We start from the raw sequence: 55,317 nt of genomic DNA, 5'->3' as shown, positions 1-55,317 counted from the left end.
AGTGTTCGCATGCTCGCGCGATTGACCTGCTGGTGGCCCGCCGACCCGGCGGCCCTTCCCCGCGCGTAGCTTCATCCCACGCGGCCGCCCCACGAGGCGGCCGCCGGTCATGTCCCGGCCCCCGGGCCGCCTCCGACGGCGGTAGCCCGGCCCGAGGAGACCGATGCACCAGCTGACCGACCTGCTCAACAAGCTCACCGCCGGCCTCGATCCCGGCCCGTTCGCCCTGTTACGCCGCGACGGTGCCGACCACCTCGACCTGTTCACCGGCACCATGACGACCGTCGACCGGCTCACCGACATCCCGCTGCCCGCCGACCAGGCCGGCCCGGCGACGCTGGCCCTGGTGCCGTACCGACAGGTCGCCGAACGGGGCTTCGCCTGTGTCGACGACGGGGTTCCCCTGGAATGCCTGCGGATCGACCGCCACCACCGGCTGCCGCTGGTCGGTGTGTTGGACGCGCTGCCGACCGCCGAGGTACGCACCATCGACGCCGCCTTCGACATCAGCGACGACCAGTACGCCGCCATCGTGGCTCGGGTGCTGGCCGACGAGATCGGCCACGGTGAGGGCGCCAACTTCGTCATCCACCGCACTCTGCGTGCCCAGGTGCAGGACGCCCCGCTGGCCGCCGCGCTGGCCGCGCTGCGTTCGCTGCTGATCCGGGAGCGTGGGGCGTACTGGACGTTCGTGGTGCACACCGGTACGCGCACCCTGGTCGGTGCCAGCCCGGAGCGACACGTCAGCGTCGATGACGGCCTGGTGATGATGAATCCGATCAGCGGCACCTTCCGGCACAACGGTGCCGCCGCCGACCGGGCCGCGCTGCTGCGCTTCCTCGCCGACACCAAAGAGATCGAGGAGTTGTACATGGTCCTCGACGAGGAGTTGAAGATGATGGCCACCGTCGCCGAGCGGGGCGGGCAGGTGGTCGGACCGTACCTGAAGGAGATGTCGCACCTGGCGCACACGGAGTACCTGCTGGCCGGACGGGGTTCGAAGGACGTCCGCGAGGTGCTACGGGAGACGATGTTCGCGCCGACGGTGACCGGCAGCCCGATGGAGAACGCCTGTCGGGTGATTGCCCGACACGAACGCACCGGACGGCGCTACTACTCCGGAGTGCTGGCCCTGCTCGGCCACGACGAGACGGGCCGGCAGACCCTCGACGCGCCCATCCTGATCCGCACCGCCGAGATCTCCCGCACCGGTGAGCTGCGGGTACCGGTCGGTGCGACCCTGGTCCGGCACTCGACCCCCGCCGCGGAGGTCGCGGAGACCCACGCCAAGGCCGCTGGCGTGCTGGCCGCCCTCGGCCTGGGCCCGCAGGCACCGGCCGGGCCGCACCCGACGCAACGGCTGGCCGACGATCCGCAGGTACGTGCCGCCCTTGCCGCCCGCAACGCCCCACTGTCCCGGTTCTGGCTGGACCAACGACCGTCGGACGCTCTGGTCCTGCCCGCGCTGACCGGGCGGCGGGCCCTCATCGTCGACGGGGAGGACACCTTCACCGGGATGCTGGCACATCAGCTCCGCGCGCTCGGGCTGTCGGTGACCGTCCGGCCGTGGCAGGCCGAACAGCCGATCCGGGCGTACGACCTGGTGGTGGTCGGCCCGGGTCCGGGTGACCCGACCGGTGACACAGAGAAGATGATCAGGCTGCGGGCCCTGCTCACCGAGCTGCTGGACGCCGGGCACCCGACGCTCACCGTCTGTCTCGGCCACCAGCTTCTCGCCGGTCTGCTCGGGCTGCCCGTGCACCGCCGGGACGCGCCGTACCAGGGGCTGCAACGCACCGTCAGCATCTTCGGCACGCCCCGCCGGGTCGGCTTCTACGCCACCTTCACCGCCCGCGCCACCGCCGACCGTCACGACGGTCCGTACGGGCCGGTGGAGTTGGCCCGCGACGAGACCGACGGCGCGGTGCACGCCCTGCGTGGGCGCGGCTTCGCCGGGGTGCAGTTCCATCCCGAGTCGGTGCTCAGCCCGGACGGGGTGGCGGTCCTCGCCGACCTGCTGCCCGAGCTGTTGCCGGCGCCGGCCGGTGAGTTGTCCCCGGCGGCGCAGGCATAGCCGAGCCGATCCGGGGTAGCGCTGTGAACGGCCGGCGGTCCGGGCGGGTCTGAGAGCCCCCGCCCGGGCCGCCGGTCCGGTCGTGTCGGAACGCTCAGCCGGCCAGGCCCTGCTTGAGCGCCGCACCGATCCGCACCGCCCGCTTGGCGGTCAGCGCGGTAGCGCCCAGCGCGACGTGGTCGGGCGGGACCTCACCGTTGTTGCTGGTGTGCGAGGCGCCGTACGGGTTGCCGGCGGTGAACTGGCTCGGGTCGGTGTATCCGGGGGCGACCACGATCCCGCCCCAGTGGTAGAAGACGTTGAACAGCGACAGCAGGGTCGATTCCTGCCCGCCGTGCTCGGTGGCGGTCGAGGTGAACGCCGAGTAGACCTTGTCGGCCAGCGCCCCCTGGGCCCACAACGGGCCGGTGGTGTCGATGAACTGCTTGAGCTGGGCGGCGACCATGCCGTACCGGGTCGGCGCACCGAAGATGATCACGTCCGCCCAGGTGAGATCGTCCGGCTGCGCCTCCTCCACATCCTGGGTCTCCAACCGGTGCGCCTGCCAACCCGAGTTGGAGCGGATCGCCTCGTCCGGCGCCAGCTCGCGTACCTTGCGCAGCCGCACCTCCGCACCCGCCTCACCGGCAGCCTCGGCAGCCGCCGACGCCATCTGATAGGTGATGCCGGTGGCGCTGTAGTAGATCACCGCCGCCTTGACCTGTGCCGCCATCGCGTGTCCTTCCTCCTCGGGATCAGCTTCGGCGACTACCCGCTGCCTGCATCGACAAACGCCGGCCACGTCCACCGGTCGACGGACACCACCGTTCCGTCGACCGGTCGTCCCGCCCCCGCCCGCAGCGGCAGACGATCAAAACATGACCGCAACCCCCACCGTCCGCGTACGCGGACTGCGCAGGACGTACGGCGACATCGTCGCCGTCGCCGGCCTCGACCTAGACGTCGGCGCCGGCGAGGTGGTGGCGCTGCTCGGCCCCAACGGGGCGGGCAAGACCACCACGATCGAGATCCTGGAGGGTCACCGTCGTCGCGACGCCGGGGAGGTGAGCGTGCTGGGTCATGATCCGAGCCGCGCCGACCTGGACTGGCGCGTCCGCGTCGGCATCGTCGCCCAGGCCAGCGGCGACCTCGGCGAGTTGACCGTCCGGGAGGCGCTGAGCCACTTCGCCCGTTACTACCCCCGCCCCCGGGATCCGGAGCAGCTCACCGAGTTGGTCGGCCTCACCGCGAAGGCCACCGCCCGGGTACGGACCCTCTCCGGCGGTCAGCGCCGTCGTCTCGATGTCGCCCTCGGCATCGTCGGTCGCCCCCGACTGCTCTTCCTCGACGAACCGACGACCGGCTTCGACCCGCAGGCCCGCCGCCGATTCTGGGACCTGATCCGGCAGTTGGCAGGTACCGAAGGCTGCACGATCCTGCTGAACACCCACTACCTCCAGGAGGCCGAGGCGCTGGCCGACCGGGTGGCCGTCATCGTCGGCGGTCGGATCGTCGCCGACGCGACGCCGACGGCCCTCGTCGGGCGGACCGCCGCACGCACCGTCGTGCGATGGGCCGACGGACGGCAGGAGACCGACGACCCGGCCGCGCTCATCGCGGCGCTGACCGGCCGCTACGGCGGCACGGTGCCGGAGCTGACGGTCAGTCGGCCGAGCTTGGAAGACGTCTACCTCGACCTGATCGGAGATGCGTCATGACCTCCACCGTCCTACCCGGTACGCCGCGGCGGCCGTCGGCGGCCCGTCTCGGATTGCACCGCGCGGCCATCGAGGTGAAGAGCTTCTTCCGGGAACGCGACGCCGTGGCGTTCACGTTCGCCATGCCGGTGGTGATCCTCGCCCTGCTCGGCGCGATTTTCGACGGCGTCTACCCCGGCAGCGACGTGACCTCCGCCCAGTATCTCGCACCCAGCATGATCGCCGCCGGGGTCGCCTCGACGACCTTCATCAACCTGGGCACCGGCATCGCCGCCGACCGCGACGACGGGACACTGCACCGGTTGCGCGGCGTGCCGATGCCACCGTCGGCGTACTTCATCGGAAAGATCCTGATGGCCCTGGTGATCACCGTCGGCGAGACGGTCGCGCTGCTCGGTATCGCCGTGGTCGCCTTCGACCTGTCCCTGCCCACCGACCCGGAGCGCTGGCTCACCTTCGGCTGGGTCTTCCTGCTCGGCGCCACCGCCTGCGCCCTGACCGGCATCGCCGCGAGCGGCCTCGCCGGCTCGGCCCGCAGCGCCGGTGCCGTGATGAACCTGCCCTACCTGGTGCTGGCCTTCATCTCGGGGGTCTTCTACACCCCCGTCGGACAACTGCCCGAGCCGCTGCTCACGGCCGGCTCGCTGTTCCCGCTCAAGTGGATGGCGCAGGGCTTCCGATCGGTGTTCCTGCCCGACAGCATCCTCCCGCAGGAGGTCGTACCCTCCTGGGAACACGGCCGGATCGCGCTCGTGCTGGCCGCCTGGTGCATCGGAGGGATGGTGCTGTGTCTGACGACCTTCCGCTGGCGCAGTCGACGCTCCCGGTGACCGTCGAGGCGGCGACCTCGCCCACCGCCCCGGCCACCCGCAGCGCCGACGGCCGCCGGAAAGCCCTGGCCGACGAGCCGGTCCGCGACACCGCCGCCACCGACTCGTGGCGGGGACGTTTCCGGCTCTGGGACCTCTACTTCGCGCTGGCGGGTGCCGGGGTCGCGCTGCTCGTGGCCGCCGACACGTCATGGTCCCCGGTCGCCCGCGTCGGTTGCCTCACGCTCTTCCTCGCCCTGGCTGGCTGGTACGCCGGCTTCGGCCGACGCCTGATGCGCGACCTGGTCGAGGACTGGCGAGGCTATCTCTACCTCGCCGGAATGGCCCTGCTCTACATACCGGCGGTGCTGCTCAACGGCAACGCGTCGTTCCTGCTGTTCGTGCTCTGCCCGCAGATGTTCATGGTGCTGCCGGCCGTACCGGCGGTGTTGGCGGTGGTGCTGTTCAACTCGGTGCACATCGCCGTCCTGGCCATCCGCCTGCCGGACCTGCACGACCTCGTCGCGCCAGGGCTGGTCGCGGTGATGATCGTGTTCGTCGTCTGCGTACTGGGGGTCTGGTCGCAGCGCACCGTCGAGGAGAGCACCCGGCGTGCCGACCTGATCGCGGAGCTGGAACGCACCAGGGCGGAGCTGGCCGAGCTGTCCCACCAGGCGGGGGTCGCCGCCGAACGCCAACGACTCGCCGCCGACATCCACGACACCGTCGCGCAGGGCCTGTCCAGCGTGGTGATGCTCGTTCAGGCCGCCGAGGCCGACCTGGACGGCGACCCCGACCGGGCCCGTCGGCATCTGACGCTGGCCCAGCAGACGGCCCGGGAGAACCTGGTCGACGTACGCACGCTGGTCGCCGCGTTGACGCCCGCGCAGCTCGCCGACGCCCCGTTCGAGCAGGCGCTGCGCCGGTTGGCGCAGCGGTTCAGCCAGGAAACCGGGGTCGCGACGAACTGTGTCGTCTCCGGCACCGGCCCGACGCCGGGCACGGAGCTGGAGGTGGTGTTGCTGCGCGCGGCACAGGAGGCGCTGGCCAACGTCCGTCGGCACGCCCACGCTCGCGCGGTGGCCATCCTCCTCGGCCGCGACGAGCGGCGGATCGTCCTGGAGATCGCCGACGACGGCACCGGATTCGACGCCGACGCCGTCACCGACGGCTACGGCCTGGCCGGGTTACACGCCCGCGTCGAGCAGGCCGGCGGCTCGGTGGGCGTACGCTCCGCACCCGGCGCCGGGACCACGATCCGGGTGGAGGTGCCCTACCGATGATCACTGTGCTGCTGGTGGACGACCATCCCGTCGTCCGGGCCGGCGTGGCCGGCATGCTGGCCGGCGCGGACGACATCACCATCGTCGGTGAGGCCGGCGACGCCGCCGAGGCGGTGACCCACGTCCGCCACCGACGACCCGATGTCGTGCTGATGGATCTGCGACTGCCCGGCGGTGACGGGGTCGACGCCACCACCCGGATCCTCACCGAGTCACCGCAGACCCGGGTGGTGGTGCTCACCACCTACGAGACCGATGCCGACATCCTGCGCGCTGTCGAGGCCGGCGCGGCTGGTTACCTGCTCAAGGACGTCGCGCGGGCCGACCTGATCACCGCCATCCGCACCGCCGCTCGCGGCGGCACCGTCCTCGCTCCGTCGGTGGCCACCCGCCTGCTGCATCAGGTCCGCCGGCCAACCCGCGGCACGCTGTCCGCCCGCGAGGTGGAGGTGCTGCGCCTGGTGGGTCGGGGACTGTCGAACGCGGAGATCGGACGCGAACTGCACATTAGCGAGGCGACCGTGAAAACCCATCTGCTGCGTACCTTCAACAAGCTCGACGTATCCGACCGCACCGCCGCGGTCACCACCGCGATGGCCGCTGGCCTGCTGTGAGCCGTGCCCGCCTCTTAATCCTGGGAGGGCGTGGTGATGAGGTCAGTGAGCAGTTTCTCGATGCGGGTCTTGATCTCGTCGCGGATCGGGCGCACCGCCTCGATGCCCTTGCCGGCCGGGTCTTCGAGCTTCCAGTCCTCGTAGCGCTTGCCGGGAAAGACGGGGCAGACGTCTCCGCAGCCCATGGTGACGATGACGTCGGAGGTTTCGACGGTGTCGTACGCCAGGATCTTCGGTTTCTGGTCGGTGATGTCGATGCCGACCTCGGCCATGGCCTCGACGGCGGCGGGGTTGATGGTGTCGGCGGGGGTGGAGCCGGCGGAGCGGACCTCGACGCGGTCGCCGGCGAGGTGGCGGAGCCAACCGGCGGCCATCTGGGAGCGGCCGGCGTTGTGGACGCAGACGAACAGCACGCTGGGTTTGTCAGGCACGAGGGCTCCTTACCTCGGTTGCTGCTGGTCTGGGCCGAGCCGTGGTTCGGCCGGGAACAGGCGGCGGCGCAGGGCGAGGCTGACGTAGACCAGGCCGACGAGTACGGGTACCTCGATGAGGGGTCCGACGACGCCGGCGAGGGCCTGGCCGCTGGTGACGCCGAAGGTGCCGATGGCCACGGCGATGGCGAGTTCGAAGTTGTTGCCGGCGGCGGTGAACGCGAGGGTGGTGGTGCGTTCGTAGCTCAGGCCGATGGCCCGGCCGAGGACGTAGGAGCCGGCCCACATGATCGCGAAGTAGGCCAGCAGTGGCACGGCGATCAGCACGACGTCCCAGGGCCGCGACGTGATGGCATCGCCCTGCAGGGCGAACAGGATGACGATGGTGAACAGCAGGCCGTAGAGGGCGACCGGCCCGATCTTCGGCAGGAAACGGCTCTCGTACCAGGTGCGGCCCTTGGTGTGTTCGCCCACGCGGCGGGTGAGGTAGCCGGCGAGCAGGGGGACGCCGAGGAAGATCAGCACGTTGACGGCGATGTCCCACCCGGACACCTGCAGCCGGGTGCCGGAGAGGTTCAGCCAGTCCGGCAGGACGGACAGGTAGAACCAGCCGAGCACGCCGAACGCGAGGACCTGGAACATCGAGTTCAGGGCGACCAGGACGGTCGCGGCTTCACGGTCGCCGCAGGCCAGGTCGTTCCAGATGATGACCATGGCGATGCAGCGGGCCAGACCGACGATGATCAGGCCGGTGCGGTACTCGGCGTGGTCGGCGAGGAAGATCCAGGCGAGGGCGAACATCAGGGCCGGGCCGAGGACCCAGTTCAGCAGCAGCGAGGACAGCAGCAGCCGACGATCGCCGGTGACGGTGTCGAGTCGGTCGTAGCGGACCTTGGCCAGCACCGGATACATCATGATCAGCAGGCCGAGGGCGATCGGTAGGGAGATCCCGCCGATCTTCACTGCTTCCAGGGCGGTGTTCAGGCTGGGGATAAGTCGGCCGAGCAGCAGACCGGTGGCCATGGCCAGACCGATCCACAGCGGGAGGAGTTGGTCGAGGCGCGACAGGCGTACGACGATCGCCGGCGGTGCGTCGTCGGCGGTGGCGGTGTGCGCCATGTCAGCAGGTCCGGAAGTTCTCGGAGTTGGCGCGGGCCTGCGCGGCGAGGTCGGCCAGGTGTAGCGCCGCTCCCTGCAGTGCCTCGGGGATGAGCCGGTAGAAGGTGAAGCGCCCACGTGGCTCGGCGACCACGACGCCAGCTTCGCGGAGCACCTTGAGGTGCCCGGACACGTTGGGCTGCTTCGCTGCGGTGTCCGCGACCAGATGCGACGTCGTCGCCGGGCCGGCGGCAAGGATCCGCACGATCTGTGCTCGCAGCGGATCCGCCACCAACCGCATCACATCAGGATTGGGTGATATCAGCATTTCCTGATGTGATGCGACGGAGGCGCCTGCCGCTGGCGGGTCCGCTGCGGTTGGCGTGCCCGGCCCCGGGTCGGCGCTGCTGGTCAGCAGGTTGCCCAGCAGATTCAGCGCCTCCGGGCGCACCCGGTAGTAGGCCCAGGTGCCGCGACGCTCGCAGTCGACCATGCCGGTTTCGCGCAACACTCGCAGGTGATGCGAGATGGTCGCCCCGGTGACCTCGAAGGCGTCGGTCAGGTCGCAGACGCAGATCTCCGTGGTCGAGGCGATCAGTGACAGCAGGCGCAGTCTGATCGGGTCGCCCAACGCCTTGAACAGTGGCGCTATCTCGCCCGCGACCTGTGGCGCGAGAGCCTGTACCGACAGGGGAGGGCAGCAGCCCTGCACTGCCGTGTTGTCCAGCACGGGTGGAACCGACATAAGGCTAGCTTGACAGCCGTCTAGCTGTAATGCAAGGTGAGGACGTCCGGTTCGACGAGAATCGAGACATCCATCAGTCGGTGGTGATGTCACCCGGCGCGAGGCGGCCGGGCCGCTGGCCGACCCGGGTGGCTGCGCCGGGCGCTGTGCCCGGTGGCACATGGTCACCCACGTCAGGAAGCAACAGGGAGTGTTGTCCGATGAGTGAGAACGGGACCGACGGACCGTGCTGCGGCACCTCGCAGGCCGCCGAGCAGGCCAGGGCGTGCTGCGATCCGGGCGCGAGGACCGAGGTGGTCGCCGCTGGCGCGAGCTGCTGCGGCACCGCCGACACATCAGCCGTCAATGACGACACGGTGGCCGTGCCGACGGTCGAGGCGGCCGGCTACGCGGGGCGGGTCGACGGGCCGCACCCGGTTGTGGTCATCGGCGCCGGGCCGGTGGGACTCGCCGCGGCGGCACACCTGCACGAGCGGGGGCTGCCGTTCACCGTGCTGGAAGCCGGGCCGTCGGCGGGTGCGGCGGTGACCGAGTGGGGGCACGTGCGGCTGTTCTCGCCGTGGCGGTACAACGTGGACCACGCCGCACGCCGCCTGCTGGCGGCGGCCGACTGGGCCGCCCCCGACCCGGAGGTGCTGCCCACCGGCGCGGACCTGGTCGAGGCGTACCTGCGCCCCTTGGCCAAGCTGCCGCAGATCGCTCCGCACGTCCGCTACGACGCGTCGGTCGTCGCGATCGGTCGCGTCGGCGTGGACCGAGTCAGGACCGCCGGCCGTGCGAGCGTGCCCTTCGTCGTGCGGCTCGCCACCGGCCAGGACGTGCTCGCCTCGGCCGTCATCGACGCCTCCGGCACCTGGCGCACCCCGAGCATGCTCGGTGCCAACGGGCTGCCCGCGCACGGCGAGACCGACCCGCAGACCGTACGGTTGACCGCCGGCGCACTGCCCGACGTGCTCGGCGCCGACCGTGGCCGGTTCGCCGGCCGGCACACCGTCGTCGTCGGGGCGGGACACTCCGCCGCGAACACGCTGCTCGCGCTCGCCGAACTCGCCGAGCAGGAGCCGGGCACCACCATCACCTGGGCCACCCGGGGCGGCTCCATCGACCGGGCGATCGGCGGTGGGGACGCCGACGCGCTGCCCGGACGAGGTGCGTTGGGCAGCGGGATCAAGCTGCTCGTCGACTCCGGCCGCGTCCGGTTGGTCACCGGCTTCGCCGTGCACGCTGTCACCGCCGTCGACGGGCACGCCGAGCTGACCGCCTCCGACGGGCGTACCCTGACCGCCGACCGGATCGTCGCCGCCACCGGATTCCGTCCCGACCACACCCTCGCCGCCGAGCTGCGCCTGGATCTCGACCCCGCGTTGGGCTGCACCCGGACCCTGGCGCCGCTGATCGACCCGAACGAGCATTCCTGCGGCACCGTCCGTCCGCACGGCGTCGACGAGCTTACCCAGCCTGAGCCCGGCTACTTCGCCGTCGGCATGAAGTCCTACGGCCGGGCACCGACCTTCCTCATGGCCACCGGCTACGAGCAGGTCCGCTCCATCGCTGCGGCTCTCGCCGGGGACTGGGCCGCTGCCCGCGACGTCCAACTCGATCTGCCCGAAACCGGCGTCTGCTCCGCCACTCAGGGCTACAAGACGATGCTCGACGACGCCGCCGCCCGCTACGGCCTCGCCCCGGACATCCCCGGCCGACTCATCTCCGCAGCCCTGCGCCACCTACCTGCCGCCGGCACCGTCGCCGCCGCCACCCGCGCCGCCGCCAACGAACTCGGCATCGACCCCGATATCGCGCTGCACCTCGCTGCCCTGGCCGGCGACCAGTTCGACACCACCGCCCAGAACACGGCAGACGCCGCCCTCTCCCGCGCCGAGCCCGGCCTGGTCACCGTTTCGACCGACGGAGGCTGCTGCGGGTGACCACCAGTGTCATGGTCGCGTCGGCGGCGGGCGGGCGGGCACGGCGTCGGGCGGGCTCTCGGCCAGTTCGTGGGGGATCTGGCCGGCGCCGACGGCTACCGGCGGCTCTGAGCCGGCGAGCCGACCGTCGTACGCCGCCGGATAGCCTGGGCCGGTGATGCTGCCCCTGCCGACCGGCGAATTCAAGGCGTACCTGTTCGACTGCGACGGCACCATCGTCGACTCGATGCCCCAGCACTACACCGCGTGGCGGGACACCCTCGACCGGTGGGGCTGTGCCTTCCCCGAGGATCTCTTCTACGCTTGGGCCGGACGGCCGACCGCGGACATCGTCGTCGCCCTCAACGAACAGCACGGCCTGAACATGCCGGTGGAAGCCGTCGTCGCCCACCGGGAGTCACGCTTCCAGCAGCTGCTGCCCACCGCGACCGGCATCCCCGGGGTGTTGCGGCACATCGACGACGCGTACGGACGCATCCCGTTCGCCGTGGTTTCCGGCAGCACCCGGGACGCCGTCACCGCCTCGCTGGCCGCGTTGAACATCCTCGACCGTTTCGACGTGCTGGTCTGCGCGGGCGACTACTCCCGCCCCAAGCCCGACCCCGAGCCGTTCCTGCGGGCCGCTGAACTGCTCGGCGTACCGCCCGAGGCCTGTTTGGTCTTCGAGGACGCGGACCTGGGCATCGCGGCTGCGACCGCAGCGGGAATGGCCGCCGTTCGGGTGCCGCCGCCCCGCCGGGGCTGAGCGCGGGGACACCCTCGGCCTGACGCCGGACATGCTCAAGATATCCGCAAGTTGCGAGGTTCATCGTTCACGACCAGGTAGGAAAACGTCATCCTGGTGACACTGGTGCCGGCGATTTCGTCGCCGCCCCGCACCGGCCGACCTGAACGGGGGATCGCGCTCCGCCACCAATGCCGCTGGCGTAGCGCGATCAGGGGGCACCCACGGTGGCGAGCCCCGGTCGTGTTGTCGGTGCCCGCACCTATGCTGCCGTCGACCATCGACGGAAGGCGGCCGACATCGTGGCATCCACCGGCACGACCGCGCTGACCGGCGCCGAGGCGCTCGCGCTACGGATGACGAGTCTGCTGCTGCGCCCCCACCCCACCGCCGCCCCGCCGGCCAGCGTGGCCGACGTGGTGGACTGGTTCGGCGCCATGCAGGCACAGGACCTGGCCAGCGGCATGTGGTCGCTGGGCATTCGACTGCCCGGGTCCACCCACGCCGACGTGCACGCCGCGTTGGAGCGTCGGGAAGCCCTGCGGACCTGGCCGATGCGCGGCACGATCCACCTGGTCCCGGCCCGCGACGCCCGCTGGCTGCTGGAGCTGACCGGCGTACGCGCGCTCGCCGGGGCGGCGAAGCGGCGTGAGTTCCTCGGCCTGTCCGAGGCGGAGGCGGACCGCGCGGCCGAGGTGCTGGGTGAGACCCTCGCCGGCGGCGGCCGGCTGACCCGCGCCGAGTGCGTGGCGGCGCTGGTCGCGGCCGGCATCGACGGCGCCGGCCAACGCGGCTACCACCTGCTGTGGTACGCGGCGCAGCGCGGTGTCACCTGCATCGCCCCCAACATCGGCACCGAGCAGACCTTCGCGCTGCTCGACGAGTGGGCACCCGAGCAGCGACAACTCGACCGCGACGAGGCGTTGGCCACCCTGGCACTGCGCTACTTCCGCAGCCACGGTCCCACCACCCGGCAGGACTTCGCCGGCTGGACGGGTCTGACCGCCGCCGACGCCAAACGCGGCATCGCCGCCGCCGGTGCCGACCTGACCAGCGTCCTGGTCGACGGTGCCGAGGCGGTGCTGCACACGCCGCTGTTGGACGCGCCGCGCGCCGAGGTGGACGACGTGCTGACCCTGCCCGGCTTCGACGAGTACCTGCTCGGCTACAAGGACCGCGCGCTGATGCTCGACCCGGAGCACAAGCAGGCCATCATCCCGGGCAGCAACGGTGTCTTCCAGGCCACCGTCGTCGTCGGCGGCCGGGTGGCCGGCACCTGGAAACGCAGCCTGGCCAAGACCCGCGTCACCCTGACCGTGCACCCGCTGGTCGACCTCGACCCGGCCCACCGCGAGCAGGTCGAGCAGGCACTGCACCGGTACGCCGACTTCCTCGCCCTGCCGCCCCGGGTCACCTGGAACGACTGAACCGCGCACCGACCACGGCGGTCAGGCTGGCGAGCACTGCCAACACCGCGACCGGTCCGCCGGGGCCGAGCACCGGGCGGACCGCAGGGACGACCGGGCCGAGGAACACGTCGGCGTAGTTGGCCATGACGACGACAGCGGCCACGATCGTGACGGCACCGAGCCCACCGGCCACCAGCGGCAGCCATCCTCGACGGCCCGGCGCGAGGATCGCCCACCCGGTGAACACGTTGAGCAGCACGGCCGCGCTGACATACCAGGCCCACCCCGGGAATTCGGTCAGGTGTACGGCCATGTCTCCGTACCACGCCCAGGGCAGGCCGATGGCCGCGACGAGGGTTGCTGCCGCGCCAGCGACGGCGGCGGCCCGAACGACGACCTTCGACATCACGTCTTCCCACCACGTCTGCGGCCGTCACCCCGGACCATGACGCGGGCGCGGTGCCGGCCAGACGAACTCCAGGTCGGCACCACGCTCAGGACCGCAGGCCGTACCCCGGACGCGACGGTGCCAGCACTGAGATGTCCGCCTCGGCGTAGACCCGCTCGTCCATGGTCAGACCGGCGCGCATGTGACCGCCGTGAAACAGCACGACGATCGAGTCCCCCGCGCTGGTCCAGCCGATACTCCACCGGGCCAGCGGACAGGGTCACGGTGCTCGTCGGCCGCTCCATCATGGAGGTCACCAGACGAGGGTAGAGCAGCCGGGTCGCCCCGCCGGCCCCACGTTCTGCCGACGGCAGAGATCCTTGGCCGCGCCGCGCCACCGCTGCTTGGCTGGGCACCATGCAGACACTGGTGTTGGGCGGGACGGCGTGGCTGGGGCGGGAGGTGGCCCGGCAGGCCGTCGACCGGGGGCATGCCGTCACCTGTCTGGCCCGTGGGGAGAGCGGGGCGGTGCCGGACGGTGCCGTCCTCGTCGCTGCGGACCGCAACGACCCGACGGCGTACGACGGGTTGCGGGAGCGTGACTGGGACGCCGTCATCGAGGTGTCCTGGCAGCCGGGCTTCGTCCGGCAGGCCCTGCGGGCGCTGGGCGAGCGGGCCCGGCACTGGATCTACGTCTCGTCGGTCAGCGCCTACGCCAGCCACGACACCCCCGGAGCCGACGAGACGGCGGCCACCCTGCCGGCGACGGTTCGGGACGTGGCCGACCGCGCGGAGTACGGCGAGGCGAAGGTGGCCTGCGAGCAGTTCGCCACGGCCGAGGTGGGAGACCGGTTGCTGGTGGCCCGCGCCGGGCTGATCGGCGGCCCCGGCGACCACACCGATCGCTCCGGCTACTGGGTCACCCGGGCCGCCCGTGACCAGCAGGGACCGATGCTGGTACCCCGGACCCCCGACCTGCCGACGCAGGTGATCGACGTCCGCGATCTGACGACCTGGCTGCTCGACAGCGCGGCGGCCGGCACCATCGGCACGTTCAACGCGGTCGGGCCGGTGGTGCCCTTCGGCGCATGGGTGGAGCTGTGCCGCGCCGTCGGCAGGCATACCGGTCCGGTGGTCGACGTCGACGCCGACTGGCTGGTGGCCCAGGGCGTGGCGCAGTACATGGGCCCGGAGTCGCTGCCGATGTGGCTGGTCGAGCCGGGCTGGTCCGGTTGGTCGGCGCGCAGCGGCGCGGCGGCCTCCGCTGCCGGGCTGCGTCACCGACCGCGTACGGACCTGCTGACGGACACTCTCCGTTGGGAGCGGGAGGTCGGACTGCACCGTAACCGACGTGCCGGCATCAGCGCCGACCGGGAGGCCGATCTGCTCGGTGCCCTGGGCTGGGGCTAGTGTTCCGGCACACCTGAGCGGCCGAGGCCGGGCTACCCAGTGACCCAGGGCCGGCACGAAACCGCCGCCGACCGACAGTCGAGCATCCTGTGACGGAGGACTTCATGCGCCGACTCACCTACTACGTCGCCACTACCCTGGACGGCTTCGTCGCCGGCCCGGATGGCGGCGACCCCAGCGGCCAAAGCTATTTCCCGGTCCCACCCGACCTGGTCGACTTCATGGTGACGAACTTTCCGGAGACGTTGCCCGCACCCGCCCGCGCCCCGCTGGGCATCGAAGGGCCGGGAAAGGTCTTCGACACCGTGCTGGAGGGGCGGGCGTCCTATGAGGTCGGCCTGGACGCTGGGCTGGACGACGCCTACCCGCATCTGCGTCACCTGGTCTTCTCCACCACTCTGCGGGAGGTCCCGGGCAAGAGCATCGAGCTGGTCAGCACCGACGCCCTCGAACGAGTCCGCACGCTCAAGCAGGACGACAGCGACCTGGACATCTGGCTGGTGGGCGGCGGCACGTTGGCCCACAGCCTCCTGCCCGAGATCGATCGGCTCATCATCAAGCAGCACCCGTCCGTGATCGGGTCCGGGATCCCGATGTTCGCCGGCCCGTTCCAGCCCACGTTGTTCACCCACGTCGACGCCACGGTTCTGCCCTCGGGCGTACGCATCCTGACGCTGGACCGAAGCTAGCGCGGTGTTGGTGGACCGGAGGCTGAGCCTGGCATTCGAGATGCGTCCGGCCGTCGCTGGAGCCCGGTCGGCGCGTTCGGCCGGGCTCCTCGGGTCAGGCGGTCCACTCCGGATCGCGACCGATGAAGCCCAGCAGTCTGGTTTGCGGGTCGGCGTCTTCCTTCACCGGCACTCGGGGGCCGTACTGCCCGGACGAACGGATGATCTCCTCCATCGGCTCCATCCCGGCCAGTAGTTGTGAACAGAAGTCCTGGTCGAGGCGGTCGTCCTGGCCTGTGGCCCGGGCGAGGTCCCAGGTGTGCATGAACACGTCGGCCGTGTAGAACTGGTCGATCGCGCGGTCCAGCGGCAGTTCGCCGGTGTGCGGATTCGACAGGAGGCGGCCGGCCGTTGCCGGGTCGTCGAGCAGGGACTGCACCGCGTCGCAGTGGGTCTGCCACGCGGCGGCCGGGTCGTCGTCGGTCGATGGCCCGGCTGGCAGTCGGATATCGGCGCCGGTGGCCAGGAAGGCCGGTAACCATTCGGTCAGGTGGCGTACGACATCGCGGGCGGTCCACCCGGCGACCGGCGCGGGCGCGTCCCACGACTGGACGCTTCGGACCCGATCGGTGAACTGGCGGCTGACCTGTCGATGCCGCTCAGCGGGTCGGCTAGACAGTGCCATCGGCGAGCATCTCCGCAAGCTTGGCGTAGCCCTCGTCGACCCCGACCTCCATGCCGCTGGCCAGCCATGCGTCCCGAGCCTCGAAGCTATCCACGAGAGACTGTGTGCGGAGAAGTGTCCGCCCGTCGCCGAGGTCCTCGAACCACAGCGTCTCCAGCGCCACGCCGTCGGGTTGCCCCTCGAAGGTGAACGTCTGGACGATCCGGTCCGGCCGCACGTCGTGGAAGCAGCCGCGAAACGCGTACTGCTGCCCGTCGCGAGTGGCCGCGTAGCGCCAGCTGCCGCCTGAGCGCGCGTCCCACTCCTCGATGCGGGTGTGCATCCCGTTGGGGCCGACCCACTGCGCGAACAACCGCGAATCGGTGTGCGCCCGGAACAGTTGCTCGGGCGTGGCGTTGAACTCCCTGCGCATATGGATGATCGGCACCGTCGGGTCGGCCTCGATCGTGGTCTCGGCGATGATGCTCATGCCACCCTTCCCTCCTCGGTCTGTTCGGTCGTCGTGCCGTGGTCCATCTGCGCCAGCACAGCGTCGAGACGGCGGTACCGCTCCTCGGCGTGACGCCGGTAACGCTCGATCCACTTGTCCATGAGGTCGAAGACCTTTGCTTCCAGCCGTACCGGCCGAGGCTGCGGCCCTGCCGGTCGGCTCACCAACCCGGCGTCCTCCAATACTTTGAGGTGCTTGTAGACCGCCTGGAGCGTCATCGGGTAAGGCTCGGCGAGCTGGCTCACCGTCGCGTCGCCCACCGCGAGTCGAGCAACCATGTCGCGCCTGGTCGGATCCGCGAGTGCCGCGAAGACCTGCGACAGCGGGTCTGCCGCCATGGACACCTCCCAGCTTTCAACTGACCGCTTGAAAGGCAACCTATATCCGCCGGGCGACCAGTCGCAACCGATCAGTTGAAACCGCAGCCAAGCGCAGATGCCAAGCCTTTACCTGGTTGTTGAGGCGAGCGGCGATGCTTCTGTCGTTCATTCGGCCAGACTGAGGGGCCTGCCGACACCCGAATACATGCTGACGGATGAGGAGAGACGTGAAGCGGGAACGCCTGCCCCGCGAAGGGACAGGCGTTCCCGTGCGTTACGGGTCAGACTCGATCGGTGACCTGGGCGACGAACGCGCGCCAGGAAGACGGGGCGAAGATCAGCGCCGGGCCGGTCTGGTCCTTCGAGTCGCGGACCCCGACGACGCCGGGAAGATTGTCGGCGACCTCAACACAGTTGCCGCCGCTGGTGCCGCTACGAGTGGCCTTGCGCCACTGCGCACCGTTCAGGTCCATTGGTTCGCCACTTCCTTGATCAGGTCTAGGGACTGTCGCCGGGAAAGGGCTTCAGTACGGACGCTCTCCCACCGCTGGAAGAGCGTATCGAGGTCGGCTGGCCGGTCCACGACATCGCCGCCGAGTTGATTTTCGAGGTGGCCGATCCAACTGCCATCCGGCATGTGGGCCAGGGACAGCGGGCCGGAGAGCCCGGCGTGAAGACCAACGTCGGCCGGAATAACGTGAACGCTGATGTTGGGGCGCTCTGCGCAAGCCACAAGGTGCGAAAGCTGCTCAGCCATCATCTTCTCGCTTCCGTCGCCCGCACGACGGATCGCCCCCTCATCGACGACAACGACGAGCTGGGGCGGCGACGCCCGCGTGAGGATCGCCTGCCGTTCGAGCCGACCGGCGACCCGACGATCCACCTCGTCAGAGGCCAGACGAGGGTCGAGCCGTAGGACGGCGCAAGCGTACGCCTCGCTCTGCAACAGGCCCGGGATGAGGTTGGGTTCGAAGTAGCGAAGCTGCGTGGCGGCGCGCTCGGCGTCGAGCCAGGGCAGGAACCAGGACGGAGCGCCGAGCTTCGTCGCTAGCCGCTCGAACAGTCCCCCGCTGCTCAGCGCCCGGTCCGCGCCTCGCGCGAAGTCCAACGTCACAGCCCGGGTGCCACCTTCGACGGCGCTGACGTGGGAGGCACTGAAACCGGCGGCGCGCCCGAATGCTTCCTGCGTCATGCCGGCCACGCCGCGCGACCGGCGGATCTCGCCAACGATGAAGGCCGCGACGGGGTTTGGCATGTCAGGCATTCAGGACTCCCCACCATGAAGATCGATTACCCACGTCACCACCGAGGCGGCGATCGTTTCGCCAGCTCAGCCCGGACTCCGGAAGCACCTTCCGAGAGTAGTGGTCTGCACACCAGAGTGTCACCAGCGGAACCGCGGGCGCGGCACGACCCGTCGGCGGGACCAGCACCGGGCCGCCCGACGGGCGAGCACTCTCGGGCGGCCCTCCCCAATTCCGTGGCGACTGAGGAGGCCCGTCGTGCCCGTTCCGAAACCCACGAACGCCGTACCCGCGCCTGGCCGTCCTGCCCGACTCGACCGCCGCCATGTCCGGTGACGCGGGAGGACGGCACGCCTCGGCTCACCCCCGGCGTGTACCTGTTGACCAGGGAGGCCTCCCCGCAGTTCGGCAGCCCGATCCTGGTGCGGGTGATCCGCGAGCTGACCGACCGGCACCCGCCGTACGGCTGGACGTGGATCGACTGTTATCAGCTCGACCGGCACGGCGACGCGACGGAGAAGCGGCAGTTGTTCGTGATGCCGCAGGGGATGCGTCCGGTGAACGTGGCACCGGTCCCCTACGCCGCGCGCCGGCGCCCACCCCGCTCCCGATCCGCGTGGGCGCACGGGTGAGCACCGGGCCGGCCGAGCACGTGGCGTCCCGTCCCACCTGGCGCTGCCGGGCGTGCGGGATCGCCTGGCCCTGTTCTGCGGCGAAGCTGCGGCTGCTCGCCGAGTACCGGGGCGACATGCCCGGTCTGATGGTTCATCTCGTGACGTTGCGCGAGGAGGCCGCGCAGCAGCTCGCCGGATCTGGTAGCGGGCAGCCGCCGACCGATCTGCACCGGCGGTTCACCGACTGGGTGCCGGTCCGGTCCGGATAGCCGCCCGCCCCGGGTTCGCGCACTCCCCCGACGCGGGCCCGGGGCGGGCTTCTGCCGCCTGGGCTCAGCCCTTGTCGGCGGTGTGGCCCAGTTCGCGGGAGATCTGGTTCGCGGTGTCGAGCAGGAGGGGAAGGCTGCTCTTCAGCTCGTCGAGGCTTGCGATGACCTCGATCGCGGTCATCGAGGCGGCGGCGATGACGCGCCCGCGCGAGTCCCTGATCGGTGCCGCCACGCACATCACGTACGCGTCGTGTTCACCGTTGTCGACGGCCCAGCCCTGTTCCCGGATGTGGTCGAGTTCGGCGTCGAGAGACTCGCGGTCGGCGTACGTGGTGTCGGTGAATCGCTCGAAGACGACGTGGGAGAGGAGGCGGTCACGTTCCGCTGTGGGCAGGTACGCCAGGATGACCTTGCCGACGGCACTCGCGTAGATCGAGACCGCGCGCCCGACCCGCGAGGGCAGCTTGACGGCGTCGAAGGCCGAGCTGTCGACCTTGTCGATGTAAATGATCTCGTCGCCGGTCAGCTGCGCCAGATGCACGGTGTGGCCGGTCTCGCGCTGAAGCGCACGCAGCGGCGCGGCGGCGAACTGGCGCAGGTCCATCGCGCCGAGCGCGAGCTCTGACAGCTCGATGATGCCGCTGCCGAGCACGTAGGTTCCGGCGCCGGTCCGGCGGACGAAGCGGGCCGATTCGAGTGTCTGAAGGATCCGCAGGGCCGTGGACTTGTGGACCCCCAGGACCTCGGCCGCCTCGGTGAGTGACAGCGGGTATTCCGCAGCGCGACGGATCAGGTCGACCGCGCGGCGAATCGATTGCGACAAGGCGGTGCCCCCTCCACGGCAGGCCGACGGCCAACCGTTGCATCATACGCAATGCAGCGAGCACCTGGCGCAATCAACTATTGACATCGTTGCATATGGCGCTACGCTCGTTGCAGATTCCAGCTCGGCGACACCCGACCTGTTGCAGGGGAGTGACGATGAGCCAGGAGCCCTGGTTTGGCACTGCCGCCGAAGCGTTGCCGGACGACGACCACAGCGTCCTCATCGGACGGATCTGGAACCCGACCGACGACGGCCCCTCCCCCGTGACCGTCCGCGACGGCGAGGTCATCGACCTCAGCCACCGGTTTCCGACCGTCCGGGACATCTGCGAGCTGCCCGACCCCGCCGCGTCGGTGGCCGGGGCGGACGGGCCGAGAGTCGGCGGCTTCGCCGAGCTACTCGCCAACACCGGCGCCGCACACCGTGACAGCGCCCGGCCCTGGCTCCTCGCCCCCGTCGACCTGCACGCGCTCAAGGCCGCTGGCGTGACCTTCCCCGTCTCGATGATCGAACGCGTCATCGAGGAGCGGGCCCGGGGAGATGCGACGCTCGCGGCGGACATCCGTCGCCGGATGCTCGCCGGCATCGGTGCTGACCTGCACAGCCTGGTCCCCGGCTCGGTGGAGGCGGAGCGACTCAAGGCCCTGCTGATCGCCGAGGGGATCTGGAGTCAGTACCTGGAGGTGGGGATCGGGCCGGACGCCGAGATCTTCACCAAGGGGCAGGTTCTCTCCGCCGTCGGCACCGCCGTCCCCGTCGGCGTGCTCGCCGCGTCGACCTGGAACAATCCGGAACCCGAGGTCGCGCTGATCATCCAGTCCAGCGGCCGGATCGTCGGTGCCACCCTCGGCAACGACGTGAACCTGCGGGATGTCGAGGGTCGGTCGGCGCTTTTGCTCGGCCGGGCGAAGGACAACAACGCCTCCTGCGCCCTCGGCCCGCTGATCCGACTGTTCGACGAGCGGTTCTCGCTCAGCCAGGTGCGCGCACTCGACGTGGGTCTGCGGGTCGACGGTGTCGACGGCTTCCATTTGTCGGCGACCTCGCAGATGGCCCGCATGTCGCGTGACCCGGAGGCGCTGGTGCGGCAGTTGATCGGCCCGCATCACCAGTATCCCGATGGTGCCGCCCTGATGCTCGGCACCATGTTCGCGCCCACCCAGGACCGGGACCGTACCGGCGAGGGCTTCACCCACAAGGTCGGCGACGTGGTGCGGATCAGCTGCCCGGCGCTCGGCACCCTGATCAACCAGGTGCGGCACGCGGAACAGTGCGAGCCCTGGCGATTCGGGGTCCGCGACCTGATGGGCAATCTGGCAAGGAGAGGACTGCTGTGAACGTCACCACCATCGACCCACGCGACGGCCGAGCACGCGCGACGGATCTCACCGAGACGGACCAGTCCGGCGTGGAAACGGCCGCCGGTCAGGCGTCCCGGGCGACACAGTGGCTGATAGACCTGGGCAGGCTCGGCAGGGCGCACCTGCTGGACGCGATCGCCACCTCCCTGGAGTCCCGTCGCGGCGACCTGGTCGCGGCTGCGGAGGCCGAGACCGGGCTGAGCCGCCCCCGACTCGACACGGAACTCACTCGGGCGGCGGTCCAGTTCCGGATGTTCGAGGCGGTGCTGCGCGACGGTGGGTACCTGGAGGCGGCCATCGACCACGCCGCCGACACCCCACTCGGACCGGGACCGGACGTACGGCGGATGCTGGTGCCCCTCGGACCGGTGGCCGTCTTCGGCGCCAGCAACTTCCCGTTCGCCTTCTCCGTCGCCGGCGGGGACACCGCCTCGGCGCTCGCCGCCGGTTGTCCCACGGTCGTGAAGGCCCATCCCTCCCACCCCGTGACGTCGCGTGTTTCCGCCGACGCGATCGACTCGGCCATCCGCGCCATGGGCGGGCCCGGCGGTGTGATCTCGATCGTGTACGGGGAGCAGGCCGGCCGTTGGCTGGTGGGACATCCGGCGATCCGGGCGGTCGCCCTGACCGGCTCCGCCGGCGCGGCCCGCGCCCTCCAGTCGGCCATCGACGAACGGGCCGATCCGGTGCCGCTCTACGCGGAGATGGGCAGCGTGAACCCGATCATCGTCCTGCCCGAGGCGGCCGCCAGCCGGGCAGACCAGATCGCCGACGGTCTGTTCGCCTCCTTCACCAACTCCGGCGGTCAACTGTGCACCAAGCCCGGGTTGGCGTTCATCCCGTCGGACCCGGCCGGTGACCGTCTGGTCGACGCGCTCCGCGACAAGGTGGCCACCTCCGGCGGTGCGGTCCTGCTGAACGAACGCATCCGGGACGCGTACGACCGGGGGGTCGACAACCTCCAGCGGGCCGGTGCCCGTCTCGCGGCACGGCCCCGGATCGACGCGGGCGCGGGTTTCACCGTCGCCGCGACGCTCCTGGAGGTCGAGCTGCCGGGTCTGACCGGCGAGATCGCCGACGAGTGCTTCGGTCCGCTCATGGTCGTGGTCCGCTACCGCGACGTGGCCGAACTCGATGCCGGGCTGAGCATCGTTCCGCCGTCGCTGACCGGGTCCGTGCACCGCGGGCCGGGAGACGACCTCGAGGTCGTACGCAGGCTGGTCGACGTGCTCGCGGCCCGCTCGGGTCGGATCGTCTTCGACGGTTATCCCACCGGTGTCCGGGTGTCCTGGGCCCAGCACCACGGTGGGCCCTGGCCGTCGACGAACGCGGTGCACACCTCGGTGGGTGCCACGTCCATCCGCCGATTCCTGCGCCCACTGGCCTGGCAGGGCGCCCCGGAATGGATCCTCCCCGAAGAGCTGCGGGACGGGTACACCGCCATTCCCCGGCGCGTCGACGGGCGGCTGGAGCCAGGGACCGAATAGCCACGGTTTGACAGGAAGGTGGGCCGATGTCGATGACGAGTCGACCGCTGCGCAGCGGTCAGTGGTTCGGTGCCGAAGGCCGCAACGGGTTCATCCATCGCTCCTGGATGCGTAACCAGGGGTTCGCCGACGACGTCTTCGACGGCCGCCCGGTGATCGGCATCGCCACGACCTGGTCGGAGCTGACCCCGTGCAACGCCCACCTCCGTGAGCTGGCCGAGTCGGTGAAGCGGGGGGTGTGGGAGAGCGGCGGACTGCCGCTGGAGTTCCCGGCGATGAGCCTCGGCGAGCCCCTCATGCGGCCCACGACGATGCTCTACCGCAACCTGCTCGCGATGGAGGCGGAGGAGTTGATCCGGGCCAACCCCCTCGACGGGGTGGTGCTGGTCTCCGGCTGCGACAAGACCACCCCCGGTCTGCTGATGGGTGCGGCCAGCGTCGACCTTCCCACCCTGATGATCACCGGCGGTCCGATGCTCAACGGCAAGTTCCGGGGCCAGGACATCGGCTCGGGCACCGACGTCTGGCGCTTCACCGAGGAACTGCGGGCCGGCCGGATGACCGCGCTCGACTGCGCGGAAGCGGAAGTCTGCATGTCCCGCAGCAGGGGTCACTGCATGACCATGGGTACCGCTTCCACGATGGCCTGCGTGACCGAGGCGTTGGGGGTCCAGCTACCGGGGGCCGCCGCGGTTCCGGCGGTCGACTCACGCAGGTACGCGCTCGCGCACGCCGCCGGACGCCGCATCGTCACCATGGTCGAACAGGATCAGCGGCTCTCCACCGTGCTCACCCGTCACGCGTTCGAGAACGCCATCCGGGTCAACGCCGCGATCGGCGGCTCCACCAATGCCGTCGTACACCTGCTCGCGATCGCCGGACGCGTCGGTGTCCCCCTGTCGCTTGACGATTTCGACACGCTCGCCGCCGACGTGCCCATGCTCGTCAACCTGATGCCGTCCGGCAGATACCTGATGGAGGACTTCGCCTACGCCGGTGGTGTTCCGGCAGTGATGAAGGAGATCGCCCCGCTGCTGCACCTGGATCAGATCACGGTCAGCGGCAAGACCGTGGCGGACGCCATCAACGGCGTCCAGTGTTGGAACCGGCAGGTCATCGGCACTCTCACCGAGCCCTTTCAGCCAGCCGGCTCGGGCACCGTCGTCCTGCGTGGGTCACTCGCCCCCTCCGGGGCGGTGCTGAAGGTCTCCGCCGCCTCGGCTCACCTGCTCACCCACACCGGGCCGGCGCTCGTCTTCAACCAGATCGAGGACTACGCCGTCGCCGCCGACGACCCGGATCTCGACGTCACCCCCGACACGGTCATCGTGGTGCGCAACGCCGGACCACGCGGCTACCCGGGCTTTCCGGAGGTGGGCAACGTGCCCATGCCACGACGGCTGCTCGCCGCAGGCGTCACGGACATGGTGCGGATCTCCGACGCCCGGATGAGCGGCACCGGGTACGGCACCTGCGTGCTGCACGTGGCACCGGAGGCATCGGTGGGCGGCCCCCTCGCGCTGGTACGCACCGGCGACCTGGTCCGCCTCGACGTCCCGGCGCGCCGGCTGGACCTGCTGGTCGACGAGGCGGAACTCGCCGAACGCCGCGCCGCCTGGCAGCCACCCGGGCCGGCCGCCGATCGCGGCTGGGTACGCCTGTACAGCGAGCACGTACAGCAGGCCGACACCGGCGCGGACCTGGACTTTCTCGTCGGTGGCAGCGGCAGCGCGGTGCCTCGGCACTCCCACTGACCCCGCCGTCCGGCCGGGCGCATCCGTTGCCGTGCCGGCGGATGCGCCCGGCCGGGCCGGTCAGTCGGCGAGGGCCCCGGCGGCGCGACCCTCGTGCAGGGTCAGGTTGCGGCCGTCCGACGGGTCGAACAGGTGGATCTTCTCCAGGTTGAACCAGACCCGCCGGTCCTCCCCCTCGGTGACGGTGGACTCCGCCGACAACCGGGTGACCAGGTTCGACCCGGCGCCGCTGAAGTCGGCCGCGCCCGCGTCAGCGGCCAGCTCCTCCAGTTCGGCGGAGGTGGCCCGCTCGCCCTCGACGCTCAGGTAGACGTACTTGTCCGAACCCATCGACTCGACGATGTCCACCGGCGCGGTGAACTCCGCGCCCCGACGACGGGTCTCCTCGTCGATCAGTTCGGCGTCCTCGAAGTGTTCCGGACGGATACCGAGGATCAGGTCCCGAGGAGCGTCGGCCCCCTCCAGCTCGCGGCGGATCCGGTCACCGATCGGCACGTCACCCAACGCGGTACGCAGTCTGCCCTCGTCCACCGTGGCGGTCAGGAAGTTCATCGAAGGCGAGCCGATGAACCCGGCCACGAAGAGGTTGTTCGGGTGGTCGTACAGCTCCTGAGGTGGGCCGACCTGCTGGATCGCGCCACCCCGCATGATCACCACGCGGTCGCCGAGGGTCATCGCCTCGGTCTGGTCGTGGGTGACGTAGACGGTGGTGGTGGCGAGCTGCTTCTGCAGCCGGGACACCACCGTCCGCATCTGCACCCGCAGCTTGGCGTCCAGGTTGGACAGCGGCTCGTCCATCAGGAACGCCTTGGGCTGCCGGACGATCGCCCGGCCCATCGCCACCCGCTGCCGCTGCCCGCCGGAGAGGTTGGCCGGCTTGCGGTCCAGCAACGGGGTCAGCTCCAGAACCTTCGCCGCCTCCTCCACCTTCCGCGTGATCGTCTCCTTGTCGAGCTTCGCCAGCCGCAGCGGGAACGCCATGTTCTCCCGCACGGTCATGTTCGGATACAGCGCGTACGACTGGAACACCATGGCGATGTCCCGGTCGCGGGGGGCCTTGTCATTGACCCGTTCCCCGCCGATGCGCAACTCACCGGAGCTGATGTCCTCCAGGCCGGCGATCATGTTGAGCGTGGTGGACTTGCCACAGCCGGAGGGGCCGACCAGGATGACGAACTCGCCATCGGCGATCTCCAGGTCGACGTCGCGCACCGCGATGGTGCCGTCCGGGAACTTCTTGCTCACCTTGTCGAGCACGATGTCAGCCACGAGTAGTCACCTATCCCTTGACGGCGCCGGAGGTCAGGCCGGAGACGATGCGACGCTGGAAGAAGAGAACGAACAGGATGATCGGCACCGTGATCACCACGGCGGCGGCGCAGATCGCGCCGGTCGGGTCCTCGAACTGCGAGGCGCCGGTGAAGAACGACAGCGCCACCGGCACCGTGCGCGAACGCTCGGTGGAGGTCAGCGAGATGGCGAACAGGAAGTCGTTCCAGCAGAAGATGAAGACCAGGATGGCGGTGGTGAACAGTCCCGGTGCGGCCAGCGGGGCGATCACCCGCCGGAACGCCTGCCCCTGGGTGGCACCGTCCATCTTGGCCGCCTTCTCCAGGTCCCACGGGATCTGCTTGAAGAACGCCGACAGCGTGTAGATCGCCAACGGCAGCGCGAAGGTGATGTACGGCAGGATCAGCCCCGGCCAGGTGTCGAAGAGACCGAGCTGCCGCTCGATCTCGAACAACGGCGAGACCAGCGACACCTGCGGGAACATCGCGATCAACAGGGAGACGCCGATCAGCATCCGCTTGCCGGGGAAGTCCAGCCGCGAGATCGCGTACGCGGCCATCGCGCCGAGCACGACGGCGATCGAGGTGGCGATCAGCGCGATGCCGATGGAGTTGACCAGCGCCCGGACGAACTGGTCGGTGGCGAAGATCGTCCGGTAGTTCTCCAGCGTCCACTCCCGAGGGATGAACTTCCCGTCGGTCAGCGTCGCCGGCGTCTTGAACGACAACGACATGATCCAGAGCACCGGGGTCAGCGCGAACACGACCACGGCGAGGTCCAGCAGCCCCCAGCGCACCTTGGCCCGGGTGGTGGTGTCAGCCATGTCAGCGCCTCTCCCCGTCGTCGCTGCCCGGGGCAGCGGTACCGAACAGCTTCACGAAGATGAACGCGATGATCGCCACGGTGATGAAGATCAGCACCGACATCGTCGACCCGATGCCGAGGTTCAGACCCCGGATCAGGTTGTTGTAGGCGATCATCGACACCGACGAGGTCTCGTTGGCCCCCGACGTGAGCACGTAGATGTTGTCGAAGACCCGGAACGCGTCCAGGGTGCGGAACAGCAGCGCCACCAGGATCGCCGGCTTCATCACCGGCAGCATCACCTTGGTGAACCGCTGCCAGGCGGTCGCGCCGTCGGTGGAGGCGGCCTTGAGCAGATCCTCCGGCACCAGTGCCAGACCCGCCATCAGCAGCAGCGCCATGAACGGCGTGGTCTTCCAGATCTCCGCCAGCATGATGATCGCCAGCGAGCTGGCCCGCTCGGTCAGCGGCGCCCCGTCGGAGAAGAGGTTGGCCAGATACCCGGTGCCGGGCGTCCACGCGTACCGCCAGGAGAAGGCGGCCACCACCGTGACGATGCCGTACGGGATCAGCGCCGAGGTCCGCACGATCCCCCGCCCGACCAGCGTACGGTGCATGATCACCGCGAGCCCCATGCCGAGCACCAGCTCCACGGCCACGGTGACCACCGTGATCAGCATGGTCACGCCGAACGCCGTCCACCAGAACTCGTTGGTGAGCACCGTGACGTAGTTCTCCAACCCGATGAACTCCCGCTCGGCGGGAAAGCGCAGGTCGTAACGCTGCAACGACAGCCACACCGAATACAGGATCGGATAGGCGGTCACCGCCAGCATGACCAGCGCCGCCGGGGCGCAGAGCAGCCAGCCCAGCTTGCGCTCGGCCCGCTTGTTCTCACTCAGCGGCACCTTGCGGCGTCGGTTGTCCCGCTGCGCGGGCACCGTGGCGTGCCGACCGCTGCGGCTGTCGGTGCCGTCGGCGGCCACGTCCGCGCCGGCCGGGGTGGCGTTGATGCTCATGCCGCCCCTCCGCTCCGCTGCGGGCCGGCCTGAGGCATCGGCGCACTGAACTCGATGGTTCGCTCGCTACGCTCGCTCACGGCAGGACTCCCCTCGACTCCAGGGCGGCGGCGATCGCCTCGCGCAGCTCGTCGGCGGTCGCCTGCGGGTCGATCGACGACGGCGGCGACAGGATCGCCGAGGTCACGGTGGAGATGCTCTGGTACGCCGGGGTCAACGGCCGCACCGCCGGGTCCCGCAGCTGCTCGAGAATGGTTTCCTTCATCGGGTACGCCTCGTCCATCTCCGGGTCGTCGTAGACGCTCTCGATGGTCGGCGGCACCCCGTCGTTGATCGCGGAGAACTTCTGGTTCTCCGCGTTGCGCAGGCACCGGGCCACCTCGAAGGACTCCTCCGGGTGCTCCGAGTACCGGCTGACGGCGAGGTTGATCCCACCGATGGTGACCCGGCCCGGAGTGTCCGCGTTGACGCCGGGCACCCGGGCCCAGGCGACCTTCTCGGCCAGTTCCGGGTTGGCCTCCTGCATCGCCGGATAGACGAAGGGCCAGTTCACCTGGAATGCGCCGTTGCCGCTCTGGAACTCCAGCCGCACCGGGTCCTCGGTGGCATTGCTGAACGACGGTGAGGTCACCCCGGAGGTGGCGAAGTTCCGCAGCACCTCCAGCGCTCGCACCGCGCCGTCGTCCACCAGTGCCTCGGTGCCGTCGTCGTTGAGAATGTTGCCGCCGGCGCTGGCCACGAGGGTGTTGTAGAGCACCACGAGTCCCTCGTACTGGGCACCCATGGTGAGCACCTGGTGCGGCTGGCCCTGCTCCCGCAACCGCTGCGCCATCGAGATCATCTCGTCCCAGGTGGCCGGTGGCTCGGGGACCAGATCCTTGCGGTACCACAGCAACTGCACGTTGGTGTTCTTCGGCGCGGCGTAGAGCTTGTTCTCGTACCGGGCGGTCTCCAGCGGGCCTTCGAGGGTGCCCTGCTCCACCTCGGCACGGTCCTGGCCGGTCCACTCCAGGATCCAGTTCGCGCTGGCGAACTCCTGTGTCCAGGTCACGTCGAGACCGAGCACGTCCATGCCGTTGTCCTCGGCGGCGAGCCGCCGGACCATCTGCACCCGCTGCTCGTCGGCCTCGCGCGGCAACACCCGGTTGACGATGCGGTACCGTCCGTCGGCTTCGGTGTTGCACCGGTCGACCACCTGCTGGAGGTTCTGCTCCGGCGGGTAGTACAGGTTGATCGTCGGCACCCCGCCGTCACCGCCGGAGGCACACGCCGCCATCGGCGCCACCAAGGTCAGCGCCGCAGCCGTCGCCGCCATCCGTACGCGGGGCCGACGCCGACCGCCGCCCGGATCACTCCGCTCGCTCATGACCCTCCCCTCGTTCTCCGCCAAACAGCCGGGGAGATCTCCGTGCCCCGGCGCACGGCGAGACGGTCAGGGCGTTGACCTGCGACTCGGCACCCCTGCGTTTCGTGGCTGCAACACTGCCCGGCCGGTTGAGCCGCGAAACCTGCCCGGGTTGAGACGCCCTAAACACCGAACTGTGTGGTCCCCGTCACGCCGGCCGTGCCCGGGACGCTCGGCCGCCGAGGACGGCGGGCGGCGGGCGTAGACCAGCAGGGCAGCAGGGCAGCGAATGTGCTGCCGACCACGACCGAGATGGCGAGGCCTTCGCCGTTCGGCCAGCGGTGTTCCGGAGGGCGGCTGTCGGTGCCAGCCGGCATGATCGGGCGAATGATCGCACGCTTCAAGGACCTCTGCCTCGACACCGTGGACGCGCACGCCCTCGGCGGATTCTGGGCCCGGGTGCTCGACGGGTACCTCGTCGACACCGGCGACGGCGACACCCGGATCGACCCGCGTGCCGGCTCCAGCGCCGAGTCGATCTGGGTCAACCAGGTGCCCGAGCCGCGTACCGTCAAGACCCGCGTACATCTTGACCTGCGGTTGGCCGAGGCGAGCCCGGCGGCGCTGTGCGACGCCGGGGCGCGACTGGTCCGCGAGCCGGACTCGGAGATCAGCTGGTGGGTGCTGGCCGACCCCGACGGCAACCTGTTCTGCGCGTTCGCCCCGGGCGACGAGACCCGGCCCGGGCCGTTCGAGCTGGTGGTGGACTCCGCCGACCCGGCCGCCCAGGCCAACTGGTGGGCCGGTGTCGTCGGCGGCGAGGTCGAGGTCAGCGAGGAGGGCCACGCCTCGATCACCGGCGCGGCCGGTTTTCCCTGGGAGTACTGGGTCTTCGACCCGGTGCCGGAGCGCAAGAGCGTCAAGAACCGGATGCACTGGGACGTCGACCTGGTCGGCCCCGAGCCGACCGCGCTGATCGGGGCCGGGGCGGTGCTGCTGCGGGAGCCGGACGACGCGGTGTCCTGGTGGGTGTTGGCCGACCCGGAGGGCAACGAGTTCTGCGCCTTTCCGGCGCGGGAATGACCGGCCGGTGCTTCCGAGCGGCCGTCAGGTGCACTAGCGTTTTACCCGCTTCGCTGCCAGCGCGTACGCCGTCGCCGTCGATACGCCACCGGTCGACCCCGACCCGCCCAATCGGTTGGTTCTCGCGGGAACAGCCCCTCACCGGCATACCGGTTGGGCAGGATCGTCCCCAACGAGGAGGTGCCGCCGTGGTGCAGGACACCCGCGCTCTCACCCTGACCTTCGAGGTGAGCGGCCTGCCACCGGTCAAGACCGAAGCGTTGTCCATCTTCGCCGCCGGGCATCGGCAGGCGACGAGGGTACGCGCCCTGCTCCAGGCCGCCTGCGCGGCCGCGCAGGAAACCGGCTGGACCCCGCTGTCCGGCCCGATCGAGATCGACCTGACACTGCGCTGCCCGCCGGGGCACCGTACCTCCGACGCCAGCACCCTGCTGGGCGGGGTGTGTGCGGTGCTCCAGGACAAGAAGCGGGTTTCCAGCATCGGCCTGGCCCACCTCGGCGTGCTGGTCGACGTCGCCCTCTACGACGACGACAAGCAGATCCGCCGGCTGTCCTACCTGGAGCAACCGGCCGAGGATTTCTCGTATCAGGTGCGCGTCGCCGCCGTACCGGACGGGGTTTGACCTACGGCAGCGGTGGGGTACCGCAGCCGCCGACGAAGGGAGCGCCGATGTCGGAGCCACATGTCACGCTGGAGCCCCGCGACCCGGTGCAGGAGAAGCTGCGCGGGCCGCTGGAGGAGCAGCTGACCTCTGCCCTGCAGGTGGCCGCCGATCGGGTGCGCGACAGCTACGCTGGCGAGCCGGTGGAGCACGTCTGTCAGCGACTGCTCGACGAGACCCGCGTCGGGTTGCATCCCGACATCGCGGCCGGGTTCGAACCCGACATGGACGAGTTCTGCCGGATCGCGGTCGCCATCGTGCGCGGCGAGACCACCTGACGTCCCCCGCCCGGTCGCGCCGACCGGCCGAGGTCAGGACCGGGCCATCCGCTCCGGTCCTGACCTCGGCCGGGCATGGGCTCGCCCGGCGTCCCCTTGGTGATCAGAAGTGGCGCAGCAGGTCCGGAAAAGCGGCCAGGTGCAGCACACCGACGTCCGCCGAATCCAGCTCGTCCTGCTCCAGCACCCAGGTGTTGGCGTTCGGGATGAACACCGCGTTCCAGCCGGCAGCCCGGGCCGGCAGGATGTCCGAGCGCGGCGAGTTGCCGATCATCCAGGCGCGATCCGGGTCCAGGTCGTGTTCCCGGGTCAGCCACCGATAGGTCTCGACGGACTTCTCCGGGACGATGTGCGCCGCCGTGAAGTGGTGCAACAACCCGCAGGCGTCCAGCTTGCGCTGCTGCTCCGCGCGCTCCCCCTTGGTCAGCAGCAGCAGCTCGTGCCGACCGGCCAGCTCGTCCAGGGCATCGGCCACCCCCGGCATCAGCTCGACCTGGTGGGTCACCAGCGCCACCGCCAGTTCGGCGATCTCACGGCGCTCCGCCTCGGTCGCCGGGCGCTGACGCAGCCGTTCCAGGCAGTCGCGCAGACTGCGCAGGAAGACCTTGCTGCCGTACCCGTGGGTGACGGCGTTGGCCCGCTCGATCACCTCGCGGACTGTAGGCGACCCCCACCCGACGGACGACCGAATAATTCTTTGATCGTCTGCATTCCAGTGACCGTCGGGTTGGCGTGTCGGATCACTGGAATGCAGACGATCATCGGCTCAGGCGGGGGTGAAGACCACCCGGGAACGAATCCGGCGGAAGCCGGTCCGCTCCAGCTCCGCCACCACAGCCACCCGGTGCGCGTCCACGTCGGCGACCACCTCGTGCGCCCCGCCGCCGGCCAACGCCGCGACCGCGTCGGCCAACAGCTCACCCAGCACCGAGTCGTTCAGCAGACCCAGGTAGGCGATCATTGGGAAACAGGCGTCGGCCGTCGGCCCCGCCAGGCCCACCGGGTCGTCACCGTCGAGCGCGACGCGCCAGCTTGCGGGCGGCGTACCGGTCAACCAGGCCAGCGGATCGCGGGCCAGGTCCACTCCGGCGACCATCCGGGCGGTCTCGGCACCGGTCAGCACCACCGGCTCGGTGACCCGGGCCACCAGCGCCTCGATCTCTGCAGCGTCGACGGCCGGACGGAACGAGAACCGGCCGGACGCAGTCGGCAGCGGCCCGCCCGTCCAACTGAACCTGATCCGCTCCCCCCGCTCGACCAGTCCCGCGAGTCGGGCCGCGGCCATCGACGCCTCGGCGACGGCCCGCACCTCGGGTTGCCGACGCCAGTACGCCGGCAGGGCCGCGTGGTACGTCTTCGGCCCGCCGAGCGCGTCGTGCGCGGCGCGCAGCAACGCGGCACCGACCTGCGCCACCGGCTCTGCGCCACCGACCGACTCTGCGCCACCGACCGGCCCTCCGGCACTGACCGGCCCTCCGGCGCTCGCCGCTTCGGCGGTGTGTGCGAGGTCCAACTCGAACCGTTCCAGCCACGGCTCGCCGACGGACCCGGGTGGCAACAGCCACGCGGCGCGACCCACCACCCGGCCGCCGCGTAACGCGATGAAGGTGTGCTCCGGCCGGTAGCCGCCGCCGGCGATCCCGTCGGCGTAGCTGATCTGCCGCAGCTGCGGCAGCGGGTCAGGCATCGAGTCGAACAGTTTCTCCTCGCCCGCGACGAGCGGGCGGACGACCAGATCGGTCATGGCGGATCCTCCGGGACAGCGACGCCCCGGGTCAGATCCGCGTGGACGCCGGGCCGCGGACGGGGCGCAGAACATCGGACATTGTCCTGACCTCCCCTCCCACTCGACGGCGTACCAGCCAACCTACCCCCACCCCCACCCACCCCACAGCCCCCGGGGGTGGGTGGGGGGTCAGTAGGGGTTGAAGAGGTTCTTGCTGAGCAGGTGTTCGCGGTGGTCCTGGGTGTCAGGGCGCAGCCGGCCGCCCCGGGTGAGCATCACCATGCCGTGCAGCAGACTCCAACCCAACTCGGCGAGGATGTCGGCGTCGCGGCCGGCGGCCAGGGGCGTCAACGCGGCACGCAGCTCACCGAAGGTGGCCGCGACCGTCTCGGGAACCTGCTCCGCGCCGAGGGTCAGCTCCGGCGTGTGGGCGAACATCGCGTCGTAGACCTCGGGATTGGCGTACGCGAAATCCAGGTACGCCGCCATCACCGCCGGCCAGACCTCCCCCGGGCGATCGACAGCCGCATGTGCATCGGTCAGTGCGGCGGCCAGGTCGGCGAACCCCCGCACCGCGACAGCGGCGACCACCGCGTCCCGGTCGGCGAAGCGCTGGTAGAGGGCACCGAGGTCGACGTCGGCGCGTTCGGCGAGCCGCCGGGTCGTCACCGCGGCCAGGCCCTCCGCCTCGGCCAACTGCCAGGCGGTGGCGACGATCGCGTCGCCGTCCCGCGCGGTGTCTGGTTCGTCTGCTCCGGACACGTCGCCGATGCTAGCCCTGCCCCACGCAGGGTCATTGTGTCGCGACGGATTGGCGACTGAAGGCGGGTCAGTGCTCAGCTGAGCCGAGCAGCGTCGCCCCGGTCAGCGGCGCAGGGTTCAGCGGCGCAGGGTGAGGATGAGGTCGGCGACCAGGGCGGTCCAGCCCGTCTGATGCCAGGCGCCCAGGCCGGCGCCGTTGTCACCGTGGAAGTACTCCGGGAAGGCGATCAGGTCACGCCAGTCCGGGTGGGTCTGGAAAAGCTGCGCCGCACCGTAGATCGGCCGGCGTCCCCAGCCGTCGCGGGTGAACAACGCGATCAGCCGGGCCGACAGGTCGTCGGCGATCTCGTCGAGGGTCTTCTTCACCCCCGACCGGGTCGGGTACTCCACCTGAAGGTCGTCGCCGAAGTACGCGGCGTAGTCCCGCAACGCGCTGATCAACAGGAAGTTGGTCGGCATCCAGATCGGCCCGCGCCAGTTGGAGTTGCCGCCGAACAGGCCGCTGGTCGACTCGGCCGGCTCGTAGCCGACACAGAACTCCTGCCCGCCGAGGGTCACCGCGAACGGCTTGTCGAGGTGGGCGCGGGACAGCGTGCGCAGCCCGTACTCGGAGAGGAACTCGTCGGTGTCCAGCATCCGGGCGAGCAGCCGGACCACCTGTTCCGGGCCGCACATGGACAGCAGCCGCTGCTGCCGTCCGTCCGGGCCGAGACGCCGGCCGCCGACCACTGAGGCGTACTCGGGCCGGTTGGTCAGGAACCACCGCAGCCGAGCACTCAACTCCGGCAGTCGACGCAGGGTCCGCGCCGACAGCCGGGTCACCGCGGCCAGCGGCAGCAGGCCCACCACCGACCGCACCTTCAACGGCACCTTCGTGCCGTCGGCCAGCCGCAGCACGTCGTAGAAGAAGGCGTCCTCCTCGTCCCACAACCCCTGGTCGTACGCGGCCGCCGCGATGTAGGCGAAGTGCTCGAAGAACTTCGTCGCGGTGTCCACCCAGGTGTGGTCGTGCTCGGCCAGCACGATGGCGATGTCCAGCAGGTTCAGCGCGTACATCGCCATCCAGCCGGTGCCGTCGGACTGCTCCAGCACGCCCGCGACCGGCAGCGCCGCGGAGCGGTCGAACGGGCCGACGTTGTCCAGCCCGAGGAACCCGCCCTCGAAGACGTTGTTGCCGCCGGTGTCCTTGCGGTTGACCCACCAGGTGAAGTTCATCAGCAGCTTGTGCATCATCCGGGCCAGGAAGTCGTGGTCCCGCCGGCCGTCGATCTCGAACACCTTCAACGCCGCCCAGGCGTGCACCGGCGGGTTGACGTCACCGAAGGCCCACTCGTACGCGGGGATCTGGCCGTTGGGATGCAGGTACCACTCACGTAGCAGGAGCAGCAGTTGCTCCTTGGCGAAGCCGGGGTCCACCCGGGCGATGCTCACGCAGTGGAAGGCCAGGTCCCAGGCGGCGTACCACGGGTACTCCCACGGATCGGGCATGGAGATCACGTCGAAGCTGGTCATGTGCCACCAGTGGCTGTTGCGCCCGTGTCGGCGACCGGCCGGCGGGGTCGAACCCGGATCACCCTCCAGCCACCGCTTGACGTCGAAGTGGTAGAACTGCTTGCCCCACATCAGCCCGGCGATGGCCTGCCGGGCGATCAACGCCTCGTCGGCGCTGGCCTTGGGCGGGATGACCCCGTCGAAGAACCGGTTCGCCTCGGCGCGACGGGCCCACATCACCGCGTCGAAGCCGTCTCCCAGATCGGCGGGCGACGGCGAGGCGTCGCCCGGCGGCGGGGCGGTGCGGGTCAGCCGCAACCGGATCCGTCGCTGCTCACCGGCCGGCACGTCCAGCACGTAGTGCAGCGCCCCCTTGGTGCCCTCCCGACGCGGGTTGACCGTGTCCGCGCCGTCGACCACATGGTCGTTGATGCCGTCCTTCGGGTACGGGGTACGGCTCGGCAGCCCCCACAGCCGCTCGGCGTTGGTGTCGTTGTCGCAGAGCAGCGGCGTCGGATCGCCGTCGCCCTCCAGGACGATCTGGCCGAGCACCCAGTGCTCGCCGACGAGCCGCCGCCCGGACCCGACGATCCGGGGCACCCGGTCACCGCCGGGCAGCCCCCATGCCCAGGTGTTGCGGAACCACAGGTGCGGCAACACATGCAACCGGTCAGCCTCGTCACCGCGGTTGGCCACGGTCACCACGACGCACATGTCGGTCGGCCCGGCCTTGGCGTAGTCGACGGTCACCGCCCAGTACCGGTCGTCGTCGAAGATGCCGGTGTCGACCAGTTCGTACTCCGTGTCGTCCCGGCCACGTAGGCCGTTGACCGCCACCAACTCGTCGTACGGGAAGGCGGCCTGCGGGTAGTGGTAGCGCCACCGCATCCAGGAGTGGGTGGGCGTGGAGTCCTCGTACCACCAGTACTCCTTGGCGTCCTCGCCGTGATTGCCGCCGTCGCCACCGAGGCCGAACATCCGCTCCTTGATGATCGGATCGCGTCCGTTCCACAACGCGAGGGCGAAACAGAAGGTCTGCCGGTCGTCACACACGCCCGCCATACCGTCCTCGGACCACCGGTAGGCTCGGGACCGCGCATGGTCGTGGGGAAAGTAGTCCCAGGCCGTGCCGTGCTCGCTGTAGTCCTCCCGTACCGTCCCCCACGCCCGCTCGGACAGATAGGGACCCCATGCGCGCCAGTCCTGCTCTCCGGCGTCGGCCTGGGCGAGCCGGAGCCGCTCGACGTCGAGGGCCGGGGCGGAGGACGAACCGTCACTGATCACTCGAACATCTTCGACGCCGCCGGGGTACTTCACCACAGCGGCCATTGTCGTCGTGTCGTGTTACACCTCGCCGCGATGGAGGAAAGTTGATTGAGATCCGCTACGGCTCGCAGGTCTGTGGCGAGCTGACCAGCGCCGCCAGCCGCGAGTGGCTGGTCCCCGACGGCCGGGGCGGATACGCCATGGGCACCGTCGCGGGTCTGCGCACCCGCCGCTACCACGGCCTGCTGGTGATCCCGGGAGAAACCCCGGCCTCCCGCAAGGTGGGACTGGTCAGTCTCGATCCGGCGGTGCTGCTGCCCTCCGGCGCCCGGGTGCGCCTCGGCGCGCACGAATGGGCCTCCGGCGACGTGGACCCGCGCGGCTTCGAGCTGCTGGAGCGCTTCGACCTGACCGACGGGTTGCCGCGCTGGCGGTGGCGCGTCGGCGACGTGGTGATCGAGCGGGAGCTGGCCATGCTGCCCGGCCGCTCCTGCGTGGCGGTGGTGCACCGGTTGATCAGCGGTGGCCCGGTCGAGTTGGAGTTGGCCGCCGCCTGCACCTGGCGCGACGCGCACGGCGAGCGGCGCGGCGACGGGCCACCGCTGCGGATGGACCCGGTCGACGGCGGCGCGGTGATCGAGGGCGCGTACCGCCTCTCCGGGCCCGGCTGGTCACCGCAGGGCCACTGGTGGCGGGGCGTGTACCACCGCGAGGAGGCGGCGCGGGGCCTGCACCCGGAGGAGGACCTGTGGTACGCGGGCCAGTTCCGTGACACCCTGCACCGTCGCGGTGACACGCTGTCGGTGCTGGCCTGGGCACACGATCCGGCACCGGCACCGCCGCCGGCCGTCGAGGTGGTCGCGGCGGCCCGACGACGCAACCGGGACGTGGTCGCGGCGGCCCGGCCCGCCGACGACGTCGAGGCGACCCTGGCGCTGGCCGCCGACGCGTTCGTGGTGCGTACCAGGGACAACCCGGTCGAGGTGGTGGCCGGCTACCCGTGGTTCGGTGCCTGGTCGCGGGACACGATGATCTCCTACGAGGGGCTGTTCCTGCGTACCGGCCGGGCTGATCTGGGCCGTGAGCTGCTGCGCGCGTACGCGGGGACGCTGTCGGAGGGGATGCTCGCCAACACCGCCGACACCGGGCGGGTCGAGTACAACACCGTCGACGGCACGTTGTGGTTCCTGCACGCGGTCAGCCGGCACGTCACCGCCACCGGTGACACCGACCTCGGCGACGAGCTGCTGCCGGCGCTGCGCGCGGTGATCGACGCCCACCTGGCCGGCACCCGGTACGGCATCGCCGTCGACCCGGCCGACGGGCTGCTCACGTCCGGGGTCCCCGGTGCCGCGCTGACCTGGATGGACGCCCGGGTGTACGGGGTTCCGGTCACCCCCCGCCACGGCAAGCCGGTCGAGGTCAACGCGCTCTGGGTCAACGGGGTGGCCGGGGTCGCGGAACTGGCCGAACTGGCCGGGCAGGACGCCGACGGGCTGCACCGACTGCACGAGCGGGCGGTCAAGGCGTTCCGGGACCGGTTCCCCGCCCCGGCCGGCTGGCTGCACGACGTGGTCGACGCGCCCGCTCCGGCGTACCCGCTGGGTGGTGCCGCCCATCACGACGACGATCTGCTGCGCCCCAACCAACTGCTGGCCTGGTCGCTGCCCTTCGCGCCGATGGAGCCGGATCCTCAGGCGCTGGGTCGTCTTGGCGTCGGGCTGCTCACCCCGCTCGGCCCGCGCAGCCTCTCCCCCGACTCTCCCGGTTTCCTGGGCCGGCACCGGGGCGGGCCCGCCGAGCGGGACACCGCCTACCACCAGGGCACGGTCTGGCCGTGGCTGATCGGCCCGTACGCCGACGCCAGCCGGCGGGCCGGCCTGCCGGTCAACGACCTGTTCACCGGTCTGGAGGCGCACCTGAGCGAATACGGTCTCGGCTCGGTCAGCGAGACCGCCGACGGCACGGCCCCGCACACCGCCACCGGATGCCCCTTCCAGGCATGGTCGGTCGCGGAGTTGCTACGCGTGCGCCGGTAGCGCTTTACACCCCCGCAACGGTTACGTCTCCGCTGGTTATCCAGCCACGACCAGGATTGGTTCCGATCCAGCCGCAACGCCGACGCCACCCGTCAGGGGGCTTCTGACGGGGTGCGCGGAGACAACTCGAAGGGGGCGCGTATGTCACCGGACGCCGACGTGATCGACATCAACCCCGCACGCTCGCAGCGGGTGCTGATGCTGTCCTGGGAGTACCCACCTGTCCTGGTCGGCGGCCTGGGTCGGCACGTGCACGCGCTGTCGGTGGCCCTGGCCGCCGCCGGTCACCAGGTCACCGTCGTCACCCGCCACGCCGACAACGCACCCCTGGAGGAATACCTCGACGGCGTACGCATCGTCCGCGCCGCCGAAGACCCCGTCACCTTCCCCCTGGCCACCGGATCCCTACTCGCCTGGACCATGGCCTTCAACCACACCCTCACCCGCACCGCCCTACGCGCCACCGCCACCCACACCTACGACGTCATCCACGCCCACGACTGGCTCGTCGCCCACACCGCCATCACCCTGCGCGACCACCTCGACCTCCCCCTGATCACCACCATCCACGCCACCGAAGCCGGCCGACACCAAGGCTGGCTACCCGAGGAGATGAACCGCACCATCCACGGCGTCGAACACTGGCTCAGCAACGCCTCGAACCGGGTCATCACCTGCTCCGGCTACATGCGCGAACAGGTCACCACGCTGTTCGGCACGCCCGGGCACCGCGTCGACGTGGTACCCAACGGCGTCGACGACCGGGCCTGGCGGGCTCGGCCGCGCGCGGTCTCCTCGGCCCGCGCCCGCTTCGCCGGGGACGGGCCGCTGGTCGGGTACGCCGGCCGCCTGGTCTACGAGAAGGGCGTACAGCACCTGATCGACGCCGTGCCGAAGCTACGCGCGCGGCACCCCGGGCTGCGGGTGCTGATCGCCGGGGACGGTCCCTTCCGCGGCGAGTTGGAGGACCGGACCCGTCAGCTCGGGCTCACCGGCACCGTGCGCTTCGCCGGCTTCCTCGACAACACCCAACTGCCGGCGGTACTCGGCGCGACCGACACGACGGTCGTGCCGAGCCTCTACGAGCCGTTCGGCATGGTGGCGTTGGAGGCCGCCGCAGCCGGGGCACCACTCGCCGTGGCCCGTACCGGTGGGCTGGCCGAGATCGTCGAGTCGGGCGTCACCGGCGTCACCTTCCCCCACAGCGACCCGTCGGCGCTGGCCGACGCCGTGGGGCAACTCCTCGGCGACGAGATCTTCGCCCGGCGGGTCGCCCGGCAGGCACGCTGCATGGTCGGCCGACGGTACGCCTGGGCCACCATCGCCGCCCGTACCGCCGACACGTACGCCACGGCCTGCCGTGATCACGCCGCGCCGCAGTTCCGGCGCGCCGCCGCCGAGATGCCCGGGCGTCGGCAGACGATAGCCATTCCAGACGGCAACCTGCTCGCGGTGGGAGGGGCTGCCTCCTGAATGGACCCGCGCGGCAGTTAACCCCCTAGGGTGTACGCCGGACAGCGGCGGATGGGGGCAGGTATGCCAGTGGCGATCGCCGGCCGGTACCGGCTGCTCGATCTGGTCGGGCGTGGCGGGATGGGCACGGTCTGGCGGGCCGAGGACGAGCTGCTGCACCGCCAGGTGGCGATCAAGCAGGTGGTGTTGCCGGCCTGGCTCGGCGGTGACGAACTGGACCAGCTGCGCGCCCGCACGCTACGTGAGGCGCGTACCGCGGCCCGGCTCAGTCACCCCAACGTGGTCCGCGTCTACGACGTGGTCTCCGAGTCCGACGCGCCGTGGATCGTCATGGAGTACGTCCCCTCACGCACTCTCCAGGACCTTCTCGACACGGACGGACCGCTGTCGCCGCAGCAGTCCGCTCGGATCGGTCTGGCGCTGCTGGACGCGCTGCGGGCGGCGCACGATGCCGGGGTGCTGCACCGCGACGTCAAGCCGGCGAACGTCCTCGTCGCCGACGACGGTCGGGTGCTGCTGACCGACTTCGGGCTGGCCGTCTTCGACGGTGGCGATCAGACGATGACCGGGCCGGGCACCATCCTGGGCTCGCCGCAGTACGTCGCGCCGGAGCGTGCCGCCGAGGGGGTGTCCAGCGAACCGGCAGACCTGTGGTCGCTCGGCGCCACGCTGCACGCTGCCGTCGAGGGTCGCGCCCCCTACGCTCGCAGCACCGCCATGGCGACGCTGAGCGCACTGGCCTGCGCACCACCGGACCCGGCACCGCACGCCGGGCCGCTGTCGGCGGTGCTGGCCGGGTTGCTGCGCCGCGACCCCGCGCACCGGATCGACCACCGGGAGGCGCGCCGCCGGCTGCTGGCCGCGGCCGGGTGCGATCCGGCCGACGAGCCCGAGCGGGCAGGTGAGGACACCGCTGCCCTTCCCCCGGCCGGCGGGCCACCGTCGCCCACTCCGCCCGCCGACACCGGGGAGGCGACGCCGGAGGCCGAGCACCAGCGGAGGGTCCTGGTCCGGCCGTGGGCGTGGGCGGCGGTCGCCGTGTTGGTCGCCATGGCGGCCGGGATCGGCACCGCGCTGACGGTGGTGGGCAGCGGCGCGGACCAGCCTGATCCGGGGGCGCAGAACCCACCGTCGTACGACGTGGGCCCATCGGGTCCGGCAGGCTCGATCCCGCGCGACGAACGACGTCCACCCGGCCCCCCGCCCGGCGGCCTCGCCCCGCCGCCACTGCCCTGCGTACGCCCGTGGGTCGACGGCGCGGCGCTACCCACCGCTCCGGCCCGGCGGGGCGACGAGTTCCGGCCGCCCGCCGGGTGGGTGTGGCACGCCAACGCGGGCGGCTTCCGGGTGGCGCTCCCCGCCGACTGGCGGTACTTCCGCGACGACGACGTGTCCTGCTTCCAGGACCCGGCCACCGGTCGCGTGTTCACCGTCGCGGACAGCGCCGGCACCACCACCGGGTCGATCACGCGACTCACCTCGGTACGGGACCGGGAACTGGCAGGCGGCACCCTCCCCGGCTACCAGGAGTTCCGCCTCGGCCGCATCGGCGACGCCGCCGAGTGGGAGTTCGGGTGGCTGACACCGCACGGTGACCGGCTGCGCGCCATCCAGATCGTGACGGACCATCCGACCCGGGGCCGCACCTGGACGTTGAGCTGGATCACGCGCGAACCGGACTGGACGGACGCGGCGAGCGAGCGGGCGACCGTCCGGCTCAGCTTCCGACCCGACCGCTAGTGCGGCACGTCGCGGCCCGGTGAACGTCTCCGGACGCCGCGCCAGAACACGACCTCACGGGACGCCGTTAGTCTCGGAGCGTGGAACCGGACCGGTACGACGACACTGACCAGCTGCGAGTCTCCGACCGGGAGCGGGAGGAGGTCGTGGAGCTGCTCGGCAAGGCGACGGCCGAAGGCCGGCTCACCCTTGACGAGTACACCGAACGGGCCGGCGTCGCTCACGCCGCGCAGACCCGTGGCGAACTGGCCAGGGTCACCAGGGACCTGCCGGACGCGGCGGCCCGTCCCGCACCGGGCGGGCTCGTTCCCGCGCCGGAGAAACTCCTGGCCATCTTCGGCAACGAGGTTCGCAAGGGCGCGTGGCCGGCACCGGAGCGCATCGAGGCTCGGGCGGTCTTCGGCGACTGCCGGATCGAGCTGCACGAGGCCAGGCTGCCCGGGCGGGTGATCCGGATCGAAGCGGAAGCGATCTTCGGCAACGTCACGATCGTCGTGGCGGAGGGCACCGATGTCCGGCTCACCGGCAGCGCCGTCTTCGGTAGCAAGCAGTCCAAGCTCAGCGGCCCGGTCGCTGCGGGCGCACCGGTGATCGAGGTGCACTGCCGCGCGATCTTCGGTGACGTGACCGTTCGCGCGCCCCGCAAACGCTGGTGGTGACCCCGCGGTCCGGTCCGTGCCGCCGTCCCATGGCCGACAGATCGTGCCAGCCGACCGTCACGCGCTGCCATACTCCCTGGTGATCGGCCCGGTCCGTCGGTCGGATCCGGTCACTGTCTGAAGTGGATGTGGCAGGCGGTCCCCCTGCGGCGTCGCCGCGAACTACAGTGACGTAGTTTTGGCGCTCAAGATCCCTGGGGAGGGCGAGCCGAGATGATGGGACCGTCGCACGCGCTGTCCGGCGCGGCGGTATGGCTGAGCGGATCCTGGGCGCTCCAGCAGTTCTACGACTACGAGCAGTCGCCGTTGGCGTTGGCCGTCGGCACCGCCGTCTGCGCCGGAGGGGCACTGCTGCCCGATCTCGACCTGTCCGGCAAGGTCACCCGCAACCAGGGTGGCGCGACCGTGGCCCGCACCTTCGGCGTCTTCTCACTGTTTGTCGCCGAGGTGGTGGAGAAGATCTCGCTGGGCGTCTACTACGCCACCAAGCTCAGCCGCGACCCCAAGCGCAGCAACGGCCACCGGACGTTGACCCACACCATCCCGTTCACCGTGCTGGTGGGCTGGGGCACCACCACGCTCTGCGCCCGGTACGGCAAGTGGGCCGTCATCGGCATCCTGTTCTTCATGATCGGTCTCGCCCTGCGCGGCCTGTTCGACGAGTGGGCCGAGCGAGCCGGCTGGCTCATCGTCACCCTGGTCTCCGCCGGTGCCGCCGTGTTCACCGCCGCGAACCTCCCTGGCGACCGGGGTTATCCCATGATCGGATTAGCTGTCGGCGTGGGCTGTTTCGTGCACATCATCGGTGACATGATCACTCGGGCCGGCGTACCGATTCTCTGGCCGATCCCGATCAAACGCCGGATGTGGACACCGATCAGCCTGCCCGACAAGATCGCACTGCGGGCCGGCGGCAAGACCGAGATCGTCGTGGTCCGCACCGCGCTGACCATCGTGTCGGTGCTGGCCACGGTCGGGCTTGTCGCCCCCTCGGTGTTGCAGAGGTTTAACCTCGATCTGTGAGCGTCGAGGCGGTGGACCCGGCGATCGTGGCCGCCGACGAGGCCGTGCCACGGTTCTGGCAGCAGCTCGGGCTGCCCGGTCTGGCCGACGTGCACGTGCACTTCCTGCCGCCGAGGATGCGCCGTCGGGTGTGGGAGCATTTCGACTCCGCCGGCCCGCTGGTGGGGATGGAGTGGCCGATCCGCTACCGGTGGAGCGACGAGGAACGCGTCGACCACCTCCGCCGGCTGGGGGTACGGGCGTTCGGCGCGTTGGCGTACGCCCACCGGCCCGCAATGGCCGAGCAGCTGAACCACTGGACGCTGGACTTCGCGCGTCACACGCCCGAATGCCTGCCTTCGGCCACCTTCTACCCCGAGCCGGAGGCGCCACGCTACGTCGCCGAAGCGATCGATGCCGGCGCCCGGGTGTTCAAGGTGCACCTCCAGGTCGGCGGTTTCGCACCGACGGACCCGGCGTTGGAGCAGGTGTGGGGCATGCTCACCGAGGCCGGCGTACCGGTGGTCGTCCATGCCGGGCACGCGCCGGTGGGTGCCGCCCACACCGGGCCGGACCCGTTCGCCGCGTTGCTCACCCGGCACCCACGGCTGCCCGCGATCGTCGCCCACCTGGGCGCGCCGGACTTTTCCGCCTTCCTGGATCTCGCCGAGCGTCACGAGCGGGTGCGGCTGGACACCACCATGGTGTTCACCTCGTTCTTCGACCAATTCGTGTCGTTCCCGCCCGAGGAGTTGCCGCGACTGCGTGAGCTGGGGCTGGCCGGCAAGGTCCTGCTGGGCAGCGACTTCCCGAACATCCCCTACCCGTACGCCGAGCAGTTGACCGGTCTGGCCCGGCTCGACCTGGGCGACGACTGGTTGCGGGTGGTCTGTTGGCAGGCCGCCGCCGACCTGTTCGATCTGCCGGCACACTGACCGACGGGTCAGACGCCGACGCGTTGTTCGGGGACGGTGAGGCCGTAGAGCGCCATCAGCTCGGGGGTGTCGACCCGGCTGCCGTCGGCCACCGCGTCGCAGGCGATGTCGACGATCTGGTCCTTGTGCGCCAGCAGATACGGCCGGGCACCCACGTCGGCGCTGGCCAGGGTGGCGATGCCGGGCCAGTGTCGACGACCGAACAGCATCGGGTAGCCGCGCAGCCCGTTGTAGGTGGCGCAGACCAGCACGTCGGGAAAGGGCAACGCGGCGACCCGCCGCACCGCCGCAGCGGTGAGCCCCGGCATGTCCACCGGCACCACCACCGCCGCCTCGACCCGATCGTCGTCGATGCCGGCGAGGCCGGCCCGGATGGACGAGCCGACGCCGGTACCCCAGGCGCGGTTGACCACCACGGTGGCGCGACTCAGGTCCGCGGTCTCGCGGACCTGGTCGGCTGCGGCACCCAGGACGACCACGATCTGCCCGCAGCCCGCCTCCGTCAGCGTGTCGATCATCTGGTCGACCAGTGGCTTGCCGCCCTGGTGCAGCAGGGCCTCCGGCCCGCCGATCCGGCGGCCACCCCCTGCGGCGATGATCATTCCTGCGATCCGGTTCAGAGCTGCGCTCCCTCCAGCGTGGGAGCGGTCGGAGCCACGCGACCCCGACCGTCCCGTCCTACGCACACCGTTTGCAACGACGGCGGCCGGACGAGAGTGGCGGGGCATTTGGTGTAAATTGGGTATCTATAGGTCGGCACACACCGCCTCCAGTGGACGTGACGACGGTGCCGGTCGGGCTACGGCTCGCGTCGGGTAGCCAGGCGTAACCGGCGTTTGACGCCACCGGCCGCCCGAGTCCTCAGCCGGGAGAGGACGTTCATGTTGTCGTGGTCGCCGGGAGGCGGCTGGCTGAGCGCATCGGCGTGCGCCAGCATGCCGACGATCGTCTCGACAGCTACCTGGAGCAGCTGCTCCTCGCCCAGGTCGTCGGGGCTGTTGCTCTGCCGCATCACGGTCGGCCGCAACTCGTCGAGGTCGCCGACGATCCGGCACGGGTAGTCCTGAAGCTCCTTGATCTGCTGCTCCGCCAGCTCGCGCACCCAGTCGGCCCGGTCCAGGCCGACGCCGAAGGTCGCCCCCTCGCGGCGTTTGAGCACGGCGTCGACCAGGTGCCGCTGTACCACCTTCTGGTACGGCGTCCGCAGCGGGTACCTGTCGCCCAACGCCAGGTTCACCCGACGCAGCAGTTCGATCTCGGCTGCGCCGAGCGACGGGTTCGAGGTGGGTTCCGCCAGCTCGCAGAGCCCGTCCGGGATCCCGAGGATCCCGGCGAACCGGTGCCACAGCAGGTCCCGTGGGGCACCGGGCGCAGGAACCGTCACCAGGTACCGGTGTTCCGCGGGGACCAGGTCCCCCCACCGACGCAGCATGCGCGGCGCGGTGTGGTTGTTCCAGAAAGCCTCCGCCCGGCCCTCCTCCACCGCGCGCATGAAGGCACCGAACCGCCAACCACTGCGGGCCCGGACGCTCTGCTGCCAGAACGACGGGAACGTACGCCACAGGTCACGACCGGCCGCGATGACGTGCACCTCGGCACCATCCAGGCTCTCCACAGCCCGGGCGGCCTGCGCACCGGTCGCCGCGCCCAGCCCTTCGTTGCTGATGATCACATCGCCGGCCCAGCCACGGGCCTTCTCGGCCAACCGGTCCCAGGTCCAGTAGACGTCGGTGTCCCGCCAGGGTGCCGCGCGCAGGTCAGCCATCGCCTGATCGTGCGCCACCGGACTACCCGGCAACAGAATGCCCGCCTCCTGCAAGGCGGCGCAATTGTTCCAGAGCACGTTCTGCACATAGGTGCTTCCCGTTTTCGGCGCACCGATATGCAGATACACGCGTCTGGCCATACCGCCTCCCGGCACCGACACCATGTCGATCAAAGTGGTCACGTTTGCGGGGCCAGAGTGACACACGGCAGGGGCACCGGGAACAGCGGGCGACCCGGCGTCAGGCGGACGAATTCCTCGCTTTCTCGGCATGTATGAGCCGAGAAATTCCGGTGAACATTTGTCCGCCTACCCGTACTCAGAGTGCGTCGGCGTAGCACTCCACGATGGAGAGATCCAACGGAAAGCGGACCGCAGTGTCGCCGAACAGCAGCGAGGTCGCCCGCCGACCGGCCCGATCCACCAGCTCGGCGACCCGCTCCGCCTGCTCCACCGGGCAGTGCACGATCACCTCGTCGTGCTGGAAGAAGACCAGCTCCGCCCCGGTGGCTGCCAACTCGCCGCGCAGCACCGCCAGCAGGGTGGAGGCCCACTCGGCCGCGGTGGCCTGGATGACGAAGTTGCGGGTGAACCGGCCCCGGGAACGCGCCGCCCGGGCCCGGGGCGACCACACGTCACCGGCCGCGTCCGGGTCCACCGGCCCTTCGTCGTCGCCACCGAAACCCGCCGTGCCGGGCGGGCAGGTCCGCCCCAGCCAGGAACGCACCAACCCACCCGTCTCACCGGTACGCGCCGCGGCCTCGACATGCCCGAACGCGGTCGGGTAGTTGCGCCGCAACACCGCCAGGGCCGGCACCGCCGACCCACCGGTCTGCCCGTACATCGCGCCGAGCAGCGCCAGCTTGGCGCGGCTGCGGTCACCGCCGAACGCGTCCCGGGCCAGCGCGGCGTACAGGTCACCGGTCGCCCCGGCAGCGGCGAGCCGGGCGTCACCGGAAACCGCCGCCAGCACCCGCGGCTCCAACTGCCCGGCGTCCGCCACCACGAACCGCCAGCCCGGGTCGGCCACCGCCGCGCGACGGATCACCTTCGGAATCTGCAACGCGCCACCACCCCGAGTGGCCCACCGCCCCGACACCACCCCGCCCGGTACGTACTCCGGCCGGAACCGGCCGTCACGCACCCAGGCGTCCCGCCAAGCCCGGCCGTGCGCCGTCCAGATCCGGTAGAGCTCCTTGTACTGCAGAACCAGCGGCACCGCGGGATGGTCGACCCCGCGCAGCACCCAGGCCCGGGTGTTCGGCAGCTCCACCCCGGCCCGCGCGAACGCCTTCAGCAACTCGGCCGGGCTGTCCGCGTGCAGCTGCCGCACCCCGAAAGCCTCGGCGATCCGCTCGGCCAACTCCGCCAGTCGACGTGGCGGCCCGCCCACCGGAGAAGGCTCACCCAGCAGTTCGGCGAGGACCGCGTCGTGCACGTCGGCCCGCCAGGGCAGACCGGCCGCCCCCATCTCGGCCGCGATCAGCGCACCGGCCGACTCGGCCGCCACCAACAGCCGGAACCGCCCCGGGTCGGCGGTCGCCGCGATGCGGTCGAGCTGGTCGGCGTACACCCGGGTCACCGCGGTGATGCCGGGGCCCGGCGGGCCGGGAACAGCGTCGAAGAGCGCGGCCTGACCGGCACCGGGCGGGACCGCCGCCCGTGGTGGTGGATCGGCCGGCACCGACGCCCCGGTCAGCCGCGCCCACGCCGCCGGCAACGCGCGGGGCTCACCCCACCGGCCGGCGTACCCGAGCAGCAGCGCCTCGGTCAGCTCCACGTCGTGACACCGCTGCACCGTGATCCCGGCGCGGAGCAGCGCCGGGTAGAGCGTCGCGCCGGAAGCCCAGACCCAGCGCGGCTGGTCGGTGCGCTCCCGGGCAGCCACCGCAGCCGGCAGGTCGACAACCGTCTCGGGCCCGCTCAGCGGCGCGCCCGCCGGATCGAGGGGTTGCAGCACTCCCCCGCCCCGTTCATCGGGCACCACCGCCACCAGCACGAACGTGATTCTGCCCGGCCCCTACGACACACCGGTGCCGGCCCAGACTGTCGCACTTGCGGGTCAGGCTCCGGGTCATGGCGACTTCGGCGCGTTGAAAATGCCGGCAGTCCATCGCAATATGATCAGCGAACAAGCGCCCCGGGCAGGAGGAGTCCGTCCTGATGTCCTCGACAACGATCCTGCTGGAGTGCCTGCGCCGGGCCGGGATTCGGGACGTCGTCACGGTGCAGCCGACCACCGGCGGAGTCGCCGCGCTCGCGGGCATCGCCACCCGTCGAGACGCGCCACCGGTGTTCGTCAAGGCCTTCGCCGACGCACCGACCGACGACGTCTTCGTCGCGGAGGCCGAAGGGCTGGTCGTTCTGCGTGACCTCGGCGGTGTGGCCACACCCGAGGTGATCCTGGCCGGCCGGGAGCTGCTCGTGTTGTCGGTGCTGCGACCGAGGCCGCACAGCCGCAGCTTCTGGGAGCAGTTCGCGCACATCCTCGCCCGACTGCACCTGAGCACCACCCACCCGCGCTTCGGATGGCACCGCGACAACTGGCTGGGCCGCTGCCAGCAGGTCAACACCTGGTGCGACGACGGTTTCGCGTTCTTCGCCCAGCACCGGCTGCTCCGGTGGCTCGGGCAGCCCCGCGTCGACGCGGCACTCGACTCGGCGGACCGGGCGGCGCTGGAGCGGCTCTGTCACCGGTTGCCCGACCTGCTGCCGGACCGGCCGGCCTGTCTGACGCACGGCGACCTGTGGGCCCACAACATTCTGGCCACCCCGGACGGGCAGCCCGCCCTGATCGACCCGGCCGTGTCCTACATGTGGGCCGAGGTCGACCTCGCCCACGTGTGGTCCACCTCGCCCCCGCCCGAGGCACAACGGTTCTTCGACGTCTATGCGGAGCTGACCTCCCTCGACGACGGTTGGCGGGATCGCATGCCGATCATCCAACTACGACAACATCTCGCCGTGCTGGCCCAGTTCGACGACGACTGGGGCGCGGCAGATCAAATCCGCGCCACCCTGGCCCCCTTCCGGAGCCGGTCCTGATTGCCACGGGCGAGGCGGCGGTTCTTTGTGCGTGTCGGCAGCGGGGTTAGCGTGAACGCGTGACGGTCGACCTCTTCGCCGGGATCCCCGTGAGCGACTATCAGCATGCCCGCACCTGGTACGAGCAGTTGCTGGGCTCCGCACCCACGTTCGTGCCGAACGACACGGAGGCGGTGTGGGAGCTTGCCGAGCACCGCTACCTCTACATCGAGGAACTGCCGGAGCGGGCCGGCCACGCCCTGCAGACCGTGTTCGTCGACGACCTCGATCAGCGGGTGGAGGGCATCGCCAGCCGGGGGATCCAACCAGCCTCACGAGAGACGTACGAGAACGGTGTGCGCAAGGTGATCTACCGCGACCCCGACGGCAACGAGGTCGGCTTCGGCGGTGCACCGCTCGAATGACCGGCCCGGTTTCAGGTACCCGATGACAGACAAGACCGACTTCAAGAAGACCTGCGACGCCTACCAGGCACGACGAGGGCAGTTCCGGATCGTGGACGTACCCGACATGCGGTACCTCATGATCGACGGCCACGGCGACCCCAACACCGCACCGGCCTTCGCCACCGCTGTCGAAGCGCTTTATCCCGTGGCGTACAAGCTCAAGTTCGCCAGCAAACGCGACCTCGGGCGCGACTACGTCGTTCCGCCCCTGGAGGGCCTGTGGTGGGCCGAGGACATGGCTGCCTTCACCACGTCACGGGACAAGTCACTGTGGAACTGGACCCTGCTGCTCATGATTCCGGACTGGATCGACGAGGCCATGGTCGACACCGCCGTCGAGCAGGCCGGAACGAAGAACCGGCCGGCACGCCTCGCTGACATCCGGCTGGAGACCCTGTCCGAAGGGCGGTGTGTGCAGACTCTGCACGTCGGCTCCTTCGATGACGAGGCAGCCGTGCTCGCCCACCTGCACGACGAGTTCATCCCCGCCCAGGGGCTGCGGATGACCGGGAAGCACCACGAGATCTATCTCAGTGACTTCCGACGGGTAGCACCCGAGAAACAGCGCACCATCCTGCGGCAGCCGGTTCTCGCCGACGCGGGGGCACCCGCCGCCGAGAAATCCGAGTGACCGCGACGCCGGTGGGTGCATAGGCTGCCGGCCGTGTCCCGGACAGAGCTACGGCCGCTCACGGCCGCCGATCTGACTGCTTGCAGCGTGTTGCTGGCCAACCGGCACCGTCGGCACCGTGCCACCCAGCCGCTGCTGTCCGCACGGTTCGAGGACGCCGCCACGGCGCTGGCGGAACTGACCGCCGCGTACCAGACACCTGACGCGTCGGGCGCTGTCGCGTACCGCGCCGGTGTCACGGTGGGCTTCGTGCTCGGTGCCCCGAAGCCGTCACCGCTGTGGGGACCGAACATCTGGGTGGAGGCCGCCGGGCTGGCGGTCGTCGATCCCGAGTTGATCCGCGACCTGTACGCGGCAGCCGCCGCCCGCTGGGTCGACGAGGGCCGCACCGCGCACTACGTGGTCGTGCCGGCGCACGACGCGGAGCTGGTGCAGGCGTGGTTCCGGCTGGGCTTCGGCCAGCAGCACGCACACGCCATCCGGCCCGCCGCCCCGCCGGCAACCGTCATGCCGGCCGGCCTGTCGGTGCGCCGCGCGTCCCGGGTCGACATCCCGGCACTCGCCCAACTCGATCGTGAGTTGCCACTGCATCACGCTCAGTCCCCGACGTTCTCCGCCGGACCGATGGGCACGCTGGAGGAATCCGTCGCCGAATGGGAGGCCGACTTCGACGACCCCGCGTACACCACCTTCGTGGCCGAAGCGGATGGCCGAGTCATCGGGTCTGCCATCGGCTGCGCGCTGGAGAAGTCGAGCACGCACCTGAGCCTGGCCCGCCCGGAGCACGCCGGGTTCCTTGGGTTCGCGGCGGTCCTCCCGCACGCCCGTGGCGCCGGCGCGGGGCGAGCCCTCGGCACCGCCGTCATCGACTGGGCCGTGTCGGCCGGTTTCGACAGCGTGGTCACCGATTGGCGAGTGACCAATCTGCTCTCCTCCCGGGCGTGGCCCGCGCTCGGCTTCACCGAGACGTTCCTCCGGCTGCACCGGTTGATCCGCTACTGACCGCCGTAGCCCCACGAAGACGCCACCGCTCCACAAGCGGCTGTCGCCACTTTGGCGTCGCCGCCGGGCGGGTCAGTGCCAGTCGGCAGGAGCGGGCGTCGTACGTCGGCCTGGTGGGGGTGCCGTGTCAGGCGGCGATCGTGATGCGGTCGCCGATCCGCAGCAGACCCTCGCGTTGGACAGCGCCGTAAGCGCCGATGCAGGTCAGTTTGCCGAGGTCGAAGACCGGAACCCGGTTGAGCCGTGCGGCGGTGCGTAGCACGGCTGGGTCGTCGGGCAGGTCGGCGCCTTGGGCGAGGGTGGGCACCGCGCAGCGCGGGGTGGGTGCGACGATACGGATCTTGGCGTCGGCGGCGACCGTCATGGTCTGGTCTTGCCAGGTGTTCTCCGCGAAGGGTGCGGGGTCGTCCATGCGCACCACGATGTTCGGGCGGAACCGTCGCGGGTCCATTCGGCCCTCGGGGTGCTGCCGGGCCAGGGCGTCCAGGGTGGCGGTCGTGATCACGTGGACGGCGGCGAAGTCGACGAAGGTGTTGCCGGGGGTGCCGGCCGCGAGCCTGCTGTGGGTGATCGTTCCGGCGCCGGGCTCGGTCGGCGGGGTCAGCCGTTCCATGCTCGCGTCTTGCGGGAGGGTGTCAGTCAGCCGTACCGGTCGTCCCAGGACTCGAGACAGTGCGGAGTTGGCGGTGGGTGCGCCGGTGTGGATCTGCTCGCCGTCGGGGCCGGTGACGACCACCCGGCCGTCCGGCTCGTGACGAGCGGCCATCGAAAGCAGAGCGCGCCACCTGCGAGGGTTCTTCGCGCTGGCGACCAGGCCGGTCTCCTCGTCGATCAGGGCACAGCGGCGATCACCCACGACGCCCGAGGCGTCCAGGCGCGCCTCGATGAGGCCCTCGCCACGCATGGACTTGACCGGGTACCGACCCAGCCACACCACTTCCCCCATGACTACCCCCTGAGTTCGCGCTGCCCCAAGATATCCGCGATCGGTCACCCGGTGGCGACAGCAGGCCGCAGGTCCTGGGCACGCGACCGCCCGGTCGCGGCAGATCCGGATCAACTGATCACGTCAGGGCGCAGGTTCTGCTTCTCGCGTACGCCCTCGGAAACGTCGTCGTGCGCGGGCCGCGCGCCGGCGGCGAGGACGGCCTGCTGCATCCGCCTGGCGAGGCCGTGCAGGTCTGATGTCCGGACGAGGCGCTCCAGTTCGACGGTCGAGGTCATGGTGCCAACCTATGCATCGGCCGCCTCGTTCCGCCTGAGGCGCCGTACTCAGCCGCGCCTGAGCACCGTGCGCCGGGCTACCGTGTCGCGGTGAACGACCAGCCGGTACGGGATGCCTATTCGTCCATGTCAGCGCAGTACATCGCACTGTTCGACGGTGACTGGCAGGCCCACGTCGACGACCTCGCCCTCATTCGGGGCCACCTAGCCGGGCTGGACGGACCGGTGCTCGATCTCGGTTGCGGCCCCGGCCACTGGACCGCCTACCTGCATTCACTCGGTGCCGACGTGACCGGCGTCGACCTGGTCGATGAGTTCATCGATCATGCCCGAGCGAACTTTCCCGGGCCGGTCTTCCGGCTCGGTTCGATGACCGACCTGGACGTCCCCGACCACTCGGTGGCCGGCATCCTCTCCTGGTACTCGACAATTCACCTGCCGCCAGCGGAACTGGACCTCGCGCTCGCCGAGTTCCGCCGGATGCTGGCGCCTACCGGGAGACTGGTGATCGGCTTCTTCGACAGCGACGACGAGGTGACCGAATTCGATCACAAGGTCCGCACCGCGTACCGCTGGCCCGCCGACGAATTCTCCGCCCACCTGGCCCGGGCCGGTTTCACCGAACGTCAGCGCCTGCAACAGCAGTTCCCGGAACGCCCGGACCGCAGGTACGCGGCCATCGCCGCGAGCGCCACCTGAGTCCGTCCAGCAGCTGACCGATGCCGGTGGTCCGGCGGCTCCTGATCAGGTGGTCGGCTGCTGTCCCGGCCAGAACGGCCACTCCTCGAACGACCGACACCGTCCGTCGTCGGCGAATCGCATGACCCAGAGGTCGCGGTACTCCTGGTCGACCGGGTCGCCGTAGCGGACCTCCTGACGCGCCACAGCGGTGTCACCGTCGACGGCGACGATCTCACCGGTCATCTGAAACACCTCGTCGGGGCCCTTGCGCTGCTTCTCCCACATCTGGGCGATGGCCGGCAGGCCGACAACCGGCGTCCAGTACGGCCCCTGTTGATAGCTCGCGTCCTCGGTGAAGAGCGCGGCCAGTCCCTGGGTACCCGGCGTCCGCCACACCCGCTCGTAGCCGGCGATCCAATCGGCGACCTGTTTCCTGTCCATGGACACCACCTTGCCATTCCGAGGCAGAGCCTGGCTGCGGGTCGGTCCACTCAACGGCTCAATCGACGTTGCGCGAAGTGAAGGCGGTCAACCCCGGGCCCGGATGCGCCGCTCGGCGAGGTCATCAGCCGATTGGATCAGCGGTGCTGGAATGCGGCCCGGTAGGCGAGCGGGGTGGTGGCGTAGGCCCTGCGGAACTGAAGCCGGAGGTTGGCGGCGCTGCCCAGTCCGCTGCGTCGGGCGATCTCCTCGACGGTCAGATCGCCGCTTTCGAGCAGGGTGCAGGCCAGGCGGAGTCGGGCCGCGATCAGCCAGGCGCGAGGGCTGGTGCCCAACTCCTTGGCGAAGGTGCGGCTGAGAGTGCGTTGAGCGCCGGCATCGACCTGGGGCTGTGGCTGACCGAGCGGGAGTTCGGCGCGGAGCGCGCTGCCACCATCGACTTCACCCTACGCGCCCCCGCCTGGCGGAACCCGGCAGCGTCGTTGCCGGATGATCAGCAGGATGCCCCGGTGGATCAGCACGCCGACGGCGGTGTTGACGACGGCGAGGCCGGACGCCCCCAGCAACCCTGGGCCGACGCCCGTCAGATCCGACACGACGAGCAGGGCCGGCCAGCCCAGGGCGACGGTGACGAGGGCCGTCCGCCACCAACGGACGAGCAACAGACCGAACAGGATCAGTGTCGGGATCATCGTGACCGGCCTCCTCCCGCTGTTGCCAACCTACTCCCCCACAGCGGTATCGCCGGCGCGGCGACAGCGGCGCTGCGGTCGAGCAGAGGTGACAAGAGACATGCTCGCACGTTACGCGGAGAACTTGTTTGTAAGTGGTTACTAATGTCAGGCTCCGGGGGTGACGGAGCAACGCAGTACGGCCCGACGGCGGCGTGCGGACGCGATCGACATCGGCATGCGGGTCTTCGCCGACCACGGGTTGACGACGGCGTCGATGCAGAAGGTGGCCGACCAGATGGGCGTGTCACAGCCGTACGTCTTCCGGCTGTTCGGCAGTAAGCGCAACCTCTTCCTGGCCTGCCTTGATGAGTTGGAGGCCCGGATCCGGCAGGTGCTCGACCAGACGGCCGCCCAGCACCCGGACGATCCGCTACCGGCGATGCGTGCCGGCTTCCGGGCGCTGATCGCCGACGGCGTCGTGACCGGCCTGTGGTTGCAGGCCTGCGCCGTGGCCCGCTCCGACCAGGAGGTCGCGGCGCACAGCCGGGCCGTGATCGGCCGCATCCTGGAGCACGCCGCGCGGTTGTCCTCCGCCGGACCGCAGGAGTTGCGCGGCACGCTCGCACTCGGCGCGTTGGTGGTGATGCTCCAGGCGCTGGGCATGGACCTGAGCGAGGGCAGCCAGGCCGCGCTCGACTCCCTACGCGACGCGACGACCGAAGGAGTGACGTGATGGACGTCTTCGGGTCCACGGCCGAGCTGTACCAGAGCGTCCGGCCGGGCTATCCGCCTGAGATCGCCGACCACATCGTCGCCTACCACGGCGGCACGCCGAGGTCGGTTGTCGAGATCGGTGCCGGCACCGGCATGGGAACCGAGGTACTCGCCCGGATCGGCGCGCCTCTGATCTGCCTCGAACCCGACCCGCGAATGGCGGCGCTGCTGGCCACTCGGTTTCCCCACGTTCGTGTCCACGGCGACACCTTCGAACAATGGGTGCCGCCTGCCGGTGGAGTCGACGTGCTGGCCTGCGCGATGGCCTGGCACTGGCTGGACCCGGTCACCCGCAACACGCGCGCCCGGCAGGCACTGACGCCGGACGGCACTCTGGCGATCTTCGGACATCGTTACGACTACGCCGATCCCGAGCAACGTGCGGCGGTCCGAGCCGCGCTGCACGCGATCGATCCGACCGTACGGGAACGGCCCGCGGACTGGTTCCATCAGGACGTCGTCGAACACGGGCAGTTCCTCGACGTCCGCAAGGAGGTCTTCCGTCACGAACTGCCACTGGCCAAGGAACGCTATCTCGACCTGGTCCGCACCTTCGGGCCGTTCCTGACCCGCTCGCGGGAGCAGCAGCAACGCGGCCTGACCGCGCTCGGCCGACTTGTCGACGAGTTCGGCGGCACCGTGACGCTCGACCTGCGCACCACGCTGGTGCTGGGCCGGGCCGGACGGCGGACCGATGCTCGTTGACCGCTGGGGAGTGACCGAGAGCAAGGTGCG

The 55,317-nt window shown here is 70.5% G+C and carries 55 protein-coding genes and 3 pseudogenes; 31 read left to right on the top strand and 27 right to left on the bottom strand.

Going from position 1 to position 55,317, the window contains the following annotated elements:
- Positions 1-163 precede the first annotated feature (163 nt).
- Positions 164-2,074 (top strand): anthranilate synthase family protein, encoded by a 1,911-nt coding sequence (locus Vlu01_RS22395; protein WP_204002836.1) that lies wholly within the window; start codon positions 164-166, stop codon positions 2,072-2,074.
- A 94-nt stretch (positions 2,075-2,168) separates the two neighbouring features.
- On the opposite strand, the gene wrbA is transcribed toward Vlu01_RS22395, so the two are convergent.
- Positions 2,169-2,786 carry an NAD(P)H:quinone oxidoreductase gene (gene wrbA / locus Vlu01_RS22390; RefSeq protein ID WP_204002833.1) on the bottom strand — a complete coding sequence of 206 codons (618 nt, stop codon included), beginning with the start codon at positions 2,784-2,786 and terminating at the stop codon, positions 2,169-2,171.
- A gap of 145 nt (positions 2,787-2,931) precedes the next feature.
- On the opposite strand from wrbA, the gene Vlu01_RS22385 reads away from it, so the two are divergent.
- From Vlu01_RS22385 to Vlu01_RS22370, 4 genes are read left to right on the top strand one after another with little or no spacing between them, the layout of a single operon-like run.
- Positions 2,932-3,771 (top strand): ABC transporter ATP-binding protein, encoded by an 840-nt coding sequence (locus Vlu01_RS22385; RefSeq protein ID WP_204002830.1) that lies wholly within the window; start codon positions 2,932-2,934, stop codon positions 3,769-3,771.
- Positions 3,768-4,601, top strand: a complete 834-nt coding sequence (locus Vlu01_RS22380; protein WP_204002827.1) for an ABC transporter permease — start codon at positions 3,768-3,770, stop codon at positions 4,599-4,601. Before Vlu01_RS22385 ends, Vlu01_RS22380 begins: the two co-directional genes overlap by 4 nt.
- Positions 4,559-5,863 carry a sensor histidine kinase gene (locus Vlu01_RS22375; protein WP_239096054.1) on the top strand — a complete coding sequence of 435 codons (1,305 nt, stop codon included), beginning with the start codon at positions 4,559-4,561 and terminating at the stop codon, positions 5,861-5,863. Before Vlu01_RS22380 ends, Vlu01_RS22375 begins: the two co-directional genes overlap by 43 nt.
- On the top strand, positions 5,860-6,477 hold the full coding sequence (locus tag Vlu01_RS22370) for a response regulator (protein WP_204002824.1): 618 nt from the start codon (positions 5,860-5,862) through the stop codon (positions 6,475-6,477). Before Vlu01_RS22375 ends, Vlu01_RS22370 begins: the two co-directional genes overlap by 4 nt.
- 14 nt (positions 6,478-6,491) lie before the next feature.
- On the opposite strand, the gene Vlu01_RS22365 is transcribed toward Vlu01_RS22370, so the two are convergent.
- From Vlu01_RS22365 to Vlu01_RS27860, 3 genes are read right to left on the bottom strand one after another with little or no spacing between them, the layout of a single operon-like run.
- Positions 6,492-6,908, bottom strand: a complete 417-nt coding sequence (locus tag Vlu01_RS22365) for an arsenate reductase ArsC (protein WP_204002822.1) — start codon at positions 6,906-6,908, stop codon at positions 6,492-6,494.
- A gap of 9 nt (positions 6,909-6,917) precedes the next feature.
- Complete coding sequence (gene arsB, locus Vlu01_RS22360; protein WP_204002820.1) at positions 6,918-8,027, bottom strand: ACR3 family arsenite efflux transporter; 1,110 nt, start codon at positions 8,025-8,027, stop codon at positions 6,918-6,920.
- A 1-nt stretch (position 8,028) separates the two neighbouring features.
- Positions 8,029-8,751, bottom strand: a complete 723-nt coding sequence (locus Vlu01_RS27860) for an ArsR/SmtB family transcription factor (RefSeq protein WP_204002818.1) — start codon at positions 8,749-8,751, stop codon at positions 8,029-8,031.
- 200 nt (positions 8,752-8,951) lie between these two features.
- On the opposite strand from Vlu01_RS27860, the pseudogene Vlu01_RS22350 reads away from it, so the two are divergent.
- The 3 genes and pseudogenes from Vlu01_RS22350 to Vlu01_RS22340 all read left to right on the top strand — a co-directional run.
- Positions 8,952-10,370, top strand: a pseudogene (locus Vlu01_RS22350) (FAD-dependent oxidoreductase); the annotation flags it as partial.
- A gap of 463 nt (positions 10,371-10,833) precedes the next feature.
- Positions 10,834-11,421, top strand: a complete 588-nt coding sequence (locus Vlu01_RS22345; RefSeq protein WP_308440980.1) for an HAD family hydrolase — start codon at positions 10,834-10,836, stop codon at positions 11,419-11,421.
- Between the two features lie 335 nt (positions 11,422-11,756).
- Positions 11,757-12,827: a winged helix DNA-binding domain-containing protein gene (locus Vlu01_RS22340; protein ID WP_204002968.1), complete on the top strand. Its 1,071-nt coding sequence runs from the start codon at positions 11,757-11,759 to the stop codon at positions 12,825-12,827.
- Here the strand turns inward: Vlu01_RS22340 and Vlu01_RS22335 are convergent.
- Entirely contained in the window at positions 12,811-13,215 is a 405-nt protein-coding gene (locus Vlu01_RS22335; RefSeq protein ID WP_204002815.1) for a hypothetical protein, read from the bottom strand. The two genes, Vlu01_RS22340 and Vlu01_RS22335, sit on opposite strands and share 17 nt — an antisense overlap.
- A gap of 399 nt (positions 13,216-13,614) precedes the next feature.
- Here Vlu01_RS22335 and Vlu01_RS22330 point away from each other — a divergent pair, with 399 nt between their 5' ends.
- Together Vlu01_RS22330 and Vlu01_RS22325 are read left to right on the top strand one after the other, a co-directional pair.
- On the top strand, positions 13,615-14,607 hold the full coding sequence (locus Vlu01_RS22330) for a Rossmann-fold NAD(P)-binding domain-containing protein (RefSeq protein ID WP_204002813.1): 993 nt from the start codon (positions 13,615-13,617) through the stop codon (positions 14,605-14,607).
- Positions 14,608-14,696: 89 nt separating this feature from the next.
- Positions 14,697-15,296 carry a dihydrofolate reductase family protein gene (locus Vlu01_RS22325; RefSeq protein WP_239096053.1) on the top strand — a complete coding sequence of 200 codons (600 nt, stop codon included), beginning with the start codon at positions 14,697-14,699 and terminating at the stop codon, positions 15,294-15,296.
- 94 nt (positions 15,297-15,390) lie between these two features.
- On the opposite strand, the gene Vlu01_RS22320 is transcribed toward Vlu01_RS22325, so the two are convergent.
- From Vlu01_RS22320 to Vlu01_RS22300, 5 genes are all read right to left on the bottom strand, one after another.
- The gene (locus Vlu01_RS22320; RefSeq protein ID WP_204002811.1) at positions 15,391-15,960 is read right to left on the bottom strand and encodes a TIGR03086 family metal-binding protein; all 570 of its coding nucleotides are present in this window, start codon (positions 15,958-15,960) and stop codon (positions 15,391-15,393) included.
- Positions 15,947-16,429, bottom strand: coding sequence for an SRPBCC family protein (locus Vlu01_RS22315; protein WP_239096052.1), 483 nt, complete (start codon positions 16,427-16,429; stop codon positions 15,947-15,949). The genes Vlu01_RS22320 and Vlu01_RS22315 overlap by 14 nt, the downstream gene beginning before the upstream one ends.
- Positions 16,426-16,788: an ArsR/SmtB family transcription factor gene (locus Vlu01_RS22310; RefSeq protein WP_204002809.1), complete on the bottom strand. Its 363-nt coding sequence runs from the start codon at positions 16,786-16,788 to the stop codon at positions 16,426-16,428. Before Vlu01_RS22310 ends, Vlu01_RS22315 begins: the two co-directional genes overlap by 4 nt.
- A 263-nt stretch (positions 16,789-17,051) precedes the next feature.
- Entirely contained in the window at positions 17,052-17,243 is a 192-nt protein-coding gene (locus tag Vlu01_RS22305; protein ID WP_204002807.1) for a DUF397 domain-containing protein, read from the bottom strand.
- A complete protein-coding gene (locus Vlu01_RS22300; RefSeq protein ID WP_204002805.1) occupies positions 17,234-18,034 on the bottom strand; it encodes a helix-turn-helix domain-containing protein in 801 nt (266 codons plus the stop codon). The genes Vlu01_RS22305 and Vlu01_RS22300 overlap by 10 nt, the downstream gene beginning before the upstream one ends.
- A gap of 312 nt (positions 18,035-18,346) precedes the next feature.
- Here Vlu01_RS22300 and Vlu01_RS22295 point away from each other — a divergent pair, with 312 nt between their 5' ends.
- Together Vlu01_RS22295 and Vlu01_RS22290 are read left to right on the top strand one after the other, a co-directional pair.
- On the top strand, positions 18,347-18,646 hold the full coding sequence (locus Vlu01_RS22295; RefSeq protein ID WP_204002803.1) for a hypothetical protein: 300 nt from the start codon (positions 18,347-18,349) through the stop codon (positions 18,644-18,646).
- Entirely contained in the window at positions 18,643-18,897 is a 255-nt protein-coding gene (locus Vlu01_RS22290; protein WP_204002800.1) for a flavin reductase, read from the top strand. Before Vlu01_RS22295 ends, Vlu01_RS22290 begins: the two co-directional genes overlap by 4 nt.
- A 64-nt stretch (positions 18,898-18,961) precedes the next feature.
- Here the strand turns inward: Vlu01_RS22290 and Vlu01_RS22285 are convergent, their stop codons facing one another.
- The gene (locus Vlu01_RS22285; RefSeq protein ID WP_204002797.1) at positions 18,962-19,720 is read right to left on the bottom strand and encodes an IclR family transcriptional regulator; all 759 of its coding nucleotides are present in this window, start codon (positions 19,718-19,720) and stop codon (positions 18,962-18,964) included.
- Between the two features lie 158 nt (positions 19,721-19,878).
- On the opposite strand from Vlu01_RS22285, the gene Vlu01_RS22280 reads away from it, so the two are divergent.
- From Vlu01_RS22280 to Vlu01_RS22270, 3 genes are read left to right on the top strand one after another with little or no spacing between them, the layout of a single operon-like run.
- Positions 19,879-21,060 carry a fumarylacetoacetate hydrolase family protein gene (locus Vlu01_RS22280; RefSeq protein WP_204002794.1) on the top strand — a complete coding sequence of 394 codons (1,182 nt, stop codon included), beginning with the start codon at positions 19,879-19,881 and terminating at the stop codon, positions 21,058-21,060.
- Positions 21,057-22,571 carry an aldehyde dehydrogenase (NADP(+)) gene (locus Vlu01_RS22275; RefSeq protein WP_204002792.1) on the top strand — a complete coding sequence of 505 codons (1,515 nt, stop codon included), beginning with the start codon at positions 21,057-21,059 and terminating at the stop codon, positions 22,569-22,571. The genes Vlu01_RS22280 and Vlu01_RS22275 overlap by 4 nt, the downstream gene beginning before the upstream one ends.
- A gap of 26 nt (positions 22,572-22,597) precedes the next feature.
- On the top strand, positions 22,598-24,325 hold the full coding sequence (locus Vlu01_RS22270) for an IlvD/Edd family dehydratase (protein ID WP_204002790.1): 1,728 nt from the start codon (positions 22,598-22,600) through the stop codon (positions 24,323-24,325).
- Positions 24,326-24,385: 60 nt separating this feature from the next.
- On the opposite strand, the gene Vlu01_RS22265 is transcribed toward Vlu01_RS22270, so the two are convergent.
- The 4 genes from Vlu01_RS22265 to Vlu01_RS22250 all read right to left on the bottom strand — a co-directional run bounded on the left by Vlu01_RS22265 (position 24,386) and on the right by Vlu01_RS22250 (position 28,804).
- Positions 24,386-25,594: an ABC transporter ATP-binding protein gene (locus Vlu01_RS22265; protein WP_204002788.1), complete on the bottom strand. Its 1,209-nt coding sequence runs from the start codon at positions 25,592-25,594 to the stop codon at positions 24,386-24,388.
- Between the two features lie 10 nt (positions 25,595-25,604).
- The gene (locus Vlu01_RS22260; protein WP_204002786.1) at positions 25,605-26,438 is read right to left on the bottom strand and encodes a carbohydrate ABC transporter permease; all 834 of its coding nucleotides are present in this window, start codon (positions 26,436-26,438) and stop codon (positions 25,605-25,607) included.
- 1 nt (position 26,439) lies between these two features.
- The gene (locus Vlu01_RS22255) at positions 26,440-27,438 is read right to left on the bottom strand and encodes a carbohydrate ABC transporter permease (RefSeq protein WP_239096051.1); all 999 of its coding nucleotides are present in this window, start codon (positions 27,436-27,438) and stop codon (positions 26,440-26,442) included.
- 76 nt (positions 27,439-27,514) lie between these two features.
- The gene (locus Vlu01_RS22250) at positions 27,515-28,804 is read right to left on the bottom strand and encodes an ABC transporter substrate-binding protein (RefSeq protein ID WP_204002783.1); all 1,290 of its coding nucleotides are present in this window, start codon (positions 28,802-28,804) and stop codon (positions 27,515-27,517) included.
- A 366-nt stretch (positions 28,805-29,170) separates the two neighbouring features.
- Between Vlu01_RS22250 and Vlu01_RS22245 the strand changes: the two genes are divergently transcribed.
- From Vlu01_RS22245 to Vlu01_RS22235, 3 genes are all read left to right on the top strand, one after another.
- Positions 29,171-29,866 carry a VOC family protein gene (locus Vlu01_RS22245; RefSeq protein WP_204002780.1) on the top strand — a complete coding sequence of 232 codons (696 nt, stop codon included), beginning with the start codon at positions 29,171-29,173 and terminating at the stop codon, positions 29,864-29,866.
- A gap of 191 nt (positions 29,867-30,057) precedes the next feature.
- The gene (locus Vlu01_RS22240) at positions 30,058-30,489 is read left to right on the top strand and encodes a RusA family crossover junction endodeoxyribonuclease (protein WP_093407610.1); all 432 of its coding nucleotides are present in this window, start codon (positions 30,058-30,060) and stop codon (positions 30,487-30,489) included.
- Between the two features lie 47 nt (positions 30,490-30,536).
- Entirely contained in the window at positions 30,537-30,806 is a 270-nt protein-coding gene (locus Vlu01_RS22235; RefSeq protein ID WP_204002778.1) for a hypothetical protein, read from the top strand.
- Positions 30,807-30,909: 103 nt separating this feature from the next.
- On the opposite strand, the pseudogene Vlu01_RS22230 reads toward Vlu01_RS22235, so the two are convergent.
- The 4 genes and pseudogenes from Vlu01_RS22230 to Vlu01_RS22210 all read right to left on the bottom strand — a co-directional run.
- A pseudogene (locus Vlu01_RS22230) lies at positions 30,910-31,467 on the bottom strand (HAD family hydrolase); the annotation flags it as partial.
- A 105-nt stretch (positions 31,468-31,572) separates the two neighbouring features.
- Positions 31,573-32,550, bottom strand: a complete 978-nt coding sequence (locus Vlu01_RS22225; RefSeq protein ID WP_204002776.1) for an acetyltransferase — start codon at positions 32,548-32,550, stop codon at positions 31,573-31,575.
- 171 nt (positions 32,551-32,721) lie between these two features.
- On the bottom strand, positions 32,722-33,294 hold the full coding sequence (locus Vlu01_RS22215) for a TetR/AcrR family transcriptional regulator (protein ID WP_204002772.1): 573 nt from the start codon (positions 33,292-33,294) through the stop codon (positions 32,722-32,724).
- 117 nt (positions 33,295-33,411) lie between these two features.
- On the bottom strand, positions 33,412-36,114 hold the full coding sequence (locus Vlu01_RS22210) for an MGH1-like glycoside hydrolase domain-containing protein (RefSeq protein WP_204002770.1): 2,703 nt from the start codon (positions 36,112-36,114) through the stop codon (positions 33,412-33,414).
- Between the two features lie 41 nt (positions 36,115-36,155).
- Here Vlu01_RS22210 and Vlu01_RS22205 point away from each other — a divergent pair, with 41 nt between their 5' ends.
- From Vlu01_RS22205 to Vlu01_RS22180, 6 genes are all read left to right on the top strand, one after another.
- On the top strand, positions 36,156-38,090 hold the full coding sequence (locus Vlu01_RS22205) for an amylo-alpha-1,6-glucosidase (protein ID WP_204002769.1): 1,935 nt from the start codon (positions 36,156-36,158) through the stop codon (positions 38,088-38,090).
- Positions 38,091-38,231: 141 nt separating this feature from the next.
- Positions 38,232-39,563 carry a glycosyltransferase family 4 protein gene (locus tag Vlu01_RS22200; protein WP_204002767.1) on the top strand — a complete coding sequence of 444 codons (1,332 nt, stop codon included), beginning with the start codon at positions 38,232-38,234 and terminating at the stop codon, positions 39,561-39,563.
- 63 nt (positions 39,564-39,626) lie between these two features.
- Entirely contained in the window at positions 39,627-41,303 is a 1,677-nt protein-coding gene (locus tag Vlu01_RS22195) for a serine/threonine-protein kinase (protein ID WP_204002765.1), read from the top strand.
- Between the two features lie 80 nt (positions 41,304-41,383).
- A complete protein-coding gene (locus tag Vlu01_RS22190) occupies positions 41,384-41,962 on the top strand; it encodes a DUF1707 SHOCT-like domain-containing protein (RefSeq protein WP_204002763.1) in 579 nt (192 codons plus the stop codon).
- A 213-nt stretch (positions 41,963-42,175) separates the two neighbouring features.
- The gene (locus tag Vlu01_RS22185) at positions 42,176-42,985 is read left to right on the top strand and encodes a metal-dependent hydrolase (RefSeq protein ID WP_204002761.1); all 810 of its coding nucleotides are present in this window, start codon (positions 42,176-42,178) and stop codon (positions 42,983-42,985) included.
- Positions 42,982-43,899, top strand: a complete 918-nt coding sequence (locus Vlu01_RS22180) for an amidohydrolase family protein (RefSeq protein ID WP_373307493.1) — start codon at positions 42,982-42,984, stop codon at positions 43,897-43,899. The genes Vlu01_RS22185 and Vlu01_RS22180 overlap by 4 nt, the downstream gene beginning before the upstream one ends.
- Positions 43,900-43,907: 8 nt before the next feature.
- Here the strand turns inward: Vlu01_RS22180 and Vlu01_RS22175 are convergent, their stop codons facing one another.
- From Vlu01_RS22175 to Vlu01_RS22165, 3 genes are all read right to left on the bottom strand, one after another.
- Entirely contained in the window at positions 43,908-44,501 is a 594-nt protein-coding gene (locus Vlu01_RS22175) for a nucleotidyltransferase family protein (protein WP_164448187.1), read from the bottom strand.
- Between the two features lie 197 nt (positions 44,502-44,698).
- Positions 44,699-45,805, bottom strand: a complete 1,107-nt coding sequence (locus Vlu01_RS22170; protein WP_204002759.1) for a hypothetical protein — start codon at positions 45,803-45,805, stop codon at positions 44,699-44,701.
- Between the two features lie 178 nt (positions 45,806-45,983).
- Positions 45,984-47,663 (bottom strand): bifunctional 3'-5' exonuclease/DNA polymerase, encoded by a 1,680-nt coding sequence (locus Vlu01_RS22165; protein ID WP_204002756.1) that lies wholly within the window; start codon positions 47,661-47,663, stop codon positions 45,984-45,986.
- Positions 47,664-47,827: 164 nt separating this feature from the next.
- On the opposite strand from Vlu01_RS22165, the gene Vlu01_RS22160 reads away from it, so the two are divergent.
- Genes Vlu01_RS22160 through Vlu01_RS22145 form a run of 4 tightly spaced genes read left to right on the top strand, consistent with a single transcriptional unit; the run spans position 47,828 to position 50,788 of the window.
- Positions 47,828-48,709, top strand: coding sequence for a fructosamine kinase family protein (locus Vlu01_RS22160; RefSeq protein WP_204002753.1), 882 nt, complete (start codon positions 47,828-47,830; stop codon positions 48,707-48,709).
- A 59-nt stretch (positions 48,710-48,768) separates the two neighbouring features.
- On the top strand, positions 48,769-49,113 hold the full coding sequence (locus Vlu01_RS22155; protein ID WP_204002750.1) for a VOC family protein: 345 nt from the start codon (positions 48,769-48,771) through the stop codon (positions 49,111-49,113).
- A gap of 22 nt (positions 49,114-49,135) precedes the next feature.
- Positions 49,136-49,786 (top strand): GyrI-like domain-containing protein, encoded by a 651-nt coding sequence (locus tag Vlu01_RS22150; protein ID WP_204002747.1) that lies wholly within the window; start codon positions 49,136-49,138, stop codon positions 49,784-49,786.
- Between the two features lie 33 nt (positions 49,787-49,819).
- Positions 49,820-50,788 carry a GNAT family N-acetyltransferase gene (locus Vlu01_RS22145; protein ID WP_204002743.1) on the top strand — a complete coding sequence of 323 codons (969 nt, stop codon included), beginning with the start codon at positions 49,820-49,822 and terminating at the stop codon, positions 50,786-50,788.
- A 127-nt stretch (positions 50,789-50,915) separates the two neighbouring features.
- Here Vlu01_RS22145 and Vlu01_RS22140 read toward each other — a convergent pair whose 3' ends face one another.
- Both Vlu01_RS22140 and Vlu01_RS22135 read right to left on the bottom strand, forming a co-directional pair.
- Positions 50,916-51,734: an MOSC domain-containing protein gene (locus Vlu01_RS22140; RefSeq protein WP_204002741.1), complete on the bottom strand. Its 819-nt coding sequence runs from the start codon at positions 51,732-51,734 to the stop codon at positions 50,916-50,918.
- A gap of 110 nt (positions 51,735-51,844) precedes the next feature.
- Complete coding sequence (locus Vlu01_RS22135; protein WP_204002739.1) at positions 51,845-52,012, bottom strand: hypothetical protein; 168 nt, start codon at positions 52,010-52,012, stop codon at positions 51,845-51,847.
- Positions 52,013-52,102: 90 nt separating this feature from the next.
- Between Vlu01_RS22135 and Vlu01_RS22130 the strand changes: the two genes are divergently transcribed.
- A complete protein-coding gene (locus Vlu01_RS22130) occupies positions 52,103-52,711 on the top strand; it encodes a class I SAM-dependent methyltransferase (RefSeq protein ID WP_204002737.1) in 609 nt (202 codons plus the stop codon).
- 45 nt (positions 52,712-52,756) lie between these two features.
- Here the strand turns inward: Vlu01_RS22130 and Vlu01_RS22125 are convergent, their stop codons facing one another.
- The 3 genes and pseudogenes from Vlu01_RS22125 to Vlu01_RS22115 form a co-directional block, all read right to left on the bottom strand.
- Complete coding sequence (locus tag Vlu01_RS22125) at positions 52,757-53,134, bottom strand: YybH family protein (RefSeq protein WP_204002735.1); 378 nt, start codon at positions 53,132-53,134, stop codon at positions 52,757-52,759.
- 137 nt (positions 53,135-53,271) lie between these two features.
- A pseudogene (locus Vlu01_RS22120) lies at positions 53,272-53,490 on the bottom strand (helix-turn-helix domain-containing protein); the annotation flags it as partial.
- 90 nt (positions 53,491-53,580) lie between these two features.
- Positions 53,581-53,826: a hypothetical protein gene (locus Vlu01_RS22115; RefSeq protein ID WP_204002731.1), complete on the bottom strand. Its 246-nt coding sequence runs from the start codon at positions 53,824-53,826 to the stop codon at positions 53,581-53,583.
- A 160-nt stretch (positions 53,827-53,986) separates the two neighbouring features.
- Here Vlu01_RS22115 and Vlu01_RS22110 point away from each other — a divergent pair, with 160 nt between their 5' ends.
- Positions 53,987-54,541: a TetR/AcrR family transcriptional regulator gene (locus Vlu01_RS22110; RefSeq protein ID WP_204002728.1), complete on the top strand. Its 555-nt coding sequence runs from the start codon at positions 53,987-53,989 to the stop codon at positions 54,539-54,541.
- Positions 54,541-55,287, top strand: a complete 747-nt coding sequence (locus Vlu01_RS22105; RefSeq protein WP_204002725.1) for a class I SAM-dependent methyltransferase — start codon at positions 54,541-54,543, stop codon at positions 55,285-55,287. The genes Vlu01_RS22110 and Vlu01_RS22105 overlap by 1 nt, the downstream gene beginning before the upstream one ends.
- Positions 55,288-55,317: the final 30 nt, after the last annotated feature.

It is taken from the genome of Micromonospora lutea (genome assembly GCF_016863535.1).
GTDB lineage: Bacteria > Actinomycetota > Actinomycetes > Mycobacteriales > Micromonosporaceae > Micromonospora > Micromonospora lutea.
Note: the sequence above shows the minus strand (reverse complement) of the source record. Positions and strands in the feature narration are given on the sequence as shown.

Coding starts and splice junctions, on each gene's coding strand:
- Vlu01_RS22395 (WP_204002836.1), top strand. CDS start 164: ATGCACCAGCTGACCGACCTGCTCAACAAGCTCACCGCCGGCCTCGAT.
- wrbA (WP_204002833.1), bottom strand. CDS start 2,786: ATGGCGGCACAGGTCAAGGCGGCGGTGATCTACTACAGCGCCACCGGC.
- Vlu01_RS22385 (WP_204002830.1), top strand. CDS start 2,932: ATGACCGCAACCCCCACCGTCCGCGTACGCGGACTGCGCAGGACGTAC.
- Vlu01_RS22380 (WP_204002827.1), top strand. CDS start 3,768: ATGACCTCCACCGTCCTACCCGGTACGCCGCGGCGGCCGTCGGCGGCC.
- Vlu01_RS22370 (WP_204002824.1), top strand. CDS start 5,860: ATGATCACTGTGCTGCTGGTGGACGACCATCCCGTCGTCCGGGCCGGC.
- arsB (WP_204002820.1), bottom strand. CDS start 8,027: ATGGCGCACACCGCCACCGCCGACGACGCACCGCCGGCGATCGTCGTA.
- Vlu01_RS27860 (WP_204002818.1), bottom strand. CDS start 8,751: ATGTCGGTTCCACCCGTGCTGGACAACACGGCAGTGCAGGGCTGCTGC.
- Vlu01_RS22345 (WP_308440980.1), top strand. CDS start 10,834: ATGCTGCCCCTGCCGACCGGCGAATTCAAGGCGTACCTGTTCGACTGC.
- Vlu01_RS22340 (WP_204002968.1), top strand. CDS start 11,757: ATGACGAGTCTGCTGCTGCGCCCCCACCCCACCGCCGCCCCGCCGGCC.
- Vlu01_RS22335 (WP_204002815.1), bottom strand. CDS start 13,215: ATGTCGAAGGTCGTCGTTCGGGCCGCCGCCGTCGCTGGCGCGGCAGCA.
- Vlu01_RS22330 (WP_204002813.1), top strand. CDS start 13,615: ATGCAGACACTGGTGTTGGGCGGGACGGCGTGGCTGGGGCGGGAGGTG.
- Vlu01_RS22320 (WP_204002811.1), bottom strand. CDS start 15,960: ATGGCACTGTCTAGCCGACCCGCTGAGCGGCATCGACAGGTCAGCCGC.
- Vlu01_RS22315 (WP_239096052.1), bottom strand. CDS start 16,429: ATGAGCATCATCGCCGAGACCACGATCGAGGCCGACCCGACGGTGCCG.
- Vlu01_RS22310 (WP_204002809.1), bottom strand. CDS start 16,788: ATGGCGGCAGACCCGCTGTCGCAGGTCTTCGCGGCACTCGCGGATCCG.
- Vlu01_RS22305 (WP_204002807.1), bottom strand. CDS start 17,243: ATGGACCTGAACGGTGCGCAGTGGCGCAAGGCCACTCGTAGCGGCACC.
- Vlu01_RS22300 (WP_204002805.1), bottom strand. CDS start 18,034: ATGCCTGACATGCCAAACCCCGTCGCGGCCTTCATCGTTGGCGAGATC.
- Vlu01_RS22280 (WP_204002794.1), top strand. CDS start 19,879: ATGAGCCAGGAGCCCTGGTTTGGCACTGCCGCCGAAGCGTTGCCGGAC.
- Vlu01_RS22270 (WP_204002790.1), top strand. CDS start 22,598: ATGTCGATGACGAGTCGACCGCTGCGCAGCGGTCAGTGGTTCGGTGCC.
- Vlu01_RS22260 (WP_204002786.1), bottom strand. CDS start 26,438: ATGGCTGACACCACCACCCGGGCCAAGGTGCGCTGGGGGCTGCTGGAC.
- Vlu01_RS22255 (WP_239096051.1), bottom strand. CDS start 27,438: ATGAGCATCAACGCCACCCCGGCCGGCGCGGACGTGGCCGCCGACGGC.
- Vlu01_RS22250 (WP_204002783.1), bottom strand. CDS start 28,804: ATGAGCGAGCGGAGTGATCCGGGCGGCGGTCGGCGTCGGCCCCGCGTA.
- Vlu01_RS22245 (WP_204002780.1), top strand. CDS start 29,171: ATGATCGCACGCTTCAAGGACCTCTGCCTCGACACCGTGGACGCGCAC.
- Vlu01_RS22235 (WP_204002778.1), top strand. CDS start 30,537: ATGTCGGAGCCACATGTCACGCTGGAGCCCCGCGACCCGGTGCAGGAG.
- Vlu01_RS22225 (WP_204002776.1), bottom strand. CDS start 32,550: ATGACCGATCTGGTCGTCCGCCCGCTCGTCGCGGGCGAGGAGAAACTG.
- Vlu01_RS22210 (WP_204002770.1), bottom strand. CDS start 36,114: ATGGCCGCTGTGGTGAAGTACCCCGGCGGCGTCGAAGATGTTCGAGTG.
- Vlu01_RS22200 (WP_204002767.1), top strand. CDS start 38,232: ATGTCACCGGACGCCGACGTGATCGACATCAACCCCGCACGCTCGCAG.
- Vlu01_RS22195 (WP_204002765.1), top strand. CDS start 39,627: ATGCCAGTGGCGATCGCCGGCCGGTACCGGCTGCTCGATCTGGTCGGG.
- Vlu01_RS22185 (WP_204002761.1), top strand. CDS start 42,176: ATGATGGGACCGTCGCACGCGCTGTCCGGCGCGGCGGTATGGCTGAGC.
- Vlu01_RS22175 (WP_164448187.1), bottom strand. CDS start 44,501: ATGATCATCGCCGCAGGGGGTGGCCGCCGGATCGGCGGGCCGGAGGCC.
- Vlu01_RS22170 (WP_204002759.1), bottom strand. CDS start 45,805: ATGGCCAGACGCGTGTATCTGCATATCGGTGCGCCGAAAACGGGAAGC.
- Vlu01_RS22160 (WP_204002753.1), top strand. CDS start 47,828: ATGTCCTCGACAACGATCCTGCTGGAGTGCCTGCGCCGGGCCGGGATT.
- Vlu01_RS22150 (WP_204002747.1), top strand. CDS start 49,136: ATGACAGACAAGACCGACTTCAAGAAGACCTGCGACGCCTACCAGGCA.
- Vlu01_RS22140 (WP_204002741.1), bottom strand. CDS start 51,734: ATGGGGGAAGTGGTGTGGCTGGGTCGGTACCCGGTCAAGTCCATGCGT.
- Vlu01_RS22135 (WP_204002739.1), bottom strand. CDS start 52,012: ATGACCTCGACCGTCGAACTGGAGCGCCTCGTCCGGACATCAGACCTG.
- Vlu01_RS22125 (WP_204002735.1), bottom strand. CDS start 53,134: ATGGACAGGAAACAGGTCGCCGATTGGATCGCCGGCTACGAGCGGGTG.
- Vlu01_RS22115 (WP_204002731.1), bottom strand. CDS start 53,826: ATGATCCCGACACTGATCCTGTTCGGTCTGTTGCTCGTCCGTTGGTGG.
- Vlu01_RS22105 (WP_204002725.1), top strand. CDS start 54,541: ATGGACGTCTTCGGGTCCACGGCCGAGCTGTACCAGAGCGTCCGGCCG.